The sequence below is a fragment of the Paraprevotella xylaniphila YIT 11841 genome (genome assembly GCF_000205165.1).
In the GTDB taxonomy this organism is placed as follows: Bacteria; Bacteroidota; Bacteroidia; order Bacteroidales; family Bacteroidaceae; genus Paraprevotella; species Paraprevotella xylaniphila.
Map to the genome: position 1 here is coordinate 1 of NZ_GL883825.1, position 57,671 is coordinate 57,671.

General features: G+C 49.1%; 49 protein-coding genes and 2 tRNA genes. 28 read left to right on the forward strand and 23 right to left on the reverse strand.

The features are described 5' to 3' along the window. A partial coding sequence (locus HMPREF9442_RS16505) for a hypothetical protein (protein ID WP_216593086.1) occupies positions 1-238 on the forward strand: 238 nt, incomplete at its 5' end. Positions 239-611: 373 nt separating this feature from the next. Here HMPREF9442_RS16505 and HMPREF9442_RS16995 read toward each other — a convergent pair. Continuing rightward, positions 612-998: a reverse transcriptase domain-containing protein gene (locus HMPREF9442_RS16995; RefSeq protein ID WP_494545876.1), complete on the reverse strand. Its 387-nt coding sequence runs from the start codon at positions 996-998 to the stop codon at positions 612-614. A gap of 657 nt (positions 999-1,655) precedes the next feature. Here HMPREF9442_RS16995 and HMPREF9442_RS03095 point away from each other — a divergent pair. Together HMPREF9442_RS03095 and HMPREF9442_RS03100 are read left to right on the forward strand one after the other, a co-directional pair. Beyond that, on the forward strand, positions 1,656-3,359 hold the full coding sequence (locus HMPREF9442_RS03095) for a glutamine--tRNA ligase/YqeY domain fusion protein (protein ID WP_008625241.1): 1,704 nt from the start codon (positions 1,656-1,658) through the stop codon (positions 3,357-3,359). Position 3,360: 1 nt separating this feature from the next. Further along, entirely contained in the window at positions 3,361-4,836 is a 1,476-nt protein-coding gene (locus tag HMPREF9442_RS03100) for a tetratricopeptide repeat protein (protein WP_008625242.1), read from the forward strand. A gap of 43 nt (positions 4,837-4,879) precedes the next feature. On the opposite strand, the gene HMPREF9442_RS03105 is transcribed toward HMPREF9442_RS03100, so the two are convergent. Next, positions 4,880-5,941, reverse strand: a complete 1,062-nt coding sequence (locus tag HMPREF9442_RS03105; protein ID WP_008625244.1) for a mannose-1-phosphate guanylyltransferase — start codon at positions 5,939-5,941, stop codon at positions 4,880-4,882. A gap of 145 nt (positions 5,942-6,086) precedes the next feature. Here HMPREF9442_RS03105 and thiD point away from each other — a divergent pair, with 145 nt between their 5' ends. The 4 genes from thiD to fldA all read left to right on the forward strand — a co-directional run bounded on the left by thiD (position 6,087) and on the right by fldA (position 10,317). Continuing rightward, entirely contained in the window at positions 6,087-6,905 is an 819-nt protein-coding gene (thiD, locus tag HMPREF9442_RS03110; protein WP_008625246.1) for a bifunctional hydroxymethylpyrimidine kinase/phosphomethylpyrimidine kinase, read from the forward strand. 63 nt (positions 6,906-6,968) lie between these two features. Beyond that, positions 6,969-7,868, forward strand: coding sequence for an ACP S-malonyltransferase (gene fabD, locus HMPREF9442_RS03115; RefSeq protein ID WP_008625247.1), 900 nt, complete (start codon positions 6,969-6,971; stop codon positions 7,866-7,868). A 77-nt stretch (positions 7,869-7,945) separates the two neighbouring features. After that, on the forward strand, positions 7,946-9,637 hold the full coding sequence (locus HMPREF9442_RS03120) for an alpha-amylase family protein (RefSeq protein WP_008625249.1): 1,692 nt from the start codon (positions 7,946-7,948) through the stop codon (positions 9,635-9,637). Positions 9,638-9,810: 173 nt separating this feature from the next. Further along, entirely contained in the window at positions 9,811-10,317 is a 507-nt protein-coding gene (fldA, locus tag HMPREF9442_RS03125) for a flavodoxin FldA (protein WP_008625251.1), read from the forward strand. A gap of 262 nt (positions 10,318-10,579) precedes the next feature. On the opposite strand, the gene HMPREF9442_RS03130 is transcribed toward fldA, so the two are convergent. Genes HMPREF9442_RS03130 through serB form a run of 3 tightly spaced genes read right to left on the reverse strand, consistent with a single transcriptional unit; the run spans position 10,580 to position 13,142 of the window. Continuing rightward, positions 10,580-11,062: an alanyl-tRNA editing protein gene (locus HMPREF9442_RS03130; protein ID WP_008625253.1), complete on the reverse strand. Its 483-nt coding sequence runs from the start codon at positions 11,060-11,062 to the stop codon at positions 10,580-10,582. Then, positions 11,059-11,901, reverse strand: coding sequence for a hypothetical protein (locus HMPREF9442_RS03135; RefSeq protein WP_008625255.1), 843 nt, complete (start codon positions 11,899-11,901; stop codon positions 11,059-11,061). Before HMPREF9442_RS03135 ends, HMPREF9442_RS03130 begins: the two co-directional genes overlap by 4 nt. A 5-nt stretch (positions 11,902-11,906) precedes the next feature. Next, entirely contained in the window at positions 11,907-13,142 is a 1,236-nt protein-coding gene (gene serB / locus HMPREF9442_RS03140) for a phosphoserine phosphatase SerB (RefSeq protein WP_040602567.1), read from the reverse strand. Between the two features lie 299 nt (positions 13,143-13,441). On the opposite strand from serB, the gene HMPREF9442_RS03145 reads away from it, so the two are divergent. Further along, entirely contained in the window at positions 13,442-15,058 is a 1,617-nt protein-coding gene (locus HMPREF9442_RS03145) for an RluA family pseudouridine synthase (protein WP_420850110.1), read from the forward strand. A 25-nt stretch (positions 15,059-15,083) separates the two neighbouring features. On the opposite strand, the gene HMPREF9442_RS03150 is transcribed toward HMPREF9442_RS03145, so the two are convergent. Next, a complete protein-coding gene (locus HMPREF9442_RS03150; protein WP_040602562.1) occupies positions 15,084-16,103 on the reverse strand; it encodes an aldo/keto reductase in 1,020 nt (339 codons plus the stop codon). A gap of 124 nt (positions 16,104-16,227) precedes the next feature. Between HMPREF9442_RS03150 and HMPREF9442_RS03155 the strand changes: the two genes are divergently transcribed. Continuing rightward, the gene (locus HMPREF9442_RS03155) at positions 16,228-17,799 is read left to right on the forward strand and encodes a glycoside hydrolase family 30 protein (RefSeq protein WP_008625264.1); all 1,572 of its coding nucleotides are present in this window, start codon (positions 16,228-16,230) and stop codon (positions 17,797-17,799) included. Between the two features lie 506 nt (positions 17,800-18,305). On the opposite strand, the gene HMPREF9442_RS03160 is transcribed toward HMPREF9442_RS03155, so the two are convergent. After that, positions 18,306-19,865: an oligosaccharide flippase family protein gene (locus HMPREF9442_RS03160; RefSeq protein ID WP_253271003.1), complete on the reverse strand. Its 1,560-nt coding sequence runs from the start codon at positions 19,863-19,865 to the stop codon at positions 18,306-18,308. A 61-nt stretch (positions 19,866-19,926) separates the two neighbouring features. On the opposite strand from HMPREF9442_RS03160, the gene HMPREF9442_RS03165 reads away from it, so the two are divergent. From HMPREF9442_RS03165 to HMPREF9442_RS03175, 3 genes are read left to right on the forward strand one after another with little or no spacing between them, the layout of a single operon-like run. Beyond that, entirely contained in the window at positions 19,927-21,030 is a 1,104-nt protein-coding gene (locus tag HMPREF9442_RS03165; RefSeq protein ID WP_008625268.1) for a glycosyltransferase family protein, read from the forward strand. 25 nt (positions 21,031-21,055) lie between these two features. Further along, entirely contained in the window at positions 21,056-21,994 is a 939-nt protein-coding gene (locus HMPREF9442_RS03170; protein ID WP_008625272.1) for a glycosyltransferase family 2 protein, read from the forward strand. Next, on the forward strand, positions 21,991-22,986 hold the full coding sequence (locus HMPREF9442_RS03175; protein WP_008625275.1) for a glycosyltransferase family 2 protein: 996 nt from the start codon (positions 21,991-21,993) through the stop codon (positions 22,984-22,986). The genes HMPREF9442_RS03170 and HMPREF9442_RS03175 overlap by 4 nt, the downstream gene beginning before the upstream one ends. A gap of 271 nt (positions 22,987-23,257) precedes the next feature. Here the strand turns inward: HMPREF9442_RS03175 and HMPREF9442_RS03180 are convergent. The 4 genes from HMPREF9442_RS03180 to HMPREF9442_RS03195 form a co-directional block, all read right to left on the reverse strand. After that, positions 23,258-23,329 (reverse strand) — tRNA-Glu (locus tag HMPREF9442_RS03180). A gap of 6 nt (positions 23,330-23,335) precedes the next feature. Then, positions 23,336-23,422, reverse strand: a tRNA-Ser gene (locus HMPREF9442_RS03185). 135 nt (positions 23,423-23,557) lie between these two features. Further along, positions 23,558-24,526: a calcium/sodium antiporter gene (locus HMPREF9442_RS03190; RefSeq protein ID WP_008625278.1), complete on the reverse strand. Its 969-nt coding sequence runs from the start codon at positions 24,524-24,526 to the stop codon at positions 23,558-23,560. A gap of 12 nt (positions 24,527-24,538) precedes the next feature. Beyond that, a complete protein-coding gene (locus HMPREF9442_RS03195) occupies positions 24,539-25,213 on the reverse strand; it encodes a zinc metallopeptidase (protein WP_008625280.1) in 675 nt (224 codons plus the stop codon). 168 nt (positions 25,214-25,381) lie between these two features. On the opposite strand from HMPREF9442_RS03195, the gene HMPREF9442_RS03200 reads away from it, so the two are divergent. Continuing rightward, positions 25,382-25,999, forward strand: coding sequence for a lipocalin family protein (locus HMPREF9442_RS03200; protein WP_008625282.1), 618 nt, complete (start codon positions 25,382-25,384; stop codon positions 25,997-25,999). Between the two features lie 10 nt (positions 26,000-26,009). Next, on the forward strand, positions 26,010-26,210 hold the full coding sequence (locus HMPREF9442_RS16385; RefSeq protein WP_008625283.1) for a hypothetical protein: 201 nt from the start codon (positions 26,010-26,012) through the stop codon (positions 26,208-26,210). Positions 26,211-26,241: 31 nt separating this feature from the next. Here HMPREF9442_RS16385 and HMPREF9442_RS03210 read toward each other — a convergent pair whose 3' ends face one another. Together HMPREF9442_RS03210 and ilvA are read right to left on the reverse strand one after the other, a co-directional pair. Next, a complete protein-coding gene (locus HMPREF9442_RS03210) occupies positions 26,242-26,616 on the reverse strand; it encodes a RidA family protein (protein ID WP_008625286.1) in 375 nt (124 codons plus the stop codon). Between the two features lie 15 nt (positions 26,617-26,631). Next, complete coding sequence (ilvA, locus tag HMPREF9442_RS03215; protein ID WP_008625288.1) at positions 26,632-27,825, reverse strand: threonine ammonia-lyase; 1,194 nt, start codon at positions 27,823-27,825, stop codon at positions 26,632-26,634. 247 nt (positions 27,826-28,072) lie between these two features. Here ilvA and HMPREF9442_RS03220 point away from each other — a divergent pair, with 247 nt between their 5' ends. From HMPREF9442_RS03220 to xylE, 3 genes are all read left to right on the forward strand, one after another. Next, on the forward strand, positions 28,073-29,467 hold the full coding sequence (locus HMPREF9442_RS03220; RefSeq protein WP_040602563.1) for a tetratricopeptide repeat protein: 1,395 nt from the start codon (positions 28,073-28,075) through the stop codon (positions 29,465-29,467). Positions 29,468-30,198: 731 nt separating this feature from the next. Beyond that, positions 30,199-30,978 (forward strand): NUDIX hydrolase, encoded by a 780-nt coding sequence (locus HMPREF9442_RS03230; RefSeq protein ID WP_008625297.1) that lies wholly within the window; start codon positions 30,199-30,201, stop codon positions 30,976-30,978. 21 nt (positions 30,979-30,999) lie between these two features. Beyond that, positions 31,000-32,466, forward strand: coding sequence for a D-xylose transporter XylE (gene xylE, locus HMPREF9442_RS03235; RefSeq protein WP_008625299.1), 1,467 nt, complete (start codon positions 31,000-31,002; stop codon positions 32,464-32,466). A gap of 122 nt (positions 32,467-32,588) precedes the next feature. On the opposite strand, the gene HMPREF9442_RS03240 is transcribed toward xylE, so the two are convergent. The 5 genes from HMPREF9442_RS03240 to ligA all read right to left on the reverse strand — a co-directional run bounded on the left by HMPREF9442_RS03240 (position 32,589) and on the right by ligA (position 40,187). Then, the gene (locus HMPREF9442_RS03240; RefSeq protein ID WP_008625306.1) at positions 32,589-33,539 is read right to left on the reverse strand and encodes a ketopantoate reductase family protein; all 951 of its coding nucleotides are present in this window, start codon (positions 33,537-33,539) and stop codon (positions 32,589-32,591) included. Between the two features lie 10 nt (positions 33,540-33,549). Then, positions 33,550-34,095 carry a TlpA family protein disulfide reductase gene (locus HMPREF9442_RS03245; protein ID WP_040602569.1) on the reverse strand — a complete coding sequence of 182 codons (546 nt, stop codon included), beginning with the start codon at positions 34,093-34,095 and terminating at the stop codon, positions 33,550-33,552. Between the two features lie 136 nt (positions 34,096-34,231). Further along, entirely contained in the window at positions 34,232-37,021 is a 2,790-nt protein-coding gene (locus tag HMPREF9442_RS03250) for a T9SS type A sorting domain-containing protein (protein WP_008625310.1), read from the reverse strand. Between the two features lie 202 nt (positions 37,022-37,223). After that, complete coding sequence (gene dapA / locus HMPREF9442_RS03255; protein WP_008625314.1) at positions 37,224-38,117, reverse strand: 4-hydroxy-tetrahydrodipicolinate synthase; 894 nt, start codon at positions 38,115-38,117, stop codon at positions 37,224-37,226. A 66-nt stretch (positions 38,118-38,183) separates the two neighbouring features. Next, positions 38,184-40,187, reverse strand: coding sequence for an NAD-dependent DNA ligase LigA (ligA, locus tag HMPREF9442_RS03260; RefSeq protein ID WP_040602571.1), 2,004 nt, complete (start codon positions 40,185-40,187; stop codon positions 38,184-38,186). A 754-nt stretch (positions 40,188-40,941) separates the two neighbouring features. Here ligA and HMPREF9442_RS03270 point away from each other — a divergent pair. Continuing rightward, positions 40,942-42,177, forward strand: a complete 1,236-nt coding sequence (locus tag HMPREF9442_RS03270; protein WP_008625322.1) for a BaiN/RdsA family NAD(P)/FAD-dependent oxidoreductase — start codon at positions 40,942-40,944, stop codon at positions 42,175-42,177. A 70-nt stretch (positions 42,178-42,247) separates the two neighbouring features. Here the strand turns inward: HMPREF9442_RS03270 and HMPREF9442_RS03275 are convergent, their stop codons facing one another. The 3 genes from HMPREF9442_RS03275 to HMPREF9442_RS03285 all read right to left on the reverse strand — a co-directional run bounded on the left by HMPREF9442_RS03275 (position 42,248) and on the right by HMPREF9442_RS03285 (position 46,077). Then, positions 42,248-43,897 (reverse strand): M56 family metallopeptidase, encoded by a 1,650-nt coding sequence (locus tag HMPREF9442_RS03275; protein ID WP_008625323.1) that lies wholly within the window; start codon positions 43,895-43,897, stop codon positions 42,248-42,250. A gap of 85 nt (positions 43,898-43,982) precedes the next feature. Beyond that, positions 43,983-45,632 carry a M56 family metallopeptidase gene (locus HMPREF9442_RS03280; RefSeq protein WP_008625326.1) on the reverse strand — a complete coding sequence of 550 codons (1,650 nt, stop codon included), beginning with the start codon at positions 45,630-45,632 and terminating at the stop codon, positions 43,983-43,985. A gap of 55 nt (positions 45,633-45,687) precedes the next feature. Continuing rightward, positions 45,688-46,077 (reverse strand): BlaI/MecI/CopY family transcriptional regulator, encoded by a 390-nt coding sequence (locus HMPREF9442_RS03285; protein ID WP_008625327.1) that lies wholly within the window; start codon positions 46,075-46,077, stop codon positions 45,688-45,690. 189 nt (positions 46,078-46,266) lie between these two features. Here HMPREF9442_RS03285 and trmD point away from each other — a divergent pair, with 189 nt between their 5' ends. The 3 genes from trmD (at position 46,267) to HMPREF9442_RS03300 (ending at position 47,839) form a co-directional block, all read left to right on the forward strand. Further along, the gene (gene trmD, locus HMPREF9442_RS03290; RefSeq protein ID WP_008625328.1) at positions 46,267-46,950 is read left to right on the forward strand and encodes a tRNA (guanosine(37)-N1)-methyltransferase TrmD; all 684 of its coding nucleotides are present in this window, start codon (positions 46,267-46,269) and stop codon (positions 46,948-46,950) included. Between the two features lie 102 nt (positions 46,951-47,052). Then, the gene (locus tag HMPREF9442_RS03295; RefSeq protein ID WP_008625337.1) at positions 47,053-47,661 is read left to right on the forward strand and encodes an ATPase; all 609 of its coding nucleotides are present in this window, start codon (positions 47,053-47,055) and stop codon (positions 47,659-47,661) included. Continuing rightward, positions 47,609-47,839 carry a DUF8506 family protein gene (locus tag HMPREF9442_RS03300; protein ID WP_253271004.1) on the forward strand — a complete coding sequence of 77 codons (231 nt, stop codon included), beginning with the start codon at positions 47,609-47,611 and terminating at the stop codon, positions 47,837-47,839. Before HMPREF9442_RS03295 ends, HMPREF9442_RS03300 begins: the two co-directional genes overlap by 53 nt. A gap of 148 nt (positions 47,840-47,987) precedes the next feature. On the opposite strand, the gene HMPREF9442_RS03305 is transcribed toward HMPREF9442_RS03300, so the two are convergent. Then, on the reverse strand, positions 47,988-49,085 hold the full coding sequence (locus HMPREF9442_RS03305) for a DUF4934 domain-containing protein (RefSeq protein ID WP_008625339.1): 1,098 nt from the start codon (positions 49,083-49,085) through the stop codon (positions 47,988-47,990). Positions 49,086-49,232: 147 nt separating this feature from the next. Then, the gene (locus HMPREF9442_RS03310) at positions 49,233-50,201 is read right to left on the reverse strand and encodes an ROK family protein (RefSeq protein ID WP_008625340.1); all 969 of its coding nucleotides are present in this window, start codon (positions 50,199-50,201) and stop codon (positions 49,233-49,235) included. Positions 50,202-50,352: 151 nt separating this feature from the next. Between HMPREF9442_RS03310 and HMPREF9442_RS03315 the strand changes: the two genes are divergently transcribed. The 7 genes from HMPREF9442_RS03315 to fmt are packed head-to-tail and all read left to right on the forward strand — an operon-like array spanning position 50,353 to position 57,419. Beyond that, entirely contained in the window at positions 50,353-51,009 is a 657-nt protein-coding gene (locus HMPREF9442_RS03315; protein ID WP_008625341.1) for a LysE family translocator, read from the forward strand. A gap of 4 nt (positions 51,010-51,013) precedes the next feature. Continuing rightward, a complete protein-coding gene (locus HMPREF9442_RS03320) occupies positions 51,014-51,559 on the forward strand; it encodes a DUF4924 family protein (RefSeq protein ID WP_008625344.1) in 546 nt (181 codons plus the stop codon). Positions 51,560-51,578: 19 nt separating this feature from the next. Further along, positions 51,579-52,439 carry a dTDP-4-dehydrorhamnose reductase gene (gene rfbD / locus HMPREF9442_RS03325; RefSeq protein WP_172634382.1) on the forward strand — a complete coding sequence of 287 codons (861 nt, stop codon included), beginning with the start codon at positions 51,579-51,581 and terminating at the stop codon, positions 52,437-52,439. A gap of 18 nt (positions 52,440-52,457) precedes the next feature. Further along, positions 52,458-54,023, forward strand: coding sequence for a peptide chain release factor 3 (locus HMPREF9442_RS03330; protein ID WP_008625348.1), 1,566 nt, complete (start codon positions 52,458-52,460; stop codon positions 54,021-54,023). Between the two features lie 22 nt (positions 54,024-54,045). Next, a complete protein-coding gene (locus HMPREF9442_RS03335; RefSeq protein WP_008625350.1) occupies positions 54,046-54,615 on the forward strand; it encodes an L-threonylcarbamoyladenylate synthase in 570 nt (189 codons plus the stop codon). A gap of 12 nt (positions 54,616-54,627) precedes the next feature. Next, the gene (locus tag HMPREF9442_RS03340) at positions 54,628-56,427 is read left to right on the forward strand and encodes a chloride channel protein (RefSeq protein ID WP_008625352.1); all 1,800 of its coding nucleotides are present in this window, start codon (positions 54,628-54,630) and stop codon (positions 56,425-56,427) included. A gap of 11 nt (positions 56,428-56,438) precedes the next feature. Beyond that, the gene (gene fmt / locus HMPREF9442_RS03345; RefSeq protein WP_008625353.1) at positions 56,439-57,419 is read left to right on the forward strand and encodes a methionyl-tRNA formyltransferase; all 981 of its coding nucleotides are present in this window, start codon (positions 56,439-56,441) and stop codon (positions 57,417-57,419) included. Positions 57,420-57,671: the final 252 nt, after the last annotated feature.

Below are 57,671 nucleotides of genomic sequence, written 5' to 3' on the forward strand. Positions count from 1 at the left end.
GAACGCGAACAGCACGTTTATATCCCGTATACCACGCAGCCTCTCCCAACCGAACAGAAAAGCACACCCGGCTGAAAGCGGTTTCACAACCGGCGCACAAAATGGAGACCGACGGAAAAGGCAAAAGACAAGCACGCAGGGAAAGGGCCAACACACTCGGAACCGCAGCCAGGAATTATCCGGAAGAAAAACGGGGCACATCCCGAAAGGCAACAAATATGCTGAAAATAATGTTTAACTCGTCCAATTTTTGGAGGCACTTCATTCTGACAAATGGGATAGGATAAAAGGCCACCGGTCCCAACGAGAGAAACAACACAACATAAAGCGAAAAACACAAAATGCCCCCGCAACATTCATTAAAAACAGAATACGAAAGCTCAAACTGCCCTCTACTCACCATACAAAAAGCACCGACATATACATCGGGTAGGAGGAACGGGATTAATTCCCACTACGACCTCTCACACCACCGACGTGCCGTCCGAAATACGGTGGTTCCTTAATTAACCTTTAAACCCAGATGGCAGTACATCTTAAAAGTAGGATAACCGGCTCGGAGCAAACGTTCATCCGACAAAACCTTATGTACAGTGAGATGACTTGCCAACTTAAAATAGTGGATACCAAATCAAACGTTGTTTACGATATTCGTAGCCCCAACCGTTATTACGGCTAGTGAGCCCACGTATCTTACTTTTCATCTTCTTGATACTATCGCCATGAATGTAGAATTGGCATTTGCCATTACTACGACCAAAGATATAGGAAAGGAATTTGATGTCACGTATATAAGCTACATGGGGCTTCTCCTTATTCACCTTTAAAAAAAGCTTCGTTTCAATAAAGGGAAGCAGATTATCCAATGTACGCTGCGCGGAACGACGGCTTTTACAAAAGATGACCAAGTCATCAGCATACCGAACGAACAAATGCCCGCGTTTTTCCGGTTCCTTGCCTAACTCATTAAGAATTATATTGCTTAACAAGGGACTCAATGGACCACCCTGAGGGTCCCCGACTGAACTCTACTCTTTCTTGCATCCTATAAATACACCGGAGTTCAGATATTTATGAATAAGAGATATAGCACGACCGTCTTTGATAGTACGCGACAAAATTTCTATCAATTTACTATGACAGACTGTATCAAAGAATTTCTCCAAATCCATATCGACCGTGAACACATAACTAGCAGAGACATATTCGCCACACTTTAATAGCGCATCATGAGCACTACGATGAGAACGAAAACCATAGTTGGTTGGTGAAAATTGGGGGTCATAAAGAGGTTGGAGCACTGATTCCCACTATCAGGACTCATTCGGGACTTCGCCCTATAGCGTACGCCCATGCTAAGTATACCAATAAGAGGACGTGTCATCGCGACACATCCTCTTTCCATAATCTCATATAGGTATTAGTTTTTTTTAAGGTAAAAAGATTGTTTTCAGAATAACTTTTGCAAATATCGGGTTTTCTAGCCAACTACACAAATAAAAAAGGATGTTTCTTAGCATAAAAAAGAACATTCACTTTATTCTCTTTAAAAAACTCTTCTTATACCTTATTATTATAGGAAATACGAAAGTGATTTCCATTTTTTAATAGTATCTTTGCAAGCATTATTGATAATTACGCAAAACAGATTGGTTATGACTGAAACAACTCATGCTGAATCATCAGAAAAGAAAGGACTTAATTTCGTAGAAGAAATAGTGGTGGAAGACCTGAAGGCAGGCAAGAACAACGGACGACTGCAAACCCGCTTTCCACCGGAACCTAACGGGTATCTACATATCGGACATGCAAAAGCGATTTGTATGGACTTCGGCATCGCGGAAAAATACGGCGGTGTGTGTAACCTAAGATTGGATGACACAAACCCTATCAAGGAAGACACGGAATACGTAGAGGCCATCAAGGAAGACATACAGTGGTTGGGATTCAAATGGGGAAAAATCTATCATGCTTCAGACTATTTCCAACAACTGTGGGACTTTGCCGTCAGATTGATTAAAGAAGGCAAAGCCTACATCGACGAACAAAGCAGCGAACAGATTGCCGAACAAAAGGGGACACCGACGCAACCCGGTACGCCGAGTCCCTATCGTGACCGTCCCATAGAAGAAAATCTAGAGCTGTTTAACAAGATGAACAGCGGCGAGGCTGAAGAAGGTTCCATGGTGCTGCGTGCCAAGTTGGACATGGCCAACCCGAACATGCACTTCCGCGATCCCATCATTTACCGTATCATCAACAAAGAGCACCATCGCACGGGCAGCAAGTGGAAAGCCTACCCGATGTATGACTTCGCGCACGGGCAAAGCGATTATTTCGAAGGAGTGACCCACTCCATCTGTACGTTGGAGTTTGTCCCCCACCGTCCGCTCTATGACCACTTCATCGACGAATTGAAAGAAGGAAACGACTTGGCAGACCACCGTCCCCGTCAGATAGAATTCAACCGCCTGAACCTGACCTATACCGTCATGAGCAAACGCAAATTGCTTGCGTTGGTAAAAGAAGGCCTGGTAAACGGATGGGACGACCCACGAATGCCGACCCTCTGTGGGTTCCGCCGCCGTGGCTACTCTCCTGAAGCCATCCGCAAATTTATCGATATGATCGGCTACACCAAGTTCGATGCCCTGAACGACTTTGCCATGTTGGAAGCAGCCCTACGTGAGGACCTGAATGCGAGGGCAACCCGTGTCTCGGCCGTACTTAATCCTGTAAAGCTCGTGATTACCAACTATCCGGAAGGGCAAGTGGAAGAACTTGAAACCGTAAATAATCCAGAAAATGAAGCTGACGGAAGCCATATCATCGAGTTTAGCCGAGAACTGTGGATAGAACGCGAAGACTTCATGGAAGATGCTCCCAAGAAATACTTCCGCCTGACTCCCGGCAATGAAGTCCGTCTGAAAAGCGCTTACATCGTAAAGTGTACGGGATGCAAGAAAGACGAAAACGGCAACGTGACGGAGGTCTACTGTGAATACGACCCCATGTCAAAAAGCGGCATGCCCGGTTCGGACAGGAAAGTGAAAGGCACGCTCCATTGGGTGAGTTGCGGACATTGCCAACCGGCCGAAGTGCGCTTATACGACCGACTTTTCAGCATAGAGAACCCAGGAGCCGAAGAACGCGACTTCCGTGAGTTGTTGAACCCAGAGTCACTGAAAGTCCTGCCCCAATGTTATGTGGAAAAATATGCAGCGACCAAAAAGCCGCTTGAATATCTGCAGTTCCAACGCATCGGTTACTTCATGATGGACAAGGACAGTACTGCCGAACATTTGGTATTCAATCGTACCGTAGGCCTGAAAGACACATGGAGTAAGAAAAACAAATAACATGTCGACAGAAGACCTCTCGTATTTTCAAGAAGAAGAATTCAAAAAGAATCTGGCTCTTTACGAGCAGATGTTACAAGGCGGTCAGTCGGTTTATCTGGAAGCAGACGAACTGACTGACATCGCCGAGTATTATCTCGTGCAGAACGACACGGACAAAGCTATGGCGTGTATCCAATACGCCCTGAACATCCACCCCGGTAGCATCGACCCTTTGATTTTTCTGGCCCGGCAAAAGATGTTCAACGGTGACATCGAAGGTGCCAAAACCATACGCGACTGTATTACGGATCCCAATGACCGCGAAGTCATATTCCTTAACGCAGAATTGCTGTTACGCGAAGGAAAAGAACAGGAAGCCACCACATACCTGTCCGAAAAAGCCGAAACAGAAGAAGAAGATGCCGCTTTGTTTGCATACGACACGGCCACACTGTTTTTGGATTACGGCTATTTGGAACAAGCAGCTCAATGGGGACAACGGGCACTCGATATGGAACCGGACAACGAGAAGTTTTTGAAGTTCAAGGCAGACCACCTCATCTCTTCCAACCGTCCGAAAGAAGCCATCGAGATATTAAACAGTTTGTTGGACATCAACCCATACAACCTCAATGCATGGCACTCATTGGGCGAAGCCTATTTCGTATGCGAAGACTTTTCCAAGACCATGGAAACGGCTGATTTTGCATTGGCCATAGACGAGCACGACGCCCAAGCTCTTTTGCTGAAGGCCAACAGCCTGCTTCAACAACAGAATCTCGATGAAGCCCACCAACTTTATCTCCGATATTTCAAGGAACATCCGTCCAATGAAATTCCCTATCTTTTCGACGGGGTGTGCCTCTCCGCACTTGAACGCTACGACGAAGCTTTAAGCCAATTACTTAAAGCAGAAGAATTATCCCAAGGTTACTCTCCGGAGCAGCAACATATATATGCCAACCTTTCGGATGTGTACAGCAAGCTGTATGATACAGACAAAGCCTTTGAATATATCGACAAGATAAAAGAAATAAATCCGGATTACGACACAGACTTATACAAAGGGCATATCCTGATGCAAAATGCGAGAGAAAACGAAGCCCTCGAATGCTACAACACGTTTATCCAAAGCCACGAAGACCCCTCGGAGGCTCATTTCCTCGTCGGCTTGTCTTTAGTGGAAAACAAACTGTACGAAAAGGCAAGGGAACATTTCTTGTATATGCTGAATCGCGATGCTTCACAAGACGAGGAAAGCCAAAAAGCATACGCTTATTTGGCCTATTGCGCGCTGATGCAAAACCGTTATCAGGAATTCATTGCTTTCCTGAAAATTGCTTGTGAAAAAGCCCCCGAAGCATTGGAATACACCGTGGGACGATTCATCCCGGAAGAAGTGGAAGCCAAGGATTTCTATCAGTACGTCTTAACTCACAGCGACGTATTTACACACTTCAACCCGGATTCATCTGCCCCTGTAAAACCCATGTGAAAAGAAGCTTTTGCACCGTCTCTCCACATGGGTATATTTCCTCTCATTCGCTGAACTGCTTGATGCGTTGCTCTTCCGATAATTTGCAGATGAGCAAAGTATCGTTCTTTTCTGCCACAATGAAACCATCCAGACCTTGTATTACGACTTTTTTCTCCTGAGTGGTATGAATCATACAGTTATGCGTGTCATACACCGAAATGTTCTTTCCGATACAGGCATTACCATAAGCATCTTGCGGCGTATGCTCATGCAAAGAGCCCCACGTGCCTAAATCACTCCATCCGAAGTTGGCCGGAAGCACGAATATCTCTTCCACTTTCTCCATGATGGCATAATCCACCGATATATTCTCACATTTCGGGAAATCACGGTTGATGGCTTCCTGTTCCTGCTCGCTGCCATATATGGGCATAAGCTGCTCGAAAACCTGCGCGATAGCGGGCTGATACACACGGAAAGCATTGACAATCGTGCTGACGTTCCACACGAATATTCCGGCATTCCAGAAATAATTATTCTTTTGGATATATCGGCTTGCCGTGGCAAAATCAGGCTTTTCCTTAAAAGAATCCACCCGATAAATTTCCTTGTTACGTGCCGATGCAAAGCCCAAGTCAGCCTGAATATATCCGTATCCGGTTTCCGGACGGTTCGGCTTCATTCCCAAAGTCAAAATAGAGTCCGTCTCCGAGGTAAAGACCAAACCGGAAGTTATCACACGTTCAAATTCAGCCACATCCATGACGATATGATCGCTCGGTGTGACCACCACATTGGCTTTCGGATTCAACTTTTTGATACGCCAACTCACGTAAGCAATGCAAGGCGCCGTATTCCTTCGGCAAGGTTCCTTCAATATGTTAGATTCCGGAATTTCCGGTAACTGTTCACGTACAATATCCGCATAAGCTTCGGACGTCACCACCCAAATGTTTTCCGGAAAACAAATCCTTTTAAAACGATCAGCAGTCAATTGCAACAACGTACGTCCGCATCCCAATACATCGATAAACTGTTTCGGGCACTCCGGAGTACTCATCGGCCAAAAGCGGCTACCTATGCCACCAGCCATAATTACCAAATGATTATTACTTCTTTCCATGGTTCTATATTCACGAGAATAAGTTAAGTCACAAAATTACAACTATTTTTCTAAATCCATGCATAAATATACACGATATTTTCATCTTCTTTTTCTTTGTTTTATTTGCACGCAGCCAAACATTCGCGTACTTTTGCACATACAAATGAAATATACCACCATTTTAAGCATCGCCGGTTCCGATTGTAGCGGAGGAGCCGGCATTCAGGCAGACATCAAGACGATTTCCGCTTTGGGATGCTATGCTGCCAGCATCGTCACAGCCGTTACCGTACAAAATACATGCGGAGTGAAAAACGTATATCCTATTCCGGCTCAAATTGTCAAGGAACAAATACAGGCCATAACCGAGGATATGCAAATAGATGCCTTGAAAATAGGAATGGTGACGGACGAAAGCATCATAGCGGTCATTGCGGATTTCTTATCAGCCAACTGCTTCCCGGTCGTCTTCGATCCAGTCTTAGTCTCAAGTAGCGGCTACTCTTTGGTAGCCCCCGAAGCGTTGCATGCCATGTGTGACCGTTTAATCCCCCATTGCACTTTAATGACCCCCAACCTGCCGGAAGCCGAAATACTGTCCGGTATCCCTATCCGGGACATAGAAGATATGGCAAACGCCGGACGGCATATCCTTACTTACGGTTGTCGGTCCGTATTAATTAAAGGAGGACATTTGGACGGGGGCGATATGACGGATATTCTGGTCTGCGGCAATACTCCGGAAGACATTCACCGCTACCACTCCGCCAAAATAAACTCCGCTAATACCCACGGAACCGGATGCACGCTTTCTTCTGCTATTGCGGCTTACATCGGCCAAGGCGTCTCCTTACCGGAAGCTGTCGGTTTAGGGAAAAAATACCTCACGGATGCCCTGTTTTACGGAAAAGATGTCACCATCGGAAAAGGACACGGCCCGTTAAATCACTTTTTTAATCCCAAAAAGCTGATGATTAAGTAAGTTTTTATTAAATTTGCAACCAGATTGATGAACAAACATACATTTAGATAAGATTTAAATTATATGAAAGCATTTGTATTTCCCGGACAGGGAGCACAATTTGTAGGTATGGGCAAAGACCTGTACGACAACAATCCGTTGGCAAAAGAACTATTTGAAAAGGCAAACGATATTTTAGGATTCCGCATTACGGATATCATGTTCAGCGGCACGGACGAGGAGTTGAAACAGACAAAAGTGACGCAACCCGCCGTATTCCTCCATTCTGTCATTTCAGCTTTGTGTATGGGAGAAAACTTCACTCCGGACATGGTGGCCGGTCATTCATTAGGAGAATTTTCTGCGTTGGTAGCAGCCGGTGCCCTGAACTTTGAGGATGGTCTGAAATTGGTTTACGCCCGTGCCATGGCCATGCAAAAGGCATGCGAGGCTGCCCCTTCTACGATGGCGGCCATTGTAGGCTTGGATGATGCCACGATTGAGAACGTCTGCGCGGAAATCAATACGGAAAACAATGTAGTGATTCCGGCCAATTATAATTGCCCCGGACAGTTGGTCATCAGCGGCAATGTGGAAGCTGTCAAGGCTGCATGCGAAAAACTGAAAGCAGCCGGTGCCAAGCGTGCACTCTTGTTGCCGGTGGGCGGTGCGTTCCACTCTCCTTTGATGCAACCGGCCAAAGACGAACTGCAAGCAGCCATAGAGGCAACTACGTTCAATACGCCTAAATGTGCCGTATACCAAAACGTAGATGCACAGGCTCATACGGATGCAGAAGAAATCAAAGCCAACTTGATTGCCCAACTCACAGCTTCTGTTCGTTGGACGCAAGAGGTGCAGAACATGATTGCAGCCGGTGCCACGGATTTCACGGAGTGCGGTCCGGGCAAAGTCCTGCAAGGCATGATCGGAAAGATTGCTAAAGGAAATGATGCCGTGACAGCACATGGTATCCAAGCATAAACCAACTTGAACAGCTATCCCCTTGCCTTGGAAAAAACGGCAAGGGGATTTTCATTAACGACTAATCCATTTGATATATGAAAAACAAGATGATTATTTATCAGGTGTTCACCCGCCTTTTCGGAAACGACAAGACGGCATGCACCCCCCACGGCAGCAAGACAGAGAACGGATGCGGGCACTTCGCTGATTTTACCCAAAAAGCATTAACGGAAATCCAAAAGCTTGGAGCAACGCATATTTGGTATACAGGGGTCATTGCACATGCCACACAAACCGACTATACCTCATACGGAATTCCGTCCGATCATCCTGCCATTGTAAAAGGAAAAGCCGGTTCCCCATACGCCATTAAAGACTATTATGACGTAGACCCGGACTTGGCCATAAAACCCGAGAAACGGATGAAGGAGTTTCAAAACCTGATATACCGTACGCATGATGCCGGTTTGAAAGTCATCATCGACTTCGTGCCCAATCATGTGGCACGCCAATATCAATCCGCCAACAGACCTGAAGGCGTGAAAGATCTCGGGGAAGAGGATGACCAAACCCTATCCTTTTCTCCTCAAAACAACTTTTATTATATTCCCGGACACCCGTTTCAACCTGGCTTCGACCTGCAAGGCAGTGCACCGTCCCCATACGAAGAATGTCCGGCCAAAGCTACAGGCAATGATAATTTTTCCCCCTCTCCGGGACGCAACGACTGGTATGAAACGATAAAGCTGAACTATGGAATAGATTATTGCAATGGAGGAGAACGGCACTTCGACCCGATACCTTCCACATGGTTTAAGATGCGTGACATCCTGCTGTTTTGGGCCGGAAAAGGCATAGACGGCTTCCGTTGCGATATGGCAGAGATGGTTCCTGTCGAATTTTGGGCATGGGCCATTCCGCAAGTCAAGTGCCACTACCCTTCTCTTGTATTCATTGCCGAGGTATATAACCCGAACGAATACCGCAACTACATCTATAAAGGAGGATTTGACTATTTATATGACAAGGTCGGATTATACGACACGCTCCGCGGAGTCGTTTGCGGCTATGCCTCTGCGCGTCAGATTACAGGATGTTGGCAAAACGTAGACGACATCAAAGACCGCATGCTGAACTTCCTCGAAAACCACGATGAGCAACGATTGGCCTCTGATTTCTTTGCAGGAAATGCAGAAAAAGGCCGTCCGGCCCTATTGGTCAGCGCATGTATGGGGAAAAATCCCATGATGATTTACTTCGGACAAGAATTAGGCGAACGGGGTATGGACGCGGAAGGATTCAGCGGCAAAGACGGGCGTACCACGATTTTCGACTATTGGCATGTAGATACCATCAGGCGGTGGCGTAACAAAGGTAAATTTGACACCGGTAAACTCACAGCCCAGGAACTTGCCTTGCAGGCATTCTATACCCAAGTGCTTAGATTATGCAACAGAGAAAGAGCTTTGAGGGAAGGGGATTTCTATGACCTGATGTACGCCAATAACGGCTCGGACCTGTTTAATGCCGACAAATGTTATGCTTTTGTCCGGCGTAAAGACAAAGACCTGCTGATTGTCCTTGCCAACTTCGAGGATTCCGAGAAACATACAGCTGCCAACCTTCCCCACCATTTATTCGAATTTTTCCAAATCCAAGAAAAAGGAGAGGTCATAGCAACTGAACTTCTAAGTGGAGATAAAGAATGTATCACGTTCAATGCTAATCAATGCGTACTAACGGACATACCTGCATATAGTGGCAAAATCTTAAAAATCAAGCTATAGTAGCTAAAAAGTAGCCGACGGGAAGTCCAAGGTCATTATTATAGAGTAAAGCGGGAACCTGCAAAATCACCAAATCCGGCGATTGCAGGTTCCCGCTTTACGTTCTACCTTTGCAGTGACAGAAGAAAACAATATGCCATTAATAAACGATTAAACAAAACTACAACAACGAGATGAAAAAAATGACTATTTATTATGGTTCCACCACAGGAACTTGCGAAACCTTGGCCTCCAGTATCGCACAAGCACTGGGCATGAGTAACGACAACGTGCACAACGTAACAGAAATGACCAAGGAAGATCTGGAGAATAACGATGTGCTGATTCTCGGTTCGTCCACATGGGGATGCGGAGACCTGCAAGATGATTGGTACGACGGAGTAGAGATTCTGAAGAAAGCCGACTTGACAGGTAAAAAGGTAGCCCTTTTCGCTTGCGGTGACGGAGAGTCATACGGCGACACATTCTGCGAAGCCATGACCCATATCCACGATGCCTTGGCTGATAGCGGCTGTACCTTCATTGGGAAAGTCCTGACTGCAGACTATACGTTTACTTCTTCTACAGCCGTGGACGGCGATGATTTCATCGGTCTGGCACTTGACGACGTGAACGAGAGTGACAAGAGCGAAGCCCGAATTGCAAACTGGGCTAAGCAAATTGAAGCGGAAATGGCTTAAAGCATACTTAAAAACAAGTAAAGGGCTATAAGGTTGCGACCTGGATAATCATAGATTTTAGCTATTGCAAGACTTTAAATTATCACTTAATTTTGCAACCACAAACGAAACATTCACCCATGGACGCATTATCCGAGAGAAACAGACATAAATGTATCATAATAACCACTTTTCATACAATTTCTTTATATCGTTTTGGATTTAAATTTGGGATTAGGCTCTCGTGAGAGAGCCTTTTTCTATACCTGTCCGTTTGCAGGAACTATTCCCAAACCGCATCCAACAGTTTGAACACAATCCGGAATTGTCCGTCCTTGTAGCTCGTGCTGTTGATATGGAACCGGCCAATCTGTGCCGTATGTTCCACATGGGCACCGATACAGGCGCAGACATCATAATCCCCAACCCTGACCAAGCGCAAGGTATCCTCCGCAGCATCGGGTAATTTGTCGAGCGGAACGTTGTCGGGAACAGCATCACGCGATACGTAGGCGTATGTCACCGGTAAATCAGCCGCAATGACTTCATTCACTTTCCGGGCTATCTCTGCAACCTGCTCTTCCGTCGGCTCATCCGCCAAATCATAGTTAATCTTACTTTTTTTCCGCTCAATATGTGCATTCCCCGACCGTTCGCAACCGAACATCCTGACCATCGTTTGGTTCAGGATATGCTCACAAGTGTGCATCGGAGGGTATTCCAACTTGTTATGGGCATTTAAAGCCACTTCCTTTTCTGTTGTCATTCGTTTCTTTTAATATATTTGTTGAATAAGTCCATACGCAGTCCACCACATTTCACCTTCACGACATGATGTTCGTCCGTCAAGAAACAAGTAGGCGTACCTTGCGCCCCGTATTTTATTTTCATGGGGCTGTCGTCCAACTTAAAATCTGACACAAAAACAAAATCAAAAGGATATGCTTTTTTAACCTCTTGCAAGTCTTTCAATGAGCTGCATGGCCAATAGACCACAATCTGCAAATCTTCCAAAGATGTCTGCCTCCGTAAAAGTTCCAATTCCTTACGACCGCCTTCTCCCATGCACTCCAATCCACCATAAAGCAGCAACACTTGTCGCCCCTTCAGTCCGCGCCAATCAAAGACATTCCCGTCATCCCGATAGCAAGGAAACTCCCATAGGCTATCCTTTTCCTCAATCTGCCGCATACGGATATGTTCCTGAATGTTCCTTCCATAAAAAGACTCGCGCATACCCGTGCCCAACGTATCCAAGATATGTACAAGCACTTTTTTAGGAATATCCAACCGGCACATGTACAGACGCTGCAAACCACTGGGCGTAGAAGCATATTCCATAGCCAACTCCCGGTTTCTTTTTAACGTAGCATCATAAAAGGAATTAAATGCAGCCTGCAAACTATCCTGCATCTCGGGATATTTGTCCCATAATGCAGCCATCTCCTGATGACGCTGTTCGTACGCTCCCCACAGCATGCTATCCTTTCGCAGATACTCTTTCTCCCTCTCCATGTCCTGCGCAACCGAATTTCCAACCGAGAGACCCAAAAATCCCCAAAGGAACAACAAACTTTTTAACTTTATGATACCACGTTTCTCCATCAGTATTACAGTTTCCCCCGTTCTTCCAGATAAGAATCCTTGAATCCTAAGAAGTACAGCACCCCATCAAGCCCCATTGTGTTGATGGACTGCTTCGCATTCGCCACCACACGAGGCTTGGCATGGAATGCAATTCCCAACCCGGCTTCAGAAAGCATGGGCAAGTCGTTGGCTCCGTCGCCCACGGCAATCGTCTGAGCCAGATGCACATGTTCCACTTGGGCAATAAGCTTCAACAATTCGGCTTTACGGCGACCGTCTACAATTTCGCCCACATAACGTCCCGTCAGTTTACCGTCCTCTATTTCCAACTCATTGGCATACACATAGTCTATGTCATATTTGTTCTTCAGGTAATTGCCGAAATAAGTGAACCCACCCGAGAGAATGGCTATTTTGTAACCATACTGTTTCAATACAAACATCAGACGGTCGACTCCCTCCGTAATGGGCAAATGCTGAGCGATATCTTCCATGACCGACACATCCAACCCTTTCAGCAAAGCCACCCGTTGGGTGAAACTTTCCTTAAAGTCTATCTCCCCACGCATGGCCCGCTCGGTAATGGCCCTTACTTGTTCACCTACTCCGGCACGGTCGGCCAGTTCGTCGATGACTTCCGTCTCAATCAAAGTGGAATCCATATCAAAACAAATCAGGCGGCGCATGCGGCGGTACATGTTGTCCAACTGGAATGAGAAATCCATCTCCAGTTCACTGGACAACTTCAACAGTTCCGATTGCATGGCCGCACGGTCTTTCGGTGTACCCCGTACGGAAAACTCGATGCAAGCCCGTATGTTTTCCCGCTGTTCGTCCAATGGAATACGCCCGGTGAGACGCTTGATGGCATCGATGTTCAGCCCCTGTTCGGCCAACACCGAAGTGACGGCCTGTATTTGCAAAGCCGACAGTTTGCGTCCCAACAGAGTCAGGATATAACGGTTCTTGCCCTGCATGTTCACCCAATCTGCGTATTCTTCTTTCTTCACCGGATAGAAACGGATGTTCACGCCCAATTCCGAAGCCTTGAACAGCAAATCCCGCATCACATGCCCGGAGTATTCCTCTGCCGCACGCACCAACAAGCCCAAAGTCAACGTATTGTGTATGTCGGCCTGGCCGATGTCGAGTACCGTCACGTCATACCGGGCTAAAATCCCCATGATGGAAGAAGTCAGTCCGGGACGGTCTTCACCCGTTATTCTTATCAGTATCAATTCCGTATTCGAAGATTCCATAGCTTTATATCCATTTAATACCTGCAAAACTACACAAAAAAGGAGAAAACACAAAGGATACGGACGGAATGCCGGAAAGATTCTGCCCCATTCACCCATCTAAAAGGTATAAGCCACTTTATCCGGCTACAAGTTGGCATTAAAGTAAAGGAAAACTCCCCACCGCTTCAAAAATCCAATTCTGCCCCTCGCGGTTCTTTATTTTTGGTGTAACTTTGTAAACGAAAACAAGGTTCCGAAAATGACAAACAAAGCCTGATCGGGACACGAACCAAGCCACAATGAAAGAAACAGCCTCCATATTCCATCCCTTTACGCCCCAACCGGAAATATCGGACATTCCAGACATGTTTACCTGTCCGTTCCACTACGAACCGCACCCTTTATCCGTATGCGCGGCCGAAGAAGTGTGCCGCTATCTCACGCTCCGCACCGACTGGAAAACGGAACTGGACAAAGGAAAAATGTTTGGCGTATTAGTCGTGCAGAAAGATGGAAAGACAGGCTTCTTGGCGGCTTATTCCGGCATTCTTTGCGGTCGCAACGACCACGGCTTCTTCGTACCGCCCGTTTTTGATTTGTTGCAGCCGGACGGTTTTTTCAAGACAGAAGAAGCACAAATATCCCAAATAAACCACCGTATCGGAATGTTGGAACATAGCGATATGCGTGTCGCACTGCTCCAACAGGCTGCCGACAGGAAAGCAGCCGGCGAACAGGCATTGAAAGAAGCTCGCGACGCATTGAAAGAAGCCAAACGGCAAAGGGATTTGTTACGGGCATCAGACCGCAACGACTTCACGGAAGAACAGCTCACCCGTGAAAGCCAGTTCCTGAAAGCTGAATACAAACGGTTGGAAAAGCAATGGAAAGCCAAACTCGAAGAGGTTGAAACTGCCCTGAAACGGTCCGATGAAGAAATAGAGGCGCTGAAAACCGAACGGAAACACCGCTCCATCCTGCTGCAAAATTGGCTTTTCGCCCAATTCCGCATGCTGAACGCACGGGGGGAGGAGAAAGACCTGTGGCAAATTTTCCGGGAACACGGGCGGACCGTACCGCCATCGGGTGCCGGAGAGTGTGCCGCCCCCAAATTGCTGCAATATGCCTACCGTCACGGCTACCGTCCTTTGGCCATGGCCGAATTCTGGTGGGGGGCTTCGCCGGAAACGGAAATACGCAAACACGGTTACTACTATCCGGCATGCAAAAGCAAATGCGAGCCGATACTCGGCCACATGTTACAGGGGCTGGATGTGGAACCCAACGCCCATGAAAGCAGCAAGCACCTTGACCACGAACCGGAACTCGTCTACGAAGACGAATGGATGGTTGCAGTCAACAAACCGGCCGGCATGCTTTCTGTACCCGGCAAGGGCGATGCTCCTTCCGTATGGAGTTGGGCGCGTGCGCATTTTCCTGAGGCCACGGGGCCGCTCTTAGTACACCGTCTGGACATGGACACCTCGGGAGTGCTCCTCATTGCCAAAGACCCGGAAACGCACCGGCAGTTGCAACAACTGTTTGAAACGCGGCACATCAAAAAAAGGTACGTCGCTTTGCTCGACGGTACGGTAACGGACGACGAAGGCTTTATCCGTCTTCCCCTCTGCCCCAACCCGGACGACCGCCCACGGCAAATGGTGAGCACGGCACACGGCAAAGCCGCCGTCACGCGCTTCGAGGTCTTGTCGCGCAGCTGCGGCCAAACCCGCGTGGCTTTCTATCCCCTCACGGGGCGCACCCACCAATTGCGGGTGCATGCCGCCCATCCGGAAGGATTGGACACCCCTATCGTAGGCGACAACCTGTATGGCCGTCGGGCCTCCCGCCTCTTCCTGCATGCCGAGACCGTGGCCTTCCGCCATTTCAAGACCGGACGTTGGGTCAGCATTACGGCACCGGCCCCGTTCTGACGGGAGGAAAGGCACCAACCGGTGCTCACTGCCCGCCGTCAGGCGTATGGCAAATGGCTTCAATCCGATCCAATTCCTCTTTCGAGAAATCTACTTTCCGCAAGGCCTTCAGGTTGTCTTCGAGTTGTGCCACGGAACTTGCCCCGATAATAACGGATGTAACCAGTTCGTCCTTCAAAACCCAAGCCAAGGACATTTCGGCCAACGTCTGCCCCCGCTCTGCGGCCACCCGGTCCAAGGCTTTGATTTTCCCCAAGACCGCCTCTGTCAGTACCTCGCGTTTCAAGAAACGCCCTTGTGCCATGCGCGAATCTTCGGGCACGCCTTGCAGATAGCGGGACGTGAGCAAACCTTGTGCCAACGGTGAAAAAGCAATAAACCCAACCCCGTACGCCCGGGCCTGTCCCAAAATGCCCTCCTCTTCCGGAGCGCGGTCGAACAGGTTGTAACGCCCTTGGTACAACAGGCAATGCACGTCGCGCGCTTCCAAATAACGGTAAGCCTCTTCGGCCTTGCCGGCCGGATATTTGGAAAGCCCCACATAAAGCGCCTTGCCTTGTCGCACGATGTCAACCAAAGCCTGCATCGTTTCTTCCAACGGAGTCTCTGGGTCGTAACGATGGGAATAGAACACGTCCACATAATCCAACCCCATACGCACGAGGCTCTGGTCGAGACTGGCCATGAGCGACTTGCGGCTTCCCCAGTTCCCGTAGGGGCCGGGCCACATGTCGTAACCGGCCTTGGTCGACACAAACAGCTCGTCGCGATAAGGCTTGAAGGATTTCTTCATGATGAATCCGAAGGTCTCTTCGGCACTGCCATACGAAGGGCCGTAATTGTTCGCCAAATCGAAATGCGTGATGCCATGGTCGAAAGCATAATGCGCCATCGCCAACGAATGGGACAAAGGATTGACGTCACCGAAATTATGCCACAACCCTAAAGAAACTTCAGGAAGGAGCACGCCGCTACGCCCGCTGCGACGGTAGCGCATACCGTTTTCATACCGGTCGGATGCCGGAGAATAAATGGGATTCAACATAAACCTTATAACTGTTTTAGAAGTGTCTGGCGCAAAAATAATGAAAAAACCATAAATCCGCCTGACTCTCCCGGTAAAACTTCCTATCTTTGTCCATTATTATCACATAATAGATTTATTTCACATGAAACACACTTTCAGCGCATGTTGTTGCGCCATCCTGATTTCAATTTCCGCACAAGCGCAAAAAGGCGCTTCCCATTTCGAAATAGATACTCGTACGCCACTACAGACGATGGACGGTTTCGGGGCTTCGGATGCCTGGAGCATGCAACACATCGGCCTGTGGCCCGACAGCGTGCGGTTGCAAACGGCCGACTGGCTATTCAGTACCGAGAATGACAGCAAGGGGCAACCCCTCGGCATCGGGCTTTCGATATGGCGTTTCAACATCGGGGCAGGCAGCCATGACCAAGGACGCGAAAGCGGCATCGGCTCACATAGGATGCGCACGGGATGCTTCCTCCGGCCAGACGGCACGTACGACTGGACACAGCAGCCCGGACAACGCAACTTCCTGCGCATGGCCCAAGAACGGGGCGTAAGGACTTTCATCGGATTTTTCAATTCGCCCCCAGTGTACTTTACCCAAAACGGACTGGCTACCAACACCGGGCGGGGCGGGACGCTGAACCTGAAAACGGAACATTACGGCGATTTTGCCCTATTCGCAGCCAACGTGGTGAAAGGGTTGGAACAGCATGACGGCATCAAGCTCTCCTACGTCTGCCCCGTCAATGAGCCGGACGGCCACTGGAATTGGGTAGGTCCGAAACAGGAAGGCACACCGGCCACCAACCGTGAAATCGCCGGACTGGCACGGGCATTCAGCCAAGCGTTTACCCGGAAAGGGTTGGACACGAAAATCCTCATCAACGAATCGTCGGACTACCGTTGCATGTTCGCCACCCACATGACCGACTGGCAGAGAGGGTATGCCATCCAGTCGTTTTTCTGTCCGGACAGCACGGACACTTATCTGGGCGACACCCCGAACGTGCCGCGCCTCATGGCCGGACACAGTTACTGGACCAACACTCCCTTGGAAGCCCTACGCAGCATCCGCATGCAACTGAAAGACACGTTGGACAAATACAACGTGCAATTCTGGCAAACGGAAACCTGCATCATGGGCAATGATGAAGAAATAGGCGGCGGAGGCGGTTACGACCGTACGATGAAGACAGCCCTATACGTGGCACGTATCATACATCACGACATCGTCTATGCCGGAGCGCGAAGCTGGCAGTGGTGGCGTGCCGTGGGCGGGGACTACAAGGACGGGCTCTTGCGTGAGTTCAGCAACCGCGAGGGGACGGACGGGCACGTGGTGGACTCCAAACTGCTTTGGGCTTTAGGCAACTACAGCCGTTTTGTCCGTCCGGGCGCCACCCGTATGGGCATTACCGCCACCGACAAGACGGGACGAGCCGTGACGGAAGGCGATACAGACCGCACGGGATTGATGTGCACCGCCTACCGGAACGCAGACGGCTCGTGGGTCATGGTCGTAGTGAATTATGCCACCGAAGAGAAAAGCATGACCTTCCACGTGGATGACCGGAAAGTAAAAAGTTGGCAACCCTACCTGACGGCCGAAGGAGCGGGAAAAAACTTGCAGCCTATCGGCAAGGTAGGCAACGGAAAACAAACCGTCATCCCTGCACGCTCGATTGTAACGTTTGTAAGCCGGTAAGACGAACATTTTGTCAGTTTTTCAAGAATCGCCATCAGGCAAAATCCGGCATTTTAGACGGTAAAAGAACAATATGCCTGAATAAAAATGCACCTGAATCGCATATATGCGCTGCCAATCCGCATATATGCAATTCATTTGGCTGAAAGCGATTTTTCATTCACAGCCAAACGGAAAAAAGTTCTCCGCAGATTGAAACGCCTATGGCTTCCACCTGCGCCAAAAACAAGAAGAAAACGGAAATAAAACATGCCGAAAACACTCCATTTTCGTCTGGCTGAAACTTTTTTGCCTACAAAAAAGAAAAACAAAAGGACAAAGAAAAACACTTTCCGCTTACAGCCATCTGAAAACACGGGCGGCAAACATGCCGTTCCGCCCCTCTTTGTAAAGTGCCAAGCGGATTTTCCTGTCCATTTGCCCGAAAGCCGATGCACGAGATTCGCGTATTCCGGCGCGACTTCCCTGCCGGCTGTATATAACGGATTCTCACACGGACAGGTTTGTCATTTTGACAGCCGCCGCCTTTTCCCGAACCGTCCGCCGATTTTTCTTTTCAATTCGGAAAACAAAGTAATCTCCTTACGAATCGCCGAAGCCGAAAGCCACACGCTGACACCTAATACGCATCCGCCTGCTGCGACCTTGAGCCATATTTCGGGCTGCATGCCCAAATACAAAGCCGCCGCCACGCAAAGAAACTGCGCCGCGATGAACGAACGTGCCGCCTTGTCAGACTTGAAGCCGTAGCGTCGCCCGTATACGGCATAAATCATCCACCAATCGAACACTCCGGCCAAAGCCAAGGCAATTCCCGTGCCCAAAATACCCGCGTACACAAAACCGACCATCACGCACACGGCCATAAAGATGTCGTAGGCCGCCTCCATGCACAAATACATGACGGCATCGCCTTTGGCCAACGAAGTATAAGCCACGGGGAGCGTCATCGATTTGAAAAACATGTGCATGGAAGCACACACCGCCATGCCTGTCATCGGTAAAAAAGAAGAGGTATACAACAACCTGACAACCAACGGCATGGATATCATGAATAAAACAAGAAAAGGCGACATGAGCAACACGCAGACTTTTATCTGCCGGTTGATGGCCAGATTCATCCGCCCAGCATCGGCATGTACCGACGACAAACGCGGAAAGTAATCGGCCTCTACTGCCGTGAACACCACCCCGGCGTAGGCAAACACCAGATTATAGCCCATGCCGTACAACCCCACGTCGGACAACGAGCCCCAATTGGTAATGAAAAGCGAAATCCCCATCCCTACCGACATGTTCACCACCATGGCCATGATATAAGGCACGCCAACGCGTACCATGCTCCATCCCTTGCGGAAATACTCCCGGCTCAGCAAGTCCACGCACCAAGGAAAAACAGGCAAGGAAAGGCACAGATGGACGACCATTATCCCGAACGTGCTGACAACCAATGCTGGTACAACTCCCGAAATTCCCCAAAAGCAATAAAAAGGAATCGTCAACAACAAAGTGGCCGCAGCCCCTAACACGGAAATCACAGCCACGCGCTTCAACCGCCGGACGGCTTTCAAGATAGAGATTTCACCCACCGTAACGGCCATAAACCCCATAACGGGAGAAAGCAAACAGAGAGAAAGGATATGGGATGCATCGCCAAAAGCCCAATAACTTATGGCAGGCGACAACAACAGGCACAACAGCATGCCGGCCCCCCCCGTCCATACGCTCCACGTACGCACCACTTCTACCTGCCGGAGAACTTTTTCCGGATGGTTTCCTCCGTAAAATTCCGCAATCTCCTTAATGGAACTGAACGAAATGCCCAGATTCGACGTGTTGTGCAGGAAACCGATGACGCTCTGGTACAAAGCCGAAAGTCCCACTCCGGCTGTACCGAGCAGAACGGCCGCCAATTTGTTACGCACCACGTTGACCAATATCGTAAGCACCTGTATGCCTCCCAGAAAACCCGTGTATTTTACGATGTGGTCGTAAGTCGCGTCTTCCCGGGCTTCCGTTTCTTCCGAGGCCGTCAAACCGTCTTTTATTTCTTGTGTCTCACTCATAATATAGGAGACAAAGATACGGCATTTCCATTTATTTTCCGTACCTTTGTCTAAAAATATCATGAAAGTCCTATTACTTGGCGAATATAGTAACGTGCATTGGACCTTGGCACAGGGTCTACGTGCCTTGGGGCATTCCGTCACAGTAGTGTCGGACGGTGACGGTTGGAAAAACTATCCTCGCGACATCGACTTGCATCGGAAGTCTACAGGAAAAATGGACACGATGGATTTCCTTTTCCGTGTGGCCCGGGCTCTCCCTTTCATGAGAGGATATGATGTGGTGCAACTCATCAATCCTGTTTTTCTCGAACTACGCGCGGAACGCCTGTTACCCATTTACCGTTTCCTGCGCCGGCACAACCGGAAAGTATTTCTCGGGGCATTCGGCATGGACTATTACTGGGTAAAAACAGGGTTGGACCGCCAAGTATTCCGTTACTCCGACTTCAACATCGGAACGGAAATCCGAATGAACCCCGACAACGACCGGTTCATCGCCGAATGGCTGAACGGCCCCAAAGGCAAACTGAACCGTTTCATAGCCGACGATTGCAACGGCATAGTCTGCGGCCTCTATGAATACGACGCTTGTTATCGGCAGCACTTTCCGGAAAAGACGCAATTCATCCCCTTCCCCATCAACTTGTCGGAAACCACGCCACACATCCCCCATCCCGAAACGGAACGGACGCGTTTTTTCATCGGCATACAACGCAAACGGAATGCTTACAAGGGGACAGACATCATGTACAAAGCATTGGTGGAATTAGCCGCACGTTATCCTGACCGGATAGAAATCGTGAAAGCGGAATCCGTACCGTTTGCACAATATAGCCGGATGATGGACCACAGCGACGTGTTGTTGGACCAACTTTATTCCTACACGCCGGCCATGAACGCCCTGTGCGCCATGGCCAAGGGTCTGGTTGTCGTAGGAGGGGGTGAAGAGGAGAATTATGACATACTGAGGGAAAAAGAACTGCGCCCTATCGTCAACGTACTCCCTTCTTTTGATGACGTGTACGCTAAACTGGAAAGACTTATACAGCATCCTGAGGATATCGCCCGACTGTCTGCGGAAAGCACGCAATACGTCCGTCGCCATCACGACCACCTGAAAGTAGCGGAACAATATGTCGAATTCTGGAAGAGTAGAACTTAAAACATTGAAGCCTTAAAAGCGAAGCATGAAACTCACCATCATAATTCCTGTATACAAGGTGGAAGCCTACCTTGACTTCTGCCTGAAAAGCATCGTCCGGCAAAACGTGGAAGACTATGAAGTCATCCTCGTGGACGATGGTTCGCCGGACGGAAGCGGAGCACTTTGTGACGCATGGTTACGGAAAGACAGACGGTTCCGTGTCATCCATTGCCTTGAAAACCGTGGCCTGAGCGCGGCGCGCAACAAGGGACTGGATGAGGCACAGGGAGAATATGTCACATTCATTGACTCTGACGATTATATCTCCCCGAATACACTGCAAGCCAATATGGAATTGTTGGCCTTACACCCCGAAGCGGATGTCCTGGAATATCCCGTATGCGTTTACCACGGTACGGCAAAAGCCTACCGCTACATGCCCGGAGCATGCGAAATCACGGACTACACCGGATGGGCACGCCGCAAAGGTTACATACATAGTTATGCTTGGAACAAAATTTATAAACGCTCGTTGTGGAAGTCTCTCCGCTTTCCGGAAGGCAAATGGTATGAAGATGTCTTCACCATCCCGGCCGTATTGCGCCAAGCACGATACATCCTGCGTTCGGACAAAGGGTTATATTATTATTGCAGTCGCCAAGGTTCTATCTCCAACACCTTCTGTGACAAGGGTATCAACGACCTTCTTCAGGCCAACCTCATGTTATATCACACTTTGTCGGACAACACTGACCTGAGCGAACAGGATTTGGACGAGGCTTACTTACACTTGTGCGACCACCAAATCATGCGGATACAATTCGGAGGATACCTGTGTATCCCCGAACGCAAGATACCATTACACCGCGCCTTGTTTACCCCTCGTCCGCTGAACTACCGTATCAAAGCTATACTGAAAGCACTCAGCGGCAACCATTATTGCGGTATTGTGGCACGAACCCGTAAAGTACTAAAGCGATGAACAAACCGTCAATCAGTTTCATTATCCCTTATTACAAGGTAGAGCTTCCGCTGCTTGCCCGCGCCATAACAAGTATCTTGCGCTTGGAACAAAAGGCCGATTGGGAAGTTTGGGTCATAAACGACGGTACGCCCGGACACGAAGCGGAAGACTACCTCGGTTCACTGGACGACCCGCGTATCCATTACTATGCCCAACCCAACTCAGGATTAGGAGGGGCAAGGAATACGGGCATTGAAATGGCTCAAAAGGAATATATTCAATTTTTAGATGCGGATGATTTTCTATTCCAAAAAGCTTTTTCCAAAATCTTGGATGTTTTAGGAGAAAAACATCCGGATCTTTTGTCATTCGAGTTTAAAAAAGTCTATCATACGGGATTATGGGATACGAATGTCCCGGCTTGGCAAACAGTCTTTCAAGGAAGTGGAACTGATTTCATGCTCAAACACAATTTGCACGGTAGCGCTTGTGGCTATATATTCAAAAAGTCTGCACTCGGTGACCTGAGGTTCACATCCGGAATTTACCATGAAGACGAAGAGTTCACCCCACTCCTATTCCTAAAGGCACGGCATGTCATCATAACCAACCTGCCGGCTTATGCCTACTTTCAGCGACAATACTCGATTGTACACCATCCTGACCGAAAAATCATAAAAAAACGTTATTCCGATTTGCAGCATATCATTCTTTGCCTCACAGACAAAGGCCGACAAATGGAAGGCAATGCCGCCATAGCCTTGAACAGACGAATTGACATGTTGCGCATGTCCATGGTGTACATGCTGTTAGGCGACAGTCCAGACACGGCTTTCCTGCTCGAAACACTGGAAAACATGAAACGGGCGGGACTGTACCCCCTTACCCCACGTTTCTACTCTTTCCCTTACACCATCGTACGTTGGTGTACTTTTAAACCATTATGTGCCGTCGTCCTCAGTAAAATGTTTCGTCTTCTTCAATTGCGCCATGCAGGACATGCCTCATAGCTGACCGATTGTTTGCACAACAACAAAATAACATAAAAAGAGTTTATGAAAGAAGTATATCACAAAGTATTTGACTATCTTTGTACTGTTCTAATTATAGAACTTTAGTTTAAAGGTATTAGAAAGGTATTTGGCAAGTCCTCGTACGTGAGTATAGGGACTTGTTTTCTTTTTTATAAATCATACAACCCACACTCATATTCTTAGTTCAGCAGAATAAACAAACAGAAAAGCGGTTACATTGAAATGTAACCGCTTGATTCACATTTTGTAGCGTCTACGGGAATCGAACCCGTGTTGCATGCGTGAGAGGCATGTGTCCTAGCCGCTAGACGAAGACGCCTTGGAGCGGAAGCTGGGGGATTCGAACCCCCGGTACGGTAACCCGCACGTCAGTTTAGCAAACTGGTGGTTTCAGCCACTCACCCAAACTTCCTTGCTTCCTTGGATTGCCCCTGCCTTTCAGCAGGTGTTTTCCTGAATTGCGATGCAAAGGTAGCTCCTTTTATTTAAACTTGCAAGCCTTTGGAGCACTTTTTTCCAATAAAACTCAAAAAGTTTTCTCTTTCCTCTATGCCTGATGAATCAGATAAGCCAAATAAACCAAATAAACTGCCACCATGACTCCACCTTCCCAACGCTCAATCGTCCGTTTTGTATAAGAGAAACACCAGAGAATCAGGATACTTAAAAGCATAAGCCCTAAATCGAAATATGAAATACTCCCCACGGGCATCGGGGATACGGTCGCACAAAAGCCCATCACAAAGAAAATATTGAAGATATTGCTTCCTACCACATTCCCTATTGCAATGGCAGAACTTCCCTTCTTGGCTGCCACAATAGAAGTGGCAAGTTCCGGAAGCGACGTCCCGGCGGCCACCAAAGTCAACCCCACTACCGTTTCGCTTACTCCCATACTGAGCGCAATCTCTGTAGCCGCATCCACAAATAAGTTTCCCCCGAACACAAGACCGGCCAATCCCAATATGACATAAAGGAATATACGCCCGTAAGACATCGGAGCTATTTGCAAGGCCTGCGGCTGTTCGCTCGCCCCGTCTTTGTTACGGGCGATGGAAAACGTATAGAACATGAATACGGCAAAGAACCCCAACAGCATCAATCCGTCGGTACGCGAAATCAGGTTCTCAAATTGTCCGCCGTCCAACACCACATCCAATGATACGACGATGAGGGAAGACGTAGCCAAAATAGCAAAGGGAATATCTTTGTGAATAGTAGACTTGCTGATGATAATGGGACTGGCTAAAGCCGAACACCCCACAATCATTAACACATTAAACGTATTGCTTCCCACTATATTACCGATAGAAATCTCACTGCTTCCTTTCAATGCCGACATAAAACTGGTCACAAACTCCGGCAACGACGTCCCAAAGGCCACTACCGTCAAGCCTATCACCATTTCGGTCACGTTGAACCGCCGAGCCAAACCGGTCGCCCCGTCTGTCAACTTGTCGGCACCGAGCAATACAAGCGCGATGCCGACTAAAAGTAATACTACTGTTAAAAACATACCCCCGGCTTTTTAGTCCCGACGACCGAGGAAGATCATGACATAATATAATAAGGTGGCCAAAGAACCTAAAGCCGCTACGACATAAGTATACGCGGCAGAACGAAGAGCCGATACGGCAGCCCCATAATTCCGGTTATTCGTCACGCCGGCCTCACTCAACCATTTGACGGCACGACGGCTTGCATCGATTTCTACCGGCAAGGTTATAAAGCTGAACAAGGTCGTGGCAGCAAACAAAATGATTCCGAACAACATGATTTGAGGGAACACATTCAGCGTAAACATCCCGATGAGCAATACCCACATCATCCAATTGGAAGCAAAAGAAATGACCGGCACCAGACTGCTCCTCATCTTCAACGGGGCATAAGCATGGGCGTGCTGCACGGCGTGGCCGCATTCGTGTGCCGCCACAGCTGCCGCTGCCACACTGCACGTGCCATATACATCTTCACTCAAATTGACCGTTTTGTTAGCCGGATTGTAGTGGTCGGTCAGCGAGCCCGACGTACTTACCACTTCCACGTCATATATCCCGTTGTCATGCAACATCTTCACTGCGATGTCACGTCCGGTCAATCCTCCGTCGATAGGAATTTTCGAATACTTTTCGAACTTGTTCTTCAAATTAGCCTGTACCAACCAACTGGCCAAGGCAATACCGATAAAAAGAATCCAATACATATTATATTTATTAAATGGTTTTATAAAGTAATACTTCAAACATCATGCCAACGCACGCAAAAATAGCGAAGAAATGTTGAATACGATAAATAAAACAAGAATAAGACCGGTCTTTTTTGAATAATTAGTATATTTGTAAGTCAGTATTCACAAATAAGCATAAAACACATGAGAAAAGGTCTGATATACCCCTTGCTTTCAATGGCGGCCGCAACAAGCCTCTTGACGGGATGTACCGGTGGGCAACAAAGCAAAGACTATATGGAGGAGAATGATTCTGTGACGGTTTATCCGCCCGACACGGCTTTCTACGGTCATTTGGGAGAAGGCACGGGGATGAGCAGCCTTGAGCTTATTACCCACGACGGCGACACATTGGCGTTAAACAAGACCAACGAAAAAACGGGGGAACCGGGACGTATATTGGGCGAAATAGCGAACTACACAGACCAATATGCCATTACGACGTGCGATGACAACCAAAGTGTAAACGTGGCCTTGAACATCAACCAACTCACACAAAGAAACTGGCAATCGGACACTGACAAACAACACGGATTCCAATTGGAAATGAACGGTAAAGCCCGGTCTTTATCTGCCGGCACATACCACTACAACCAATGGAGCCTGTACAACTGCAAATTAATTCTGTTACAGGAAAGCGAAGGCGTACACGGAACAGCAACGAGAAACGACACGTTGGATATTTTAAAACTGACACCGGACTCCTTAATACTACAAAGTAGCCGCAAGAAGATTCCCGAGAAGTTTCATCGCATATCATAAAAGAAATATTATGGCTGGCAATAAAGACAAAATGGTAAAGTGCTACGACTGTAAGCACGGCAAATACATGCAATGGATGAAAAACCCCATTATCTGTGAATGCAACTGGACCGGCGAACGCTACGTGGCCGAAGCCAAACGGCTGTGCAGCCGCTTCGAAGAAAATACAAGCCGGGAAACTCCCGAGGTCACACATTATGACCACTATTAGAAAGTTTCCCGGTTGTAATGAGCAGTCAGGCTTATTTGGCGCCCACGCATTCCACTTCCACCAACGCACCTTTAGGCAATGCCTTCACGGCAACTGCCGAACGTGCGGGAAAAGGTTCCTTAAAGAATGTGGAATATACCTCGTTCATAGCGGCAAAATCTGCCATATCTGCCAAAAAGACCGTAGTCTTGACCACGTGCGACAAGTCGATGCCGGCTTCCGCCATGATATGGGCGGCATTTGTCAATGCCTGACGGGTTTGTTCTTTGATACCGCCTTCGACAAATTCCCCGGTAGCCGGATCAATAGGTATCTGGCCGGAAGCAAAAACAAATCCATTCACTTCAATGGCCTGACTGTAAGGGCCGATGGCAGCTGGTGCCGATTTCGTGTGTAAAGCTTTCATAAAATCCTTTTTTATTTATATTAGTTTTAAACCTGCATTTTTCAATGCAAGCTGGAGTTCCTGTACATGTTCCGCATTGCGGGTTTCCACCTGGACCCGCAACCAACAGGCCGTGACGTTAGACGTGTCATCATTCCGCTCGTGATACACGCTTATGATATTCGCTCCCACCGACGCGGCAATCTGGCTGACCACGAATAACTGCCCCGGCTTATCGTCCAGTTCCACGCAAAAGGTGTATATCCGCCCGCTTTTGGAAAGCCCGCGGTTAATCACGCGGCTCAATATCGTCACGTCGATATTGCCGCCGCTCACGACACAAACGGTCTTGCGCCCTTTTACGGGCACCTTGTTGAACATGGCGGCAGCCACACTGACGGCTCCGGCTCCTTCCGCAATCAGTTTATGCTGTTCTATCAATGCCAGAATCGCGGCACATATCTCATCTTCCGTCACCGTCACGACCCCGTCGAGATACTGTTTGCATGTCCGGTAAGTAAGTTCCCCCGGCTCTTTCACCGCTATCCCGTCTGCAATCGTAGACACTGCGTCCAAGCATTCTATTTTCTGGTGTTCGAGGCTCCGCAACATGCCTGGTGCCCCACAGGCCTGTACGCCATACACCTTTATCTTCGGGTTCAAAGTCTTGATGGCAAAGGCGATTCCACTGGCCAATCCTCCGCCTCCTATCGGCACAATCACCGTATCCACGTCCGGCAACTGTTCAATCAGCTCCAAACCAATCGTTCCTTGTCCGGCTATCACCTTCTCGTCGTCGAAAGGATGTATGAAGGTGTACCCGAATTCATCACGCAGTTCCAAAGCCTTGCGGTAGGCGTCATCGTACACGCCGGGTACCAAACAAATGTCGGCCCCCAACCGACGTGTAGCCTCCACCTTACTGATTGGTGCCCCCTCTGGCAAGCATATCAGAGATTTAATGCCATATTTGGCAGCCCCGAGTGCCACCCCCTGGGCGTGATTCCCGGCCGAGCAGGCAATCACGCCCTTAGCCTTCTCCTCATCGCCCAACTGAGATATCTTATAACAAGCTCCCCTCAGCTTGAAAGAGCCGGTCACCTGCAAATTCTCAGGCTTCAGGTAAATCTCACTTTCCTGATTGATTTTGGGCGCATAGATCAAATCCGTCCGACGCACCACATTACCTAAGACGTATCTTGCCCTGTAAAAGTCATCCAAATTCAACATAGTCGTATTTTTATATGCAAAAATGCAAAAAAGAATTCAAACAACCTCCTTCATACGTGTTTTTATGTACCTTCCCGACAAGTATTCTTCCCGAAAACCCGTAATTAATCAGAAAATCCATTTTCAATCATTGTTTTTTTTCTTTCAAAGCGTTTTCCATGGCACATTTTTTTGTATTTTTGCGCAGGATTATTTTACCCGAATCAAAAGAACGGAATTTGTTGAATCAACTAAAGAAAGGATAAAAATGAAATTTACAAAAATTGCTACCGTCCTGGGAATGGCTGCCGTTTGCACACCTGCACTGGCCCAATACGAGGGGACAAGAGTATACGACCGTATCGGTCACGGGCAAGACAGTATCACGACCTTAGGCAATATCGTAGCCTACAAGGATAGCTACAAAGCTCAAGATTATGCCGGTGCATACGAACCATGGAAAGCCGTGCTCACCAAAGCCCCTTGCGCGGAAGTCAGCACGTATGCCTATGGCGCCATGATTTTGGCCAACGTATTAGTCAAAGAACCGGATTTGACCAAGAAAAAGGCTTACTTCCAAGAACTGATGGACATGTACGATACGCGCCTGAAGAACCTTGACGCACTGAACTCCTTTACCAAACCGGACAAGCGCGCCACTAAAGGCGACATTCTGGCCCGTAAGGCTTTCGACTATGCTTATTATGGCGCGGGCGTGGCCGACGGTTATTCGTTGGACAAAGCCTACACCATGTTCCGCGAGGGCATAGACCTTATTAATAAGGATGGCGCAAAAGAGGTTCCCGGTTTCGTATTGGATAAATTCTTTGAAATCTCATATCAAAGATACATGGCCGACTCCACCGCTTTCCGCGAACAGTTCCTGAAAGATTATATGGAAAGTCGCGAGGCCTGCCAAGGCATGTTGAGCTTGGCCAACGAAGCGACAGATTCCGTGGCAGCCAAAAAGATTGTGGCACAGTACGACCCGACGCTGAACCGCATCGAAACCTTGTTCGCCCAATCCAAAGCAGCCGACCGCGAACAGCTCATTGCCATCTTCGGTCCGAAAATCGAAGAGAACAAAACGAATCTGGCTTATCTGAAGTCTGCGCTTACCTTGCTTTCGGCCAACAACTGCGATGACACCGACATTTATTTCAAGGCAGCCGAATATGCCTATAATATTGAGCCGAGCTACGAATCGGCCATCGGTACGGCACAAAAGTATTACAAGGACGGAAAAGTGGCCGAATCAGTGCAATATTATGATAAAGCTCTTGAATTATGCCCTACCGACCAGACCAAAGCGGCCATTGCATTGAAGATTGCCAATGCCGTGTCTAAAACGGGAGACTCAGCCAAGGCATTTTCATATTTGGACAAAGCCGTGCAATACAATGCCAAAATTGCCGGAAAGGCTCATTTGGTACGCGCACAGATTCTGGCCTCATCCAAAAACTTCTCAGAGGCTATCTCCTATTGTACGAAAGCAGCCCAGGAAGACGTCAGCATCTCCGGATCGGCCAACCGTCTGAAAGAGAAGATTCAGGAAGTACAGCGCAAGAATGCAGAGTACGAAAAGGCCAATGCCGAATATAAGGCCCAGAAAGCAAAAATCGAGAAAGAAGAAAACTTCTGGAAAGCCGGAGGCAAACAATAATCTACGGAACATCCATCAAAAAACTCCGTAAGAAAGGATATGGCAGGCAGAGGGGGCAGCAAGACCTTTCTGCCTGCTTTCGTTTTCGCCCTTAAAGGAAACAAGTACACAGCCGGACATACACTTCGCAAGGGATACGGGACGTAAATATTTCAGACAAAAGAAGTGTATTCCGCATAGTACTGGTTTTCAACGGTTTGAGATTGGAGAAAAAATCTCCTGAGAATGAAAAATCAATCTCAGCCAAACGAAAAATCATTCGGCTGAGATTGATTTTTCGTTTGGCGCAGAAAAGGGAACCATTCTTCGTTGTAAAATAAAACGTATTCCACTACCCTATTATTCCCCTCACCGTCTACTGCCCACCAAAGAAAACAGCCCCAAGCCTCCTTGTCTTAACTTTTTTTAAAAGACAGGCTTATTGTAATTCCCTTCCCGATGGAAATACATGTTGTGTTTCTACCAGAGGAAACTCTGCCCCACGTTCCAAAAGCAAAATGACGAACGATAAAAAACTGATTTCCTGTATACAAGAAAAAAACTCCCGAATCAAACCGTACGACAGACATACCCCGTATATTTCTCCAAAATAAGGCGAAACCCCGCACCTTATCATACTTAATATGAAAAGTATTCCCGAACAGCCCTGATTACATGTTATATAACATAAAACAGGAAGCTCCCATTCCCCTCCCGCCATACTATCTTTGTATGCAAAATACGACAATACGATGAAAAATCCCCTACGCGTCGACGAAATGATCAATCCTCACGTCTCTGTTGACTGTGTCGTATTAGGTTTTGACGGCGAACATCTTAAAGTGCTTCTCGTAAAGCAAACCGGCCACGAAGAAAACGGCTACTATAATAACATGAAATTGCCGGGCAGTCTGATTTACAATGACGAAGACTTGGACGAGGCGGCACAGCGGGTCCTCTATGAACTGACAGGGCTGAATGAGCTTCACCTCATACAGTTCAGGGCGTTCGGTTCCAAGAACCGGACCAAAAACCCGAAGGACATCAAATGGTTGGAACGCTTTCACCAATTAAACCAGAAAGTGGAACGCATCGTCACCATCACCTACCTGACGATGGTAAAAATCGACAAGAAACTTACCCGTTTGTCCGACCGATACGAAGCTTGTTGGATGGACATTGATGCGCTCTGCCCCTTGGCTTTCGACCACAACCTGATTATCGGCGAAGCACTGTGGTTCGTGCGGCAATACGTGCAGACGCAACCCGCAGCCTTGTTCGACCTTCTCCCTAAAAGATTCACAGCAGCCGAGCTCCGCAGACTTTATGAGACGATATATGACCGGAAATTCGACGTTCGCAATTTCCACAAACGGATTGCCCAAATGAAATATGTGCTTCCTCTGGAGGAATTCCAGACCGGCGTAGCCCACCGGGCCGCGCGGTACTACAAATTCGACCGTAAGCTGTACAACAAGCTGCACGGCATGGGCAAGTCGTTCAACCCGGACGAGCATAATGAAATTTATTAATTTAACATCAAACGAATCATCATGAACTTGACACAAGAAGGAGACAGACTGTATTTGTACTCCATTACCACCGTAGCCATCTTGGGTGGACTGTTGTTCGGCTACGACACGGCAGTGATTTCCGGTGCCGAAAAAGGGCTTGAAGCCTTTTTCCTCACCGCGACGGATTTCCAGTATGACAAGGTGATGCACGGCATCACCTCGTCCAGTGCATTGATCGGTTGCGTCATCGGCGGCGCCATATCCGGTTACCTGGCCTCCCGCCTGGGGCGGCGCGATTCCCTCCGTCTGGCTTCCGTCATGTTTTTCCTCTCCGCATTGGGTTCCTACTATCCGGAGTTTCTTTTCTTCGAATACGGAAAGGCCAACTGGGACTTGCTGATTGCCTTCAACCTCTATCGTGTGTTGGGCGGAATCGGTGTCGGGTTGGCTTCTGCCGTCTGTCCGATGTATATCGCCGAGATTGCCCCTTCCCACATCCGCGGCACACTGGTGTCGTGCAACCAGTTTGCCATTATCTTCGGCATGCTCGTAGTCTATTTCGTCAACTATATGATTATGGGCGACCATCAGAATCCTGTCATCCTGAAAGACACCGTAAGCGGTGTGATGTCTGTCAGCCCCGAATCCGACATGTGGAGCGTGTACGAGGGTTGGCGTTACATGTTCGGGTCCGAAGCTTTCCCGGCTGCCTTGTTCGGCCTGTTGCTGTTCTGCGTCCCCAAGACTCCCCGCTATTTAGTGATGTGCGGTGAAGACGACCGTGCGTTTGCCATTTTGGAGAAAATCAATGGCCGCAATGTGGCCGGAAAGGTACTGGAAGAAATCAAACAGACGTCCAAGGAAAAGACTGAAAAGCTGTTCACTTACGGCGTGGCAGTCATCGTCATCGGCATTCTGCTCTCCGTCTTCCAACAAGCCATCGGCATCAATGCGGTGCTTTACTATGCCCCCCGCATATTTGAAAGTGCCGGTGCCGAAGGAGGCGGCATGATGCAGACCGTCATCATGGGTGTGGTCAACATCCTTTTCACTCTGGTAGCCATTTTCACCGTCGACCGTTTCGGACGCAAACCGTTGCTCATCATCGGTTCCATCGGTATGGCTGTCGGTGCTTTTGCCGTAGCCCTTTGCGACCAGATGGGCATCAAAGGCATCGTTCCGGTTCTGTCCGTCATCGTGTACGCTGCATTCTTCATGATGTCATGGGGGCCGATTTGTTGGGTCCTCATTGCCGAGATCTTCCCCAACACCATCCGTGGAAAAGCCGTAGCCATCGCCGTAGCGTTCCAATGGGTGTTCAACTACTTGGTGTCTTCCACCTTTCCGGCTTTGTACGATTTCAGCCCTATGTTCGCTTACAGCCTGTATGGCATCATCTGCCTGCTTGCAGCCCTGTTCGTCTGGAAGAGCGTGCCCGAAACCAAAGGCAAGACATTGGAGGACATGACGGCACTCTGGAAGAACCGCCTGAAAAAGAAAGCATGAACCTAACGGCGGCTTCTGCCGCAAGGTCCATCCCGTAATAGGAAACTCCTCCGGCCGACTACCGCAAAGCGATGTCAGCCGGAGGAGTTTCCTATTTCAGTTTCTGCTCGGGCTGTCCTCGTTCAGGAGTTCCTGAATTTCGCTACCACCCGTTCGTATGTCGGAGCCTCTATCCCCTGCTTCCGGCAGGCATCCAACATGTCGAACAACTGCCCTTGTATTTCAGACTCCCGTCCTTTCTTCAAGTCTTTCTGCAAAGAAGAAGTCGTCTGTGGGTCTAAGGCATCTATGACTCGCAGGTTAGCCGCCACAGGGTCTTCCCGGAAACGGATGCCCAGGCTCTCTCCCAACGCCTTGCTCTCTTTCATCAGGCCGATGAACACTTCCCGTTCCTCACCATCTCTCTGTACGGCTCCCATCGGTACGTCAAAGAAAGCCCCTGTTCCGGCCATCGCGCTGATAAATCCCCATTTGGCAAAAGTATCCCGGTCTATGTCATCCGAAAGAATCGCTTTCACTCCCGCGTCCGCCAACACGCGGCGGACTGTTTCGAGCTCTTCCGGAGAAACACCGTCCCCGGGACGTGCCCCGAACACAAGTTTGCACACCTGGCCGCTCTGTGTCACCTCGCCCGGAGCCTGGATATATCCTACGATATAAATGCAACCGTCGATGACCCGTGAACCGGGACAAGCACGGGCAATTCGCGGCCCCGAACCGTACACATTCAGGATGGGCAGCACCACGGTATGCCCATCCGAGGCACGGATGATGCAATCCGCCACGGAATCGACGGAATACCCTTTCACGCAGACCAATATCAGCTCGGCCTTCCCCCGATAAGTTTCGGTCGTAGCCACACCTATCTCTCCCGGACGTTCCTCTGCCCCGTCGTAAACATAACACGGGACAACCTGCTCTCCTTTGATTCCCGAATGGAAACGCAACCCATGCGCCAACATTTTTTCCTTGTGCTCCCCGCGAGCCACACACGTTACTTCATTCCCGGCCAAGGCCAACAGAGCTGCCAAAGAGCCGCCCACGCCTCCGGCGCCTATCACTAAACATTTCATAATCTCAAACTTACTTTTCCGTATCTTTTATTTCCGTCAATACACGTTCTATCTCGTACGTCAAGTCCTCCGACGTTGCCAAAGGAGAGTCCGTAAAAACCGCCCGGACGACCCGCGACGCATCCACGACGTAGATGCGGGGTATGGACGAATAAGCAAACAAATGGTAAACCGTGCGGTCGGTCTGTGCGGAAAAAGGTATCGTAAGTCCGTTGTCCGCCCAATACTCTCCGACAACTACCGCGTCCTGATCCCGGCTGATGGCCATAAAAACCATACGGCCGTCCGCTCCGTACCTTTCGTACATTTGTTGTACGAGCGGAAATTCACGGCGACAATCCCCGCACTCCGTATTGAAGAACAATATGAACGAAGGTTGCCCTTGCAAACTTCCGCTCTCCACCACCCGTCCGTCATTCATCACTACGGTAAATTCCGGTAACACGTCTCCCACTTCCACCGCATCCGGCTGCATGCCGGCATCTTCCTTTTCATTGACGCAAGAAGAAACCAGGGACAGTAATCCTATAATAAAATAACGTACGTCTATTTTCATGTCACACATCCTCACAAAACCTATCGGCAAATATACTATTTTCCGAAAGAAGAAAAAAGCTTTGCATGCAGATATTGAAGAAGCCCGCCCGACAATACCGGGCGGGCTCACCTGCTCTTGATGTGTCCATTCCGTCCTACCGGACGAATTTCACACTCCTTACCGTATTTCCGTCCGTCACGCGGACGATGTAAATGCCCGGAGCCAACGGAACGGTATTTATCGTATGCGTACCGGCTCCTAACCGGGTACGCATTACCGGACTACCGGCCATCGTGCAAACCGTCATACCGACCTCACTCCCGGACGTAACAGCAATGCCTGAACGCGTCACGTCTACCGTGAATGCCGCATCGCGCACCACAGTCTCGGAAATGTCTGTTTCGCCTCCGTCCCCAGCCACCTTTTCCAATACGAACGGGAAGTCGGAAGGCATCTTGTCAGCCTGGTCGCAAACCAACGTCTCGCCGTCGGTTTCCCAATAATAAGAACCGTAACGCTCCGGTGTACGCACGAAGCATTCCAAATCTTCTCCTCCTACTAACGTATATAAATAGAAGCTACTACGCGCTTTGCTGTAAACGCGGTCGGTCAGCGCCCCTTCGTTGTTCAGATAAGCCGAATCATTGTGATTCTGTATTTTATATCGTTCCATGTCGTCCAGCCAAGTGTAATGCCAAATGAAAGCAGTAGAATCCCCTTCTCCTTCCAATGTCTCGAACTTCATCGTACGGCTGTTCAGGTATTTCCCCGTAGAACGTTCTTTCATACGATAATAACCGTCGTCCAAAGAACGGCCTTCTTTATACACCTTGACTTCAAAATCAAAATGAGCCTCGTATGTCTTTATGGAAGATGAAGTGTCTATCCAGTCCAAATGGCGGTAGATGGAAGATTGTACGTTCTCAAAAGAAACGGATTCCGTATGCTCGCCGGAACTCCAAGTATAGACCCCGTCCCGATAACGGACGGAAGTTATCTTACCTTTCATTACCACATCATGCCCTTGTGTGACGATAGCCCGCAAAGTTTCCTGCTCTTCCCCGTCCACCGTTAACGTGGGTATTACCACCGAATTCTTAATCGTGAATTCCCGGCTTATCTCTACGCCGGATTCGTTGGTCAGCACGACCTTGAATGTCTGGTCGGAATTCCCTTGCCGGAATGTATAAGACCCACCGGATCCCAACAGCTTGCCCTGACTGTCATACCATCTGGTGGAAACCACATAGTTCCAATTGGCATAATCAGCCCCAAGGGTCACGTCCCTTCCGTTTACGGCACTGAACTCGCTCGTCTGGTTCATGCGCACCCCGTCGTACTCCACCCATGGAGTCAACGTGGCACGAATGCCCTCTCCATATACGGAAATGCAAAACATCTGCACACTCTTCACCCCCTGCGTATTGGTGTAAAACAAACGATAAACACCCGAAGCATCGGCCGTGATGTCGCGGCTCGCTCCTTTCATGCCGTCTTCCCATTCCCAGTTTCCCGTATCGGTTTCGCCGTCAGGTAAAACAGCCCGCAAGGTTAACGGCGTACCCTTCTTCACTTCTTTCATCTCGGCGTATGGGCGTACAGCGCCGTCTTGTACTATTTCCGGAGAAAGCACGGTGGGCTTCGTCTCCTCCGTCACCGTCTCGTCCGAATGCATCAGCGTCCCGAATCCCGTATGGTCGAAACCGCCGCTATTCGTTCCGTAGGAACCACCTCCGGCCTCTACCCCTACAATCTTGGACATCCGCGTGCAGTACTCCATCGGCATTCCCATACGGTTCTGATAGTGATTGATGAACAACTGCCATATCGGCCGCCATTGTCCACGCCCCGTACCGTTCAGCCCCCCCATCCACCAATTCTGCGTGTAAGGAATATCGGCGGGGTCTACTTGATTACTGTTGTACATAGCCACATATTCTGCCGCACCGGCCACCATGGTCCGCCCCGCCTCACCCGGAATCAAAGGGTTATATAAGTTACAAAAGGCATTGTCTCCCTGATTATAGGCCGACTGAAGGGCGTATGACAACAAGCCCAACGCCGCCATGGCATGTCCCTGGTCGCGACCGCTCTCTTGCATCTGATTCAAGTATCCGAACGGACCACGGGCATCTTCGTGAAACCAAGGAATAAGCCCCCAACCGTAACCGCACATGCCCTGGTCTTGCTTTACAGGATGACTGTCGCCCACATAAAGCGATTCATTGCCCGGACCTTCTTTTATCCAATACATTCCATAATTATAAATGTCCGGCAAATCGGCGAAGATGCCCAACGACACACAGAAAAGGGCATTTCCCAATCCCCAATTACTGTGATAGTGATACCAGTTACCTTCGCGCACTACGGTATCGTGCCGACGTTCCAGAAAGTCTTGTGCCGTAGTGAACCACACGTCGATCATCCACTGCTTGAAGCGTTCGAAATCCTCTTTCTCCCACTTTTCGTAATCACGCATCAACTCGGCCGCATTGAGAAATTGGTAACCGATAAAGCCGGGCACCAAGGACTGGTTTGTATTCCCACCGATTCCTTTGGTAATCGCTACATACTGGTTCAACACATAGACAGCCCGTTCTGCCCACTGTGTCTCGCCTGTTATTTTCCAAAGCAAGGCACACTGGTAAGCCTTGGCCGCATTACGATAGGCGTTCATGTAGTTTTCGTCACCGGCAATTCCGCGCTTGATATATTCCGTCACTCCCCAAATGTCATTCACGCCCTTGTTGGCCACCCAACTGTTCTTCAACACCTCGAAAGCTTTTAGCGTCTCAGTGTCGTTTGCCGCCAGACGTTCTTTGATTTGGTCAATGTCGTTTTGGCTATGCAAAAGTCCGGGATGGACGAATGTCCCTTGGGCGTATACCCCACCACCTCCGGTGCTGAAAAGCAAAGCCACCGTAAAAAAAGATAGTTTCTTCATAAATGATAAATATTGGTTTCCGTTCTTATTTCTAATGCTTTCTGTACGGTTTACGAACGACGGCTAAGAAATCCGCAAAAGTACACATTATTTAACTATTCAGGATGCCAATCCCCCCAACGGAAAACGAAGATAACAAAAAGCCACCCGGCGGAATAAACTTTCCGGCAGGTGGCTGAATACGAATCAGTCTGGTATCTGCTTAATAACGGATATCCAACTCTTTCAAAATAGACGAGATTTTCTCCATCGTGGTCAACCGTGTAGGCACCAAAGGCAGACGAAGTTGGTTTTCAATCATTCCCATGGCATGGAGCATGGCTTTCACTCCAGCCGGATTGCCGTCCACAAACAACAATTTGAACAATTCGGCAAACTTATGATGAATGATACGGGCATGCTCGTAATCCCCGTTCAGCGTCATGCGGACCATACGGCTGAATTCAGCCGGCAGAGCATTACCTATCACGGATATCACCCCTACAGCCCCCAAAGTAATCAACGGGAATGTGATGCCGTCATCTCCGGAAATCACATCGAAATTATCCGGTTTGTTCTTGATGATGTCGTCCATCTGCGTGATGTCCCCACTGGCCTCCTTGATGGCCACTATATTCTCGAAATCTCGAGCCAGGCGCAATGTAGTCTCCGCACTCATATTGACTCCCGTGCGCCCCGGTACGTTATACAACACGACCGGCACGGGCGAAGCCTCCGCTATGGCTTTGAAATGCTGGTACAGCCCCTCCTGCGAAGGCTTGTTATAATAAGGACAAACCGACAAGATACCGTCGATGCCACTCCAATCCCCTTCCTTCAGGTCTTTAACTACTGCTGCCGTGTTATTCCCGCCACATCCCATCAACAAAGGAACACGGCCGGCTACACGCTCCACAAGCATCTTTTTCAATATCTTCTTCTCGTCAGCCGAGAGGCAAGGTGTTTCGGCCGTCGTTCCCATAATACACAGGAAATCCACGCCATTCCGTATCTGATATTCTACCAGACGGGTCAACGCCTCATAGTCCACTTCACCATCCGATTTAAAAGGAGTTATCAAAGCAATTCCCAACCCCTTGAACTTATTTTGTGCCATAGTTTAAGTAGTTCTATCTATTTCGCGACAAAAATACAAATAAAATCCCATAATGCAAACAATCTTTCACGATTCTATCTTTTTCAAGAACTCTTCTTCCGAGAGGATAGGAATACCCAATTTACCGGCTTTCTCCAGTTTGGCCGGTCCCATATTGGCTCCGGCCAACACGAAAGAGGTCTTTGAAGAAATGCTGCCCACATTCTTTCCGCCGTGCTGTTCTATCATGGCTTTATATTCGTCGCGCGAATGCAGAGAGAACACCCCGCTCACCACAATGCTCTGCCCGGACAACTTGTCGGAATGGCTGCTCAATTCTTCGTCGGAAAGCTCCATCCGGACTCCTTTTTCCCGCAAACGGCGCACCAAATCGTGGTTGGCTTCATTAGCAAAATAGCGAATCACACTCTCGGCTATCACCACACCGATTCCGTTTATCTGCAACATGTCTTCCAATGATGCCGAAGATAGCGCGTCCATCGACTTGAAATGACGCGCCAAAGCCTTGGCCGCAATTTCACCGACAAAACGTATCCCCAAAGCAAATACCACGCGTTCGAAAGGAACTTCCACGGAGTCGGCTATCGAGCGGACTATCTTTTGCGCAGATTTCTCACGCGTACCGTCACCGTTGATTTGTTCCACACGGATGTCGTACAAATCGGCCACATCGCGTATCAAGCCACGGCGGTAGTAATCATCCACGGTTTCGGGCCCCAGGCTGTCTATGTTCATGGCACGGCGGCTGATGTAATGCTCTATGCGCCCTTTGATTTGCGGAGGGCAAGCCGTGTCGTTGGGACAATACCATGCGGCTTCTCCCTCGTAGCGCACCAGTTCTGCCCCACATTCCGGACAACGGGTGATGAACTCGGCCCTTGGACCCGTTTCCGCTCCACGCGCATCAATGTCCACACCGACGATTTTGGGAATGATTTCCCCTCCTTTTTCCACATACACCATGTCCCCGATGTGTAAATCCAACTGCTCCATCACGTCGGCATTGTGCAGAGTGGCACGCCGTACGACCGTACCGGCCAACTGCACCGGATCCATATTGGCCACCGGCGTCACCGTTCCGGTACGTCCGACCTGGAAGGTCACAGCATTCAGGCGCGTACGGGCACGCTCCGCCTGAAACTTGTAAGCAATGGCCCAACGGGGACTTTTGGCGGTATAGCCCAACGCACGTTGCTGCCTCTGGGAGTTGACCTTCAGCACGATGCCGTCTGTAGCCACAGGCAGGTTCTTGCGCTCCACGTCCCAATAATCTATGAAATCATAAATGCCTTGAAGGGTAGTTACTTTCTTCATCCCCCCGGAAATCTTGAATCCCCACGAGCATGCCGCCTGCAAATTTTCATAATGCCCGTCAAAAGGGACGTGTTCTCCCAAAAGGTAATATAAATAAGCATCGAGCTTGCGTTGCGCCACCACCGCTGAGTTTTTGCTTTTCAGCGTCCCCGAAGCCGCGTTACGCGGATTGGCGAAAAGCGGTTCTTCGCGTTCTTCGCGTTCGCGGTTCAATGCCTCGAAGCTCGTCCACGGCATCAGGATTTCCCCACGGATTTCAAACTCTTCGGGGTAACCGTTCCCGTTCAGACGAAGCGGAATGCAGCGGATGGTCTTGACGTTTTCCGTCACGTCGTCGCCCTGTACCCCGTCGCCCCGCGTCACGGCACGCACCAATCGCCCCTGCTCGTAGGTCAGCGAGATGGAAAGCCCGTCGTATTTCATTTCACAACAAATCTCGAACGGCTCGCCTTCCAAACCAGAACGGACCCGTTCGTAAAAGTCGGCCACCTCTTGCTTGTTGTACGTATTGGACAACGACAACATGGGATAGCGATGGGGCACCTGCACGAACTCCTGGTTCAGGTCGCTCCCCACGCGCCGCGTCGGCGAGTCCGGGTCGTCAAATTCGGGATGGGCCGCCTCGAGGTCTTGCAACTCCCGCATCATGCGGTCGAACTCTTGGTCGGAAATCTCCGGGGCGTTCAATACATAATAATTATAGTTGTGGCGGTGCAATTCACTGCGAAGCCGCTCTATCTGTTCCTTTACTTCCATTTGCATTCAATGATAAACCCTGACGGGGAGACATCGCGACCCTGTTCCCGCGAACGGCTCCCCCCGTCATTCGCATAAGCAAAGATAGTCAATTCGCAGAAAACGCCCAAGGGCGCAAAGAAAAAAGAAAAGCATCCTTTTCCGGCACAACCTGTCAAAACGTCAATCCCATACCTTCGAGAATCGTCCATTCGCTCCTCCCTTCGGCCTTGATGGCAAATAAGCGACGCACCGCGCCTCCCGAAAAAATCAAAAAGACAGCCTGACAGCTTTTTCACAAAACAAAAGCAAACGGAAACCACTTGTCCTCCGCTTCTTTCTTCTTCCGGTGAAACCTGCGGAGCGGAACCGCAAACATTCTGTCCGTAAATTCTTGTCGGCGAAAAACAGGGAAATAGAACGAAAAAGCCGCAAAAAAGCAGTTTTTCTCTTCTTCGTGCGGCGAAAAATTTCCATTTCGGACGGATTTTTTCCACGACATGCGGAGTACCCGGATTTTATATGAGGAAAGAAATTTTTCGTTTGGCTGCAAACGATTTTTTTCTTTCCTCAAAGTAAATGAATATATACTGCATAAAACAGTAAAAACGACACGAAAATTGCATACTTATACATTCCTGTCTTTTTAAATTCTCCTAACCGCTGTCTTTTGAAACTACTGATTTGGAGCAGAAAGTAGCAAAATGTCAGAATCATCATTTCAAATCCGCCCGATTATACTTACCTTTGCCCATTAAAAAGAATCGAGGGAACAATGGAGATAGCAATCATTGGCGGAGGAGCGGCCGGCTTCTTTTTGGCCGTCAACCTGAAAACATTCGCGCCGCAGGTGGAGGTCACGGTATTCGAAAGACAGGCGGATGTATTGAAAAAAGTACTGGTTTCGGGCGGCGGACGCTGCAACCTGACCAATACTTTTGAAGGTGTGACAGACCTGAAACAGGTCTACCCCCGTGGACATAAGCTCTTGAAAGGGCTTTTCAAACAGTTCGGACATCGGGATGCCTACCGATGGTTCGAAGCGCACGGCGTGCCGCTCGTCGCGCAAGATGACCATTGTGTGTTTCCGACCGCACAGGATGCCCGTGCCGTAACCGGTTGCCTGAAAAGCCTTGCTGCGGAACTGGAGGTCACAGTGAAAACCTCCCACCGCGTGGAAACCCTCACGCCTAGCGGCGGGAAGTATGAAATTACTTTCCAGGATGTGCGCCAAGGCCGTCTGCTATTCGACTGCGTGGCCGTCACCACCGGTGGTTCACCGCGTGGCGAAAGCTTCGCTTATCTGGAACGGTTGGGGCATCGCATCGAAACGCCCGCCCCTTCTCTCTTTACGTTCAACATCGCCTCCCCGGCACTGCGCGGGCTGATGGGCTCCGTGGTGAACCCGGTATCGGTCGGCATCCCCTGCACCAAATTCAGGCACTCTGGCGCGTTGCTCGTCACCCATTGGGGCATGAGCGGGCCGGCCATCCTGAAATTGTCTTCCCATGCCGCCCGTCTTATACAAGAGAAAGCTTACCGCTTCCCCATTTTCGTCAACTGGACAAACGAGACTAACAGCGAAACCGTAACCGGCATCCTGCAAGACATGGCGCAACGCCACCCCCAAAAGAAAATCTCCGGCTTGCGCCCGTACGACTTGCCTGCGCGGTTATGGCATTACCTCATCGGTAAATCCGGCATCGCCCCCGACCGGAAGTGGAACGAACTGGGACACAAAGGGATTTGCAAGTTGGCCGACACGTTATGCAACGACCGCTACGACGTGGACGGCAGGAGCACGTTCCGCGAAGAGTTCGTCACGTGTGGAGGAGTAAGCCTCGAATCGGTACACCGACAGACGTTGGAAAGCAAGACCTGTCCCGGGCTTTACTTTGCAGGCGAGGTGCTCGACATTGATGGCGTGACGGGGGGATTCAACTTCCAAGCTGCCTGGACCACAGCCTACACTGTGGCACGGGCCATTGCCAGCCATATACCAACGGCATAAAAAGCGTCCTGCAAAGCCGGCCGTAAAAACCGCTTTGCAGGACAGAAAAATGAAAAACAGTGACCTTTACTTATTGAAGACGGAACTCCACGGGAATGGTGTAAGAAGCGTCTACCGGCTCTCCGTTTACTTTTCCGGGAGTCCATCTCGGCATTTTCTTCACGATGCGTGCCGCTTCTGCCTCCAACTGCTTCGCCAGATTCATCCGAACGGGTTTTGTCACGTCTATGACTTCCGTCGTGAACGTCCGGATATGGTCTGCATCAATCCGACCATCCGCCCTGACCATGAACTCACAATAAACCGTACCTTGCAGCAAAGCCTCTTGGCATGCCTTGGGATAACGGATATTCCGGGCGATGAAATCCCTCATGGCCGCCGCGCCACCGGGATAGCAAGGCATTGTCTCTGTACGGTAATACACGCCTTGATGCTTCATCTTGGCTCCCTCCAATTGCAGATAATAGGAAGCTGAATCTTTGGCAGCCTGAAGTTCAGACTTGTCCTTGTCGGTCATAAGGACCGCCTCCTTGAATTCCACCGCCTCGGGATTCAGACGGGAACGGTAAGAAGTAGTCACCACGACTTTTTCCATCGCCCCAGACTGTATGGCCACATTGGCCGAGCCGTTCTCCTTCTTGGCCGGAACGGATTTCTGTTTGGCCGGGATTGTTTTGGAAACCTTGGTTCCCTTTACTTCGCCTTGCACCACCGGACGCAAGCTTTCAGAAGACACGTTTTTCACTGTAGCCGACAAATCGGCCACCGTAACGGCAGAAATCCGATCCAGGCCTCCGTCTATCCGGCTTGTCATTTCAGGACGGGCAAATGCCACTGTGGCAAATGCGCCTACGGGCAGCAAATACATGTACTTCAATACCGCCCACTTGTTTGTTTTTTTGTTTGTCATCATCATGATACGTTTTTTAAGTGTACTTTGGGTCAAGCCGTTGGCAAAAGATTGCAGTCGGGAGCCGACGGCCTTTTTTATTAAATAAAGTTGATAATTCTTCGCGTTGATGCCTTGATTCAGCACGTACTCGTCGGCCTGATATTCATGGATGCATCGCATGTCCATCTCCATCATCCAGACCACTGGATTGAACCATTGCACGGCTTCCACGGCAAGCATCCACAACGTGTCGTAGGAATGTCCGTAAAGCACGTGGGCTTTCTCGTGGACGTATATCGCATGGCCGGCCTCGCCCTCCAAGTCCTCTTCCGACATGACAATACAGTGCATCCAACTGAACGGTGACACGGGACGGGCATGGCAATACAATGTGATGCCGCCCTCACGGCCTTCTTTCCACAAACATCCCCGGGAAACGAACCGGCGCATGCACACCCACTGCCACAACCGTATGACCAACGACATTGTCACACCGGCAAGATACAGGCCGACCAAAAACATAGGCCAGACGGGTACGGCTTCTTCGCGACTCCCGCTATCCGGCATAGCAAGCACATCTGCCTGCTCCAACCGTTCCACCAGCACGGCGTATGTACCTTCGGGCATTGCCGTCTGCCATGAACGGACCGTGCCCCCGAACCACTCTTCCTGCACCAACGGCAACAAGAATGCAGCTACCGACAGGACATGCAATGCCATACGGCTCAAACGGTGGTGCTTCTCCCCACGCAACAACAACGTGTAAGGCAAGTAAAGCAACGTCAGGCAAAACGCCGACTTGATGATGTAGACTAAAAATGTTCCCATGTCATTTATATCGAAGAGGTTTCAAATCGTTTTCAAATTCTAACACGTTTGGAATGCATGCGGGCATCCACTCGTACGCACAGCATCATTGCAAGCGGAAAGTCACCGGTAAAGAAAAACGGGTAGCCACCGCCTTGCCGTCTTTTTGGCCGGGTATCCATTTCGGCATCTTTTCTATCACCCTCACGGCTTCCTGTGCCAAAAGGTCGAACATCTCCTTGGATGCAGGCAGCCCGGCTTCGGTCACGCCACCTTCCATCGCACTCGCCTCGACATTACTGATGCTTCCGTCTATGCTTACTACGAAACGGCACACGACTTTCCCCGTAACCCCATTTTCCACACACTTCTTCGGATACCTTATATTATAGGCAACGAACTTCATGCACTCGGCTTCTCCTCCGGCGAATTGCGGGTTCACGTCGACTTTTTCATAGACTTTCTGCCCTTTGGCCTTATAAGCTTTTTTCTTGACATAGAAGTATGTCGCACGAGATTCAGGCTTGCCTGACCGGACAACCGTCCCTTCCCCTTCCACGACCGTGGTGCCAGTTATCTTCATCCGTGCGGAATCAGATTTAAGGGCCGGTGCCGTCACGGTAACCTTACCCACCGTTCCGTCCAACGCATCATAAAGCGAATCTTTCCGCCCCGGCAGAACAGTAAAGCTCATCTTTCCTTTAACTTTTTCCGTGTTTTCTGCGACTTTTTCTGTTTTTAAAAGTTCCGGCTGTACATTTTCAGCCGCGACGGTTTTCACAGTTGCAGATAAATCCGTAACTTTGACGGCAGAAATCTGCTCGAATTGTCCGTCTACTCGGTTCGCCATCTCGGGACGGGCAAATGCCATTGTGGCAAATGTGCCCACCGGCAGCAAATACATATACTTCAATGCTGCCCATCTGTTTGATTTTCTGTTACACATCATAGCAATACGTTTTTTAAGTGTGCTTTGATTCAGGCCGTTGGCAAAAGATTGCAGTCGGGAGCCGACGGCCTTTTTTATTAAATAAAGTTGATAATTCTTCGCGTTGATGCCTTGATTCAGCACGTACTCGTCGGCCTGATATTCATGGATGCAGCGCATGTCCATCTCCATCATCCAAATCACGGGATTGAACCATTGTATGGCTTCGGCCGCCAACATCAGCATCGTGTCATAGGAATGCCGGTGGAGCACATGGGCTTTCTCATGGGCAAAGATAGCCTCACCCGCCGCGCCCTCCAAATCTTCTTCGGACATGACCACGCAACACATCCAACTGAACGGGGCCACAGGACGGGCATGGCAATAGAGCGTGATGCCGTCCTCACGGCACTCTTTCCACAAACATCCCCGGGGAATAAACCATCGCATGCGGCCGAACTGCCATAGGCGTACCGCTAACGACACGGCCACCCCGACCCAATACATTCCCACCAAGACCATGGGCCATACCGGAACAGGCGTCCCTGCCGTAACCACTACCGTAGGTAGAAAATGGCCGGTGCTGTCAAGCTGCCCAATCAGCGATGCATATACACCATCGGGTACAGCCGTCTGCCAAGAATGCCACCCTTGCCCGAACCACTCCTCCTGCGCCAACGGAAGCAAAAAAGAAGCCACCAAAATGGCAAACAATGCCATGCGGTTCAGACGATGCAACTTCTCCTTACGTAATAACAAGGTATAAGGCAGATAAAGCAACGTCAGGCAAAACGCCGACTTGATGATATAGACTAAAAAAGTTCCCATGGCCGATAAATTAAGAGACTGTTACCTTCTATTTTTGTTTCCCCAGACATTGTGTTTACGAAAATGAATCTTGCCGTTCCACCATGTCGAGCATTTCTTTCAGTTCCTTTTCTGAAATACGCTCCTCCTTGACAAAGAAACGCACCAAAGAGGAAAACGAACCTCCGAACAGGTCATCCTTCACGCCATCAAGCACTTGTCGCGTGTAATCCTTCTTCGTGATTAAAGGATAATAACACAGCGTTTTCGTACCTTTCATCTTTTCAAACCCCACATATCCTTTGTTGAGCAGGATTTTCATGAACGTGGCCACCGTGGTATAAGCCGGTTTCTTCTCACCGTACCCCTCAAGCACATCCGCTATCGTCCCTTTCATGGAAGGCAAACTCCAAAGGATATTCATGATTTGCATCTCCGCTTTCGTCAAAGTTCCTTGCTTCCCCATAATTTCTAAACCTTTAGTTATTGATACGGCAAATGTATATCTAAAGGTTTAGAAAAGCAAATCCGAATCTGTTTTTCTACACATCAGCTTACGTTTTTAACATCCATTTTTAGTAATAAGCCGCTAAGCCTTCCAGAATATGCCGCAAAATCACTACTTTTGCAATAAAAATCAAGATTACGATACCCCATGAGAATAGACATCATTACCGTTTTACCGGAATTGCTCGAAGGCTTCGTGCGTGAAAGCATATTGGGGCGCGCCCAAAAGAAAGGCTTGGTGGAAATCCATTTGCACAACTTGCGCGACTATGCCACGAATAAGTACCGCCGGGTGGACGACTACCCTTTCGGTGGCTTTGCGGGCATGGTGATGCAATGTGAACCTATAGACCGCTGCATCTCGGCCTTGAAAGCGGAACGCGACTACGACGAAGTGATTTTCACCACACCGGATGGCGAACAGTTCAACCAACCGATGGCCAACACGCTCTCCCTTTGCGAAAACCTCATCATCCTGTGCGGACATTATAAAGGAATAGACTACCGCATCCGCGAACACCTCATCACAAAAGAAGTCAGCATAGGAGATTATGTGCTGACGGGCGGAGAACTGGCTGCCGCAGTCATGACGGATGCCATCGTACGTATAGTACCCGGCGTTATCGGCGACGAACAAAGCGCCCTCTCCGATTCGTTCCAAGACAACCTGTTGGCAGCTCCTGTATATACCCGTCCTGCCGATTATAAAGGTTGGACCGTACCGGAAATCTTGCTTTCCGGGCACGAAGCCAAGATTAAGGAATGGGAACTGCAACAATCTTTCGAACGCACAAAGGCTTTGCGTCCCGATTTGCTGAAAAAGAAAGACTGACCGTCTGTTTTTCATTCAGCCCTGTCAAAAAGGAACCGGAAATATTGCCGGATTCGCCGTCAAATCGTATCTTTGCCATTAAGTATTTAAATAAATAATGTAATGGGAGAACAAAAACACAACTTGTACATCATTGCAGGTTGTAACGGAGCCGGAAAAACGACTGCCAGCTTTACCGTACTTCCGGAAATGTTGGATTGCCGTGAATTCGTCAACGCCGATGAAATCGCAGCGGGACTGTCTCCGTTCAATCCCGAAGGCGTAGCCATCCAGGCGGGACGCTTGATGATAGAACGCATCATCCACCTGCTGAAAGAAGGCGAAACCTTTGCTTTTGAAACGACATTGGCCACGCGGTCTTACGTGAAACTTATCAAACAGGCACAGAAAAGAGGCTATTTCGTCACGTTGCTCTTCTTCTCGCTAAGCAGCCCGGAACAGGCCGTAAAACGGGTGGCCAAACGCGTAAGCGAAGGTGGGCACAACATCCCGCTTGACGTGATTTACCGCCGTTACGACAACGGCCTGAGCAACCTGTTCAACCTCTATATGCCCGTATGCGACTATTGGGCATTGTATGACAACAGCACCTGTCCGGCCAACAAAATAGCCTACGGATGCAAAAACGAGAGTATAACTATTATTGAACCAGCCGTATATGAAAAATTCAAAGACCAATACACCGAAGAAAACGATAATGAGCGAGGATGAGGTTTATGAAATGCAGCGCAAAATCGACGAAGGCATATACCTGGCTCAGAAACGCCTCGTAGAGCGTGCAAAACATAACCACACCACTTTGGTTATCGCCCGTGAAGGACAAGTTGTCGAAGTAAAGGCCGAGGAACTTTATCCTATCCGCAAGAATTACCGTCCCCAAATCAGGTAACGGAATCCATTCATCCGCCCCCCCTTTGCCAGACGAATGGAAAATAGAAAAAGCCGACCCAAAAGTGATTTTGAGGTCGGCTTTATACATATAGACTTGAAAAATTTACTTGTTGAACATTATCTTCCCATTTGGAACAGTATACGTTTTACTCTCCAAAAGTCTTTTTTAGAGTATATAATACCAACATTGGATTTCCTGATTGCCTTAAACTATCATTCATTACAGGGTGATTTACCTTAACTCCCTTATATAAACGATCGTCACTATAACTCTCCGGATCATATTCCGAGATATATTTCCAACTTATTAGTTGATTTCCTGTCTTCATAGTCGATCTTCCGCAATCAATTTTTAGTACGGAATTGATATAATGATTCTCATAAGGCATATTAATATAATATAGCATCCTACTATATATAAAAGAAAGGCACGTGTCATTGCCTATCACACAATTTACAGTAGGCCTTACATACTTCATTCGTTCTTGTACATTCAAATCACCATAATACCTTTTATGCAAAATTTGCTCTGTTTCCTTCTTTAATGGATAATCTAAAGATACAACCGGGACAAATTCAAAATCCTTAATTTCATACAAGGCATCCGACTGTTCCGTATGGAAGTACAGATTGTCACCATCCCTAATAAAAACAGGTTCCGTACCCGCAACATTATACATATCGCTTTCAGCTTGAAATATTTTTCTTGCCTTACCTTGTTCCAAGGTAATATAATCCACTGTTGCATTATTAGCCGAATACAATAAAAAACCTGCATCATACCAACATATTCTCCAATAATAGTCGGATAGTTTTATTTCTTGTTTGAACTTTAGGTCCTTATCTAATATTATAATTTTAGGTGGACCACATAATACACAAATACCTCCCGTTTTTGGGGACACGTCAAAATCTGTGATTTCTGCATATTCCCCTTTTCCATTTCCGGTCTTATCGTATAGAGAAACAGGTTGACCTACCGAGTCAAAAGCAACAATCGCTGCTTTCTGCTTATTATCCAAAATATACCATTTACCGTCGTACTTACGTATAGCATTGATTTCCCCCAATAAAAATGAATCTTTTTCATGAAGAGGAATAAAATCAACTTGCTCTATAAAAGAGCAAGTTGATATAGTATTATTTACTTCCGACAAATCACGTATATTAGCTTCTTCTTTTCTATCACCGCAAGAGTTACACAAGACTAAAATAGAAAGAGAGAACAATGTATGCTTCATCATAAGCCGAGGTCTTTTAAGAAATCATTACAGGTAATATCATTCCCGCATCTAACCCCATTCTGCCACCAACTTTTTTGCTGCAGCTAGGACTTAGGCTACAAATACAAAACATACTCTTTCGTCACAACCTCATATCTATAGCTGTCACTAAATTTTCCAAGCCAATGCCGCAGCACCTACCACAGCCGCTTGTGCATCATCCATTTGGGAAATCAACATCTTGGCCTTTCCTTTGAAAATGTTCTGCACATTGGCATCGTATGCCTCTTTTATAGGGTCCATAATCAGATTACCGGCTTTTGTCAGCCCACCGAAAAACACGTATGCCTCCGGGCTACAGAAGGCGGTAAAATTGGCACAAGAGCGTCCCAACAATTCACCGGTAAACTTATATACATCGCGTGCAAGTTGGTCGCCGTGCTCGGCTGCGATGGATACATCTTTCGACGTAATCTCCTCCAACGGGATTTTACGCAACTCCGTGTCGTCCGTACGCTTGGCGAGAAACTCACGAGCCGTCCGAGCCACGCCCGTGGCCGAACAATAAGTCTCCAAACACCCTTTACGACCGCAACCGCATAAGCGGGCTTCCGGAGTGGTATCCACGATCACATGCCCCAACTCTCCGGCAAACCCGTCGCAACCGTAGACCAACTCACTGTTGACCACAATACCGCTGCCCACGCCGGTACCCAAGGTAATCATGATGAAGTTCTTCATCCCTTGAGCTACCCCGTAAGTCATCTCGCCGATAGCCGCAGCATTGGCATCGTTTGTCAATACCACGGGAATCCCCAACCGGTCACTGAATTTCTTCGCAAACGGGACGATTCCTTTCCACGGCAAGTTGGGCGCCAGTTCGATATTACCGGTGTAATAGTTACCATTAGGCGCACCGATTCCCATCCCCTTGATGTTCTGGATACCGCCCACCTGTTCTATCATCGGAGCCAAAGCCGCACAAGCACTGTCCATATAAACATCCAAATCGTTCTGTCCTTTCGTCCGGATAGACGTTGAAGTCACCACGCTTCCTTCCGCATTCACAATGCCGAAAACCGAATTAGTTCCCCCTAAATCAAGCCCTATTACATAAGGTTTATTTTCCATAGCCATATAAAATACATAAAAGTTAATTATAACAGTTTTCAAAGTTAAGAAAAACAGATGTAACCGCGAAAAGAAAAAAACTCTTTTTCACGAAAAATAAAAAAAGAACGGACTTTTCTTTATAGTCTCATGAAAAAATGCCAATTTTGCACCTATTATGTGGTTTGAACCGGTTAGTACATTAGATTTAATCATAAAGGGATTGCTCATCGGCGTGGTGGCATCCGCTCCCATGGGACCTGTCGGAGTGCTTTGCATCCAACGTACACTGAACAAGGGGCGTTGGTATGGTTTCGTCACAGGAATCGGAGCAGCTTTCAGCGACATCATATATGCTTTGATAACGGGATTCGGAATGAGTTTCGTGGTAGACTTCATTGAAAACAAAGACAACATGTTCTACCTGCAGATGGCGGGCAGCATCATGCTCTTCTTTTTCGGATGGTACACTTACCGTTGCAATCCGGCGAAATCCATCCGCCCGACTTCTCCCCGTAAAGGCACGCTTATACACAATATGGTGACCGGTTTTCTGGTCACGTTTTCCAACCCACTCATCATCTTTCTGTTCGTGGCGTTGTTCGCCCGTTTCACCTTTGTCGTCCCTGACCACGTGGTACAGCAATCCTTAGGTTACTTGTCCGTGTTCGTCGGAGCCATGATATGGTGGTTCGTCTTGACTTATTTCATAGACAAAGTGCGCAGCCGTTTCGATGTCAAAGGCATCTATTTGCTGAACAGGCTCATAGGAGTGGTTGTCATTGTGGCCTCTATCGTGGGGCTTGCCGTCACGCTGACCGGTTTATCGTTATAAATATATGTATATAGCCCAACAACTGAAAGAAAAAAACATTGCCGAATACCTGCTTTATATGTGGCAGGTGGAAGATATTCTCCGTGCCCACCACTTGGATCCGGATGAACTCAAACAGAACTATCTGGCACAGTTCAGAGCCACGGAGGAAACGGAAAAAGAAATGGAAGAATGGTACAGCCATCTCATCCGCATGATGAAGGAAGAAGGCATACAGGAGGGTGGCCACCTGCAAATCAACCGGAACATCATCCTGTGGCTCACCGATTTGCACAACCAACTTTTGCAATCTTCCAAGTTCCCGTTCTATACGTCTGCTTATTACAAGGCACTCCCTTACATTGTGGAACTTCGCAATAAGGGCGACAAAAAGGACATACCGGAATTGGAAAACTGTTTCGATGCCCTCTACGGCGTGATGTTGCTCCGCCTGCAACACAAACCGATAAGCGACGAGACCGCCAAGGCCGTGGCCGACATCACCAAACTTTTGGCCATGCTGTCCGACTATTATAAACAAGATAAAGCAGGCGAATTGAAATTTGAATGAACAAAAGGAAACAAATGATATGAAAAATATTTTAGTAACAGGTTGCAACGGCCAATTGGGCAATGAAATGCAGCTTTTGGCTACCGGGTATCCGGAGTTCAATTATTTTTTCACAGACGTGAAAGAGTTGGACATCACCGACGAAAATGCCGTAAAGTCATTCGTCAAGACGAACGGCATTGACTGCGTCGTGAATTGTGCGGCTTATACGGCTGTGGACAAAGCCGAAGCAGACGAAGCTTTCTGTAACATACTGAACCACATTGCTCCGGGATATTTGGCTAAAGCAGTACATGAACAAGGCGGCTGCATGATACAGGTTTCTACGGACTACGTGTTCGACGGAACTACACACATCCCCTACCGCGAGGAAGAACCGACATGCCCGGCTACGGTATACGGCCGCACCAAGCTGGCAGGAGAAGAAGCCGTCATGCGGAACTGCCCTGAATCGGTCATCATCCGCACGGCATGGCTCTACTCCACTTTCGGCAACAACTTCGTCAAGACCATGTTGCGGTTAGGCCGGGAAAAAGAGAGTCTCGGGGTCATCTTCGACCAAATCGGCACGCCGACTTACGCACGCGACCTGGCGGTGGCCATCTTTGCCGTACTGACACAAGATTTCGTTCCCGGAATTTACCATTTCAGCAACGAGGGAGCTATCTCATGGTACGACTTTACCAAAGCCATCCACCGCATAGCCGGCATCACCACCTGCAAGGTGCGCCCGCTCCATACGGAAGAATATCCCGCACCGGCGGCACGGCCCCACTATTCCGTACTCGACAAAACCAAAATCAAAGAGACTTACCACATCGACATTCCCTATTGGGAAGACTCGCTGGCCGAGTGTATACAGAAATTAGAACAGAATTAAACCGACGCATCGAGACGTATGAATGAAATAGAAAGAAGAAGGACTTTTGCCATTATTTCCCATCCGGACGCCGGAAAGACCACACTCACCGAAAAATTATTGCTCTTCGGCGGGCAAATCCAAGTGGCCGGAGCAGTCAAGAACAACAAAATCAAGAAAACAGCCACCAGCGACTGGATGGAAATCGAAAAACAACGCGGTATCTCGGTCACGACCTCTGTCATGGAGTTCGATTACGGGGATTATAAGGTGAACATCTTGGACACCCCGGGACACCAAGACTTTGCAGAAGATACATTCCGAACGCTGACAGCGGTAGACAGCGCCATCATTGTCGTAGACAGTGCAAAAGGCGTGGAGGCGCAGACCCGGAAACTGATGACGGTATGCCGTATGCGCAAAACGCCGGTCATCATCTTCATCAACAAGATGGACCGTGAGGGAAAAGACCCCTTCGACCTCTTGGACGAGTTGGAACAGGAATTACAGATTAAAGTACGCCCGCTCTCATGGCCCATCAACCAAGGACAGCGCTTCAAAGGAGTGTACAACATCTACGAGCAACGCCTCGACCTGTTCACGCCCGACAAGCAAAAGGTAACGGAAAAGGTGGAAGTGGACATCCACAGCGATGCACTCGAAAACCACGTAGGCGATGCCGATGCAGAAAAGTTACGCATGGACCTGGAACTGGTAGACGGGGTTTATCCGTCATTCGATGTAAACACTTACCTGAATGGCGAAGTGGCACCTGTTTTTTTCGGGTCGGCCTTGAATAACTTCGGTGTGAAAGAGTTGTTGGACTGCTTCGTAAAGATAGCTCCCAGCCCACACCCCATACAGGCGGAAGAACGCATGGTGCGCCCGGAAGAGCCGAAGTTCAGCGGCTTCATCTTCAAAATCACAGCCAACATCGACCCGAACCACCGTTCGTGTATCGCCTTCTGCAAGGTATGTTCCGGCAAGTTCGTGCGCAACGCGCCTTACCTGCATGTACGCCAAAACAAGACGCTGCGCTTTTCTTCGCCCACACAGTTCATGGCTCAAAAGAAGAGCACCATCGACGAGGCTTGGCCCGGCGACATCGTGGGACTGCCGGACAACGGCATATTCAAGATCGGCGACACGCTGACCGAAGGAGAGATGATACATTTCCGCGGACTGCCGAGTTTCTCTCCCGAAATGTTCAAATACATCGAGAATGCCGATCCCATGAAGACCAAGCAACTGAACAAGGGTATCGAACAGTTGATGGACGAGGGCGTGGCACAGCTCTTCGTCAACCAGTTCAACGGACGGAAAATCATCGGTACGGTAGGACAGTTGCAGTTTGAAGTGATACAATACCGCCTGGAGAACGAGTACAATGCCCAATGCCGTTGGGAACCCGTCAGCCTGTACAAGGCGTGCTGGATAGAAAGCGATGACGAAGCACAGCTGGAAGCCTTCAAAAAGCGCAAGTACCAGTTCATGGCCAAGGACCGCGAAGGCCGCGACGTTTTTTTGGCCGACAGCAACTACGTTCTCCAGATGGCACAGAGCGACTTCGAGCACATCAAATTCCATTTCACTAGCGAATTTTAAAGTTTAAACCAAACCAACGGACATGAATAGAGAAGAAGACATCAGACAGGCAGTAGAAGTCATGCGCCGGGGTGGCGTCATCCTCTACCCTACGGACACGATATGGGGCATCGGTTGCGATGCCACTAACGAAGAGGCGGTACGCCGTGTGTACGACATCAAGAAGCGCGACGACAGCAAGGCACTCATTTGCTTGGTAGACTCCGACCATCGGTTGCAGCGTTACGTAAGCGACGTGCCCAACGTGGCTTGGGACTTGATAGAATATGCCACCCGTCCGCTCACCATCATTTTCGACAAGGCCAAGAACTTGGCCCCCAACCTGTTGGCCGAAGACGGCAGCGTGGGAATACGCGTCACCCGTGAAGAATTCAGCCGAGAGTTGTGTTACCGTTTCCAGAAAGCCGTCGTGTCCACCTCAGCCAACGTGAGCGGCGAGCCTTCGCCGGCTTGTTTCGATGACATCAGCGACGAGATAAAAAACGCGGTAGACTACATTGTGCAAAGCCGCAGGAAAGAAAAGACAAAAGCAGCTCCCAGTAGCATCATCAAATTGCGTCCGGACGGCGAAGTGACCATCATCAGGAAATAAGCGGAAGGAGCTATGAACGCGGTAAAAAGGAATTTCACATTTTTCGAACGCCTGTTCATCTGGCGGCGGATGAATTTCAGCGAACAGAAATTCATCCTGATAATTAGTTTGGTGGTCGGTGTACTGACCGCTTTCGCCGGACTCTTCCTGAAATGGCTCATCCATCAGATACAATACCTCCTGACCTACCGTTTCGATGCCACTGGTTCCAACGCCCTTTACCTGGTGTATCCCGTCATCGGCATTTTCCTGACGGGACTGTTCGTCCGCTATGTCGTAAAGGACGACATCAGCCATGGTGTCACCAAGATTCTCTTCGCCATCGCACGCAAACAAAGTAAAATCAAGGTCCACAACACCTGGTCAAGCGTCATAGCCAGTGCCATTACCATCGGGTTCGGAGGTTCCGTAGGGGCAGAAGCCCCCATCGTGCTCACCGGTTCGGCCATCGGCTCCAATCTCGGACGCCTGTTCCGCATCAACAGCAAGACCCTGATGCTTTTGGTGGGTTGCGGAGCGGCAGGTGCCGTGGCAGGCATCTTCAAAGCCCCGATTGCCGGGCTTGTATTCACCCTCGAAGTCCTCATGATAGACCTCACGATGGGAGCTTTGCTGCCTTTGCTGATTTCATGCGTGACGGCGGCCGGAGTGACATTCGCCGTATCGGGTACGAACACTATCTTTGAGTTCCATCTGCAAAACGGATTCGCCGTAGACAAAATACCGGCCTACATCCTTTTGGGCATCTTCTGCGGACTGGTATCGCTTTATTTCACCCGCACGATGAACTCGCTGGAAGACATCTTCCGCAAATATTCCAACCCTTACGTCAAGCTCCTCATCGGCGGAGCCACGCTGAGCGTCCTTATTTACCTTTTCCCTTCGTTGTACGGAGAAGGCTACGACCTTATCAACCTGCTGCTGAACGGGAACGGCGCGAAAGACTGGGACACGGCGATGGACAGTTCGCTGTTCTACGGACACGGCAACCTGTTGTTGCTTTACCTGGCGTTGGTACTTATCTTCAAAGTCTTCGCCTCCACGGCCACCAACGGTGGCGGAGGTTGTGGCGGTATTTTCGCCCCCAGCCTGTTTTTGGGTTGTATCTCTGGCTTTATTTTCGCCCGCCTTTGGAACTTCTACCGTTGTCTGGGCATTTACTTGCCCGAACGGAATTTTGCCATGATCGGCATGGCGGGACTGATGAGCGGTGTCATGCACGCCCCACTGACAGGCATATTCCTTATCGCGGAACTCACCGGAGGCTATCAGCTATTCATGCCCCTGATGATCGTATCCGTCTGTGCCTACCTGACCATCATTTCTTTCGAGCCCCACAGCATCTATTCCATGCGTTTGGCCAAGAAAGGCCAGTTGCTCACGCACCATAAAGACCGCGCCATACTCACGCTGATGAGTCTCGACTCGGTTATCGAGAAATACGACGAATACCTGTATCCGGACATGGATTTGAGCGAATTGGTAAAAACCATCTCGGCTTCGCGCCGCGACGTGTTCCCGGTGGTGGACCGCCAGCACCGTCTGGTGGGTATCATTTATCTGGACGATGTCCGCCCCATCATGTTCCGGCAGGAATTGTACCACCGTTTCCAAATCGGCCAACTGATGAAAGAGCCGGTGGCTCGCCTGAACATTGACGACTCCATGGACGTAGTGCTGCTCACGTTAGACAAGACTCAGGCTTGGACGCTCCCGGTAGTAGACACGGAAGGCACGTTCATGGGCTTCATCCGCAAGTCGCACGTGCTGACCCTTTACCGTAAGACCCTGGCCGACTTATCCGACGACTAAAAACTAAAGACATGAAAAAGAAAGAAGATTTGAGAATTGTATATATGGGCACACCGGAGTTCGCGGTGGAGAGCCTGAAATGCTTGGTAGAAGGAGGTTACAACGTGGTCGGTGTCGTCACCATGCCGGACAAACCGATGGGCCGCCACCAGGACGTACTGCAAGCCAGCCCCGTGAAACAGTACGCTGTGGAACACGGCCTGCGTATCTTGCAACCGGTCAAGCTGAAAGACGAAACCTTTGTGGAAGAACTCCGCTCCCTACGTGCCGACCTACAAATCGTGGTAGCTTTCCGCATGTTGCCCGAAGTAGTGTGGAACATGCCTCCCATGGGTACATTCAACCTGCATGCGTCGTTGTTGCCGCAATACCGTGGGGCCGCCCCCATCAACTGGGCCGTCATCAACGGCGAAACGGAAACGGGCATCACCACGTTCTTCCTCAAACATGAAATCGACACCGGCGAGGTCATCCAACAAGTGCGCATCCCGATTGCGGACACCGACAATGTGGGCGTGGTGCACGACAAACTGATGGAACTCGGCGGCCGGTTGGTAGTGGAGACGGTAGACCACATCTTGGCCGATGCCGTCCGCCCCATACCGCAAGAAACGATGGCAGTGGAAGGCCCGTTGCACCCGGCACCGAAAATCTTCAAGGAGACGTGCCGGATGGATTGGCAGGGCAAGACGCTCAAGCAACTGTATGATTTCGTACGCGGCTTGTCGCCCTACCCTGCCGCGTGGAGCGAGATGAAGGACGAAGCCACAGGCAAGGTTTATACCCTTAAAATATACGAAACGGAGAAAGAGCCGTGTGCGTGCCACGAACCGGCGGGCAAAGTGGTCAGCGACGGAAAGACCTACCTGAAAGTGGCCGTAGACGGAGGTTACCTCCGCCTGAAGGAAATCCAACTGACGGGCAAGAAAAGGATGCGCACAGAAGACTTCCTGCGGGGTTTCCGTATGCCGGAAAATCTCCTCATGCTATAGAATCCGTAAAGGAAATTCAACGCCCGAATCGTTCGCCGCAGAACGGAAAATCAATCTCAGGAGATTGAAAAATCGTTCGCCTGAGATTGAAAAATCGTTTGGCGCAGAAAAAAACAACGCCTTGCATAGATTGACACATTTCCTGCAAGGCGTTTTTATTTCACTGTATTACAATGATTTACCAAATTAAAACCCACAAGTTTCCCACGACTCGTTTTTGTAAATCATTCGGCATGTCATCTATCGCCGTAG

Excerpts from the sequence above, each read along its gene's own strand:
- fldA (WP_008625251.1), top strand. The coding sequence starts at position 9,811 with ATGAAAAAAATGACTATTTATTATGGTTCCACCACAGGAACTTGCGAA.
- HMPREF9442_RS03120 (WP_008625249.1), top strand. The coding sequence starts at position 7,946 with ATGAAAAACAAGATGATTATTTATCAGGTGTTCACCCGCCTTTTCGGA.
- HMPREF9442_RS03100 (WP_008625242.1), top strand. The coding sequence starts at position 3,361 with ATGTCGACAGAAGACCTCTCGTATTTTCAAGAAGAAGAATTCAAAAAG.
- HMPREF9442_RS03230 (WP_008625297.1), top strand. The coding sequence starts at position 30,199 with ATGAAAAATCCCCTACGCGTCGACGAAATGATCAATCCTCACGTCTCT.
- rfbD (WP_172634382.1), top strand. The coding sequence starts at position 51,579 with ATGAAAAATATTTTAGTAACAGGTTGCAACGGCCAATTGGGCAATGAA.
- HMPREF9442_RS03305 (WP_008625339.1), bottom strand. The coding sequence starts at position 49,085 with ATGATGAAGCATACATTGTTCTCTCTTTCTATTTTAGTCTTGTGTAAC.
- HMPREF9442_RS03300 (WP_253271004.1), top strand. The coding sequence starts at position 47,609 with ATGAAAAATTCAAAGACCAATACACCGAAGAAAACGATAATGAGCGAG.
- fmt (WP_008625353.1), top strand. The coding sequence starts at position 56,439 with ATGAAAAAGAAAGAAGATTTGAGAATTGTATATATGGGCACACCGGAG.
- HMPREF9442_RS03095 (WP_008625241.1), top strand. The coding sequence starts at position 1,656 with ATGACTGAAACAACTCATGCTGAATCATCAGAAAAGAAAGGACTTAAT.
- HMPREF9442_RS03315 (WP_008625341.1), top strand. The coding sequence starts at position 50,353 with ATGTGGTTTGAACCGGTTAGTACATTAGATTTAATCATAAAGGGATTG.
- HMPREF9442_RS03130 (WP_008625253.1), bottom strand. The coding sequence starts at position 11,062 with ATGACAACAGAAAAGGAAGTGGCTTTAAATGCCCATAACAAGTTGGAA.
- thiD (WP_008625246.1), top strand. The coding sequence starts at position 6,087 with ATGAAATATACCACCATTTTAAGCATCGCCGGTTCCGATTGTAGCGGA.
- HMPREF9442_RS03340 (WP_008625352.1), top strand. The coding sequence starts at position 54,628 with ATGAACGCGGTAAAAAGGAATTTCACATTTTTCGAACGCCTGTTCATC.
- HMPREF9442_RS03175 (WP_008625275.1), top strand. The coding sequence starts at position 21,991 with ATGAACAAACCGTCAATCAGTTTCATTATCCCTTATTACAAGGTAGAG.
- HMPREF9442_RS03240 (WP_008625306.1), bottom strand. The coding sequence starts at position 33,539 with ATGAAATGTTTAGTGATAGGCGCCGGAGGCGTGGGCGGCTCTTTGGCA.
- HMPREF9442_RS03310 (WP_008625340.1), bottom strand. The coding sequence starts at position 50,201 with ATGGCTATGGAAAATAAACCTTATGTAATAGGGCTTGATTTAGGGGGA.
- HMPREF9442_RS03220 (WP_040602563.1), top strand. The coding sequence starts at position 28,073 with ATGAAATTTACAAAAATTGCTACCGTCCTGGGAATGGCTGCCGTTTGC.
- HMPREF9442_RS16385 (WP_008625283.1), top strand. The coding sequence starts at position 26,010 with ATGGCTGGCAATAAAGACAAAATGGTAAAGTGCTACGACTGTAAGCAC.
- HMPREF9442_RS03280 (WP_008625326.1), bottom strand. The coding sequence starts at position 45,632 with ATGGGAACTTTTTTAGTCTATATCATCAAGTCGGCGTTTTGCCTGACG.
- HMPREF9442_RS03320 (WP_008625344.1), top strand. The coding sequence starts at position 51,014 with ATGTATATAGCCCAACAACTGAAAGAAAAAAACATTGCCGAATACCTG.
- HMPREF9442_RS03295 (WP_008625337.1), top strand. The coding sequence starts at position 47,053 with ATGGGAGAACAAAAACACAACTTGTACATCATTGCAGGTTGTAACGGA.
- HMPREF9442_RS03335 (WP_008625350.1), top strand. The coding sequence starts at position 54,046 with ATGAATAGAGAAGAAGACATCAGACAGGCAGTAGAAGTCATGCGCCGG.
- HMPREF9442_RS03330 (WP_008625348.1), top strand. The coding sequence starts at position 52,458 with ATGAATGAAATAGAAAGAAGAAGGACTTTTGCCATTATTTCCCATCCG.
- HMPREF9442_RS03245 (WP_040602569.1), bottom strand. The coding sequence starts at position 34,095 with ATGAAAATAGACGTACGTTATTTTATTATAGGATTACTGTCCCTGGTT.
- fabD (WP_008625247.1), top strand. The coding sequence starts at position 6,969 with ATGAAAGCATTTGTATTTCCCGGACAGGGAGCACAATTTGTAGGTATG.
- trmD (WP_008625328.1), top strand. The coding sequence starts at position 46,267 with ATGAGAATAGACATCATTACCGTTTTACCGGAATTGCTCGAAGGCTTC.
- HMPREF9442_RS03170 (WP_008625272.1), top strand. The coding sequence starts at position 21,056 with ATGAAACTCACCATCATAATTCCTGTATACAAGGTGGAAGCCTACCTT.
- xylE (WP_008625299.1), top strand. The coding sequence starts at position 31,000 with ATGAACTTGACACAAGAAGGAGACAGACTGTATTTGTACTCCATTACC.
- HMPREF9442_RS03135 (WP_008625255.1), bottom strand. The coding sequence starts at position 11,901 with ATGGAGAAACGTGGTATCATAAAGTTAAAAAGTTTGTTGTTCCTTTGG.
- HMPREF9442_RS03160 (WP_253271003.1), bottom strand. The coding sequence starts at position 19,865 with ATGAGTGAGACACAAGAAATAAAAGACGGTTTGACGGCCTCGGAAGAA.
- HMPREF9442_RS03200 (WP_008625282.1), top strand. The coding sequence starts at position 25,382 with ATGAGAAAAGGTCTGATATACCCCTTGCTTTCAATGGCGGCCGCAACA.
- HMPREF9442_RS03150 (WP_040602562.1), bottom strand. The coding sequence starts at position 16,103 with ATGTTGAATCCCATTTATTCTCCGGCATCCGACCGGTATGAAAACGGT.
- HMPREF9442_RS03190 (WP_008625278.1), bottom strand. The coding sequence starts at position 24,526 with ATGTTTTTAACAGTAGTATTACTTTTAGTCGGCATCGCGCTTGTATTG.
- HMPREF9442_RS03250 (WP_008625310.1), bottom strand. The coding sequence starts at position 37,021 with ATGAAGAAACTATCTTTTTTTACGGTGGCTTTGCTTTTCAGCACCGGA.
- serB (WP_040602567.1), bottom strand. The coding sequence starts at position 13,142 with ATGGAATCTTCGAATACGGAATTGATACTGATAAGAATAACGGGTGAA.
- dapA (WP_008625314.1), bottom strand. The coding sequence starts at position 38,117 with ATGGCACAAAATAAGTTCAAGGGGTTGGGAATTGCTTTGATAACTCCT.
- HMPREF9442_RS03165 (WP_008625268.1), top strand. The coding sequence starts at position 19,927 with ATGAAAGTCCTATTACTTGGCGAATATAGTAACGTGCATTGGACCTTG.
- HMPREF9442_RS03270 (WP_008625322.1), top strand. The coding sequence starts at position 40,942 with ATGGAGATAGCAATCATTGGCGGAGGAGCGGCCGGCTTCTTTTTGGCC.
- HMPREF9442_RS03210 (WP_008625286.1), bottom strand. The coding sequence starts at position 26,616 with ATGAAAGCTTTACACACGAAATCGGCACCAGCTGCCATCGGCCCTTAC.
- HMPREF9442_RS03275 (WP_008625323.1), bottom strand. The coding sequence starts at position 43,897 with ATGGGAACATTTTTAGTCTACATCATCAAGTCGGCGTTTTGCCTGACG.
- ilvA (WP_008625288.1), bottom strand. The coding sequence starts at position 27,825 with ATGTTGAATTTGGATGACTTTTACAGGGCAAGATACGTCTTAGGTAAT.
- ligA (WP_040602571.1), bottom strand. The coding sequence starts at position 40,187 with ATGGAAGTAAAGGAACAGATAGAGCGGCTTCGCAGTGAATTGCACCGC.
- HMPREF9442_RS03155 (WP_008625264.1), top strand. The coding sequence starts at position 16,228 with ATGAAACACACTTTCAGCGCATGTTGTTGCGCCATCCTGATTTCAATT.
- HMPREF9442_RS03285 (WP_008625327.1), bottom strand. The coding sequence starts at position 46,077 with ATGGGGAAGCAAGGAACTTTGACGAAAGCGGAGATGCAAATCATGAAT.
- HMPREF9442_RS03195 (WP_008625280.1), bottom strand. The coding sequence starts at position 25,213 with ATGTATTGGATTCTTTTTATCGGTATTGCCTTGGCCAGTTGGTTGGTA.
- HMPREF9442_RS03105 (WP_008625244.1), bottom strand. The coding sequence starts at position 5,941 with ATGGAAAGAAGTAATAATCATTTGGTAATTATGGCTGGTGGCATAGGT.